This is a genomic window from Nocardia sp. NPDC003999, from assembly GCF_053604885.1.
In genome coordinates this window covers 1-57,211 of sequence record NZ_JBSGIB010000003.1, presented here as the reverse complement: position 1 = coordinate 57,211, position 57,211 = coordinate 1, and the positions used below count along the sequence as shown (strand labels likewise).

Annotated in this window: 54 protein-coding genes (1 of these 54 cut by a window edge); 24 read left to right on the top strand and 30 right to left on the bottom strand. The window is 68.4% G+C overall.

The features are described 5' to 3' along the window. Together ACWESM_RS07835 and tsaA are read left to right on the top strand one after the other, a co-directional pair. Positions 1 to 483 carry the 3' portion of a YceI family protein gene (locus ACWESM_RS07835; RefSeq protein ID WP_452491152.1) on the top strand. The gene continues 60 nt to the left of window position 1, outside the view, so 483 of the gene's 543 nt are visible here — the last part of the coding sequence; the start codon falls outside the window, past its left edge; its stop codon occupies positions 481 to 483. Positions 484 to 580: 97 nt separating this feature from the next. Beyond that, complete coding sequence (gene tsaA, locus ACWESM_RS07830; protein ID WP_355070812.1) at positions 581 to 985, top strand: tRNA (N6-threonylcarbamoyladenosine(37)-N6)-methyltransferase TrmO; 405 nt, start codon at positions 581 to 583, stop codon at positions 983 to 985. Positions 986 to 1,036: 51 nt separating this feature from the next. Here the strand turns inward: tsaA and ACWESM_RS07825 are convergent, their stop codons facing one another. Both ACWESM_RS07825 and ACWESM_RS07820 read right to left on the bottom strand, forming a co-directional pair. Continuing rightward, a complete protein-coding gene (locus tag ACWESM_RS07825; RefSeq protein ID WP_364431245.1) occupies positions 1,037 to 1,987 on the bottom strand; it encodes an alpha/beta fold hydrolase in 951 nt (316 codons plus the stop codon). A gap of 183 nt (positions 1,988 to 2,170) precedes the next feature. After that, positions 2,171 to 3,001 carry an SDR family NAD(P)-dependent oxidoreductase gene (locus ACWESM_RS07820; RefSeq protein ID WP_412808054.1) on the bottom strand — a complete coding sequence of 277 codons (831 nt, stop codon included), beginning with the start codon at positions 2,999 to 3,001 and terminating at the stop codon, positions 2,171 to 2,173. Between the two features lie 296 nt (positions 3,002 to 3,297). Between ACWESM_RS07820 and pip the strand changes: the two genes are divergently transcribed. The 5 genes from pip (at position 3,298) to ACWESM_RS07795 (ending at position 8,032) form a co-directional block, all read left to right on the top strand. Next, positions 3,298 to 4,281 carry a prolyl aminopeptidase gene (gene pip, locus ACWESM_RS07815; protein WP_449990753.1) on the top strand — a complete coding sequence of 328 codons (984 nt, stop codon included), beginning with the start codon at positions 3,298 to 3,300 and terminating at the stop codon, positions 4,279 to 4,281. A gap of 515 nt (positions 4,282 to 4,796) precedes the next feature. Next, positions 4,797 to 5,597 (top strand): hypothetical protein, encoded by an 801-nt coding sequence (locus ACWESM_RS07810; protein ID WP_452491151.1) that lies wholly within the window; start codon positions 4,797 to 4,799, stop codon positions 5,595 to 5,597. 14 nt (positions 5,598 to 5,611) lie between these two features. Beyond that, entirely contained in the window at positions 5,612 to 5,938 is a 327-nt protein-coding gene (locus tag ACWESM_RS07805; protein WP_452491150.1) for a hypothetical protein, read from the top strand. 121 nt (positions 5,939 to 6,059) lie between these two features. Then, positions 6,060 to 6,959, top strand: a complete 900-nt coding sequence (locus ACWESM_RS07800; protein WP_449990744.1) for a hypothetical protein — start codon at positions 6,060 to 6,062, stop codon at positions 6,957 to 6,959. 188 nt (positions 6,960 to 7,147) lie between these two features. Continuing rightward, positions 7,148 to 8,032 carry a universal stress protein gene (locus tag ACWESM_RS07795; protein WP_355070811.1) on the top strand — a complete coding sequence of 295 codons (885 nt, stop codon included), beginning with the start codon at positions 7,148 to 7,150 and terminating at the stop codon, positions 8,030 to 8,032. 27 nt (positions 8,033 to 8,059) lie between these two features. Here ACWESM_RS07795 and ACWESM_RS07790 read toward each other — a convergent pair whose 3' ends face one another. The 3 genes from ACWESM_RS07790 to ACWESM_RS07780 form a co-directional block, all read right to left on the bottom strand. Further along, a complete protein-coding gene (locus tag ACWESM_RS07790) occupies positions 8,060 to 10,294 on the bottom strand; it encodes a serine/threonine-protein kinase (protein ID WP_452491149.1) in 2,235 nt (744 codons plus the stop codon). 795 nt (positions 10,295 to 11,089) lie between these two features. Then, positions 11,090 to 11,314: a hypothetical protein gene (locus tag ACWESM_RS07785; RefSeq protein WP_364431257.1), complete on the bottom strand. Its 225-nt coding sequence runs from the start codon at positions 11,312 to 11,314 to the stop codon at positions 11,090 to 11,092. Then, positions 11,311 to 11,769, bottom strand: a complete 459-nt coding sequence (locus tag ACWESM_RS07780; RefSeq protein ID WP_364431260.1) for a DNA-directed RNA polymerase subunit beta — start codon at positions 11,767 to 11,769, stop codon at positions 11,311 to 11,313. Before ACWESM_RS07780 ends, ACWESM_RS07785 begins: the two co-directional genes overlap by 4 nt. 555 nt (positions 11,770 to 12,324) lie before the next feature. Between ACWESM_RS07780 and ACWESM_RS07775 the strand changes: the two genes are divergently transcribed. Further along, positions 12,325 to 13,557, top strand: coding sequence for a helix-turn-helix domain-containing protein (locus tag ACWESM_RS07775; protein ID WP_452491148.1), 1,233 nt, complete (start codon positions 12,325 to 12,327; stop codon positions 13,555 to 13,557). Positions 13,558 to 13,695: 138 nt separating this feature from the next. On the opposite strand, the gene ACWESM_RS07770 is transcribed toward ACWESM_RS07775, so the two are convergent. Next, positions 13,696 to 14,328 carry a TetR/AcrR family transcriptional regulator gene (locus tag ACWESM_RS07770; protein ID WP_452491147.1) on the bottom strand — a complete coding sequence of 211 codons (633 nt, stop codon included), beginning with the start codon at positions 14,326 to 14,328 and terminating at the stop codon, positions 13,696 to 13,698. Between the two features lie 75 nt (positions 14,329 to 14,403). Between ACWESM_RS07770 and ACWESM_RS07765 the strand changes: the two genes are divergently transcribed. The 3 genes from ACWESM_RS07765 (at position 14,404) to ACWESM_RS07755 (ending at position 17,513) form a co-directional block, all read left to right on the top strand. Further along, positions 14,404 to 15,291 (top strand): alpha/beta hydrolase, encoded by an 888-nt coding sequence (locus tag ACWESM_RS07765; protein ID WP_355070800.1) that lies wholly within the window; start codon positions 14,404 to 14,406, stop codon positions 15,289 to 15,291. A 16-nt stretch (positions 15,292 to 15,307) separates the two neighbouring features. Continuing rightward, positions 15,308 to 16,870, top strand: a complete 1,563-nt coding sequence (locus ACWESM_RS07760; RefSeq protein WP_364431271.1) for a class I adenylate-forming enzyme family protein — start codon at positions 15,308 to 15,310, stop codon at positions 16,868 to 16,870. A gap of 73 nt (positions 16,871 to 16,943) precedes the next feature. After that, positions 16,944 to 17,513, top strand: coding sequence for a flavoprotein (locus ACWESM_RS07755; protein ID WP_195042683.1), 570 nt, complete (start codon positions 16,944 to 16,946; stop codon positions 17,511 to 17,513). Between the two features lie 13 nt (positions 17,514 to 17,526). On the opposite strand, the gene ACWESM_RS07750 is transcribed toward ACWESM_RS07755, so the two are convergent. Then, positions 17,527 to 18,318 (bottom strand): transporter substrate-binding domain-containing protein, encoded by a 792-nt coding sequence (locus ACWESM_RS07750; protein WP_364431276.1) that lies wholly within the window; start codon positions 18,316 to 18,318, stop codon positions 17,527 to 17,529. A 3-nt stretch (positions 18,319 to 18,321) separates the two neighbouring features. Next, complete coding sequence (locus ACWESM_RS07745; protein WP_355070793.1) at positions 18,322 to 18,672, bottom strand: hypothetical protein; 351 nt, start codon at positions 18,670 to 18,672, stop codon at positions 18,322 to 18,324. A 61-nt stretch (positions 18,673 to 18,733) separates the two neighbouring features. Here ACWESM_RS07745 and ACWESM_RS07740 point away from each other — a divergent pair, with 61 nt between their 5' ends. Beyond that, a complete protein-coding gene (locus ACWESM_RS07740; RefSeq protein WP_364431361.1) occupies positions 18,734 to 19,699 on the top strand; it encodes a quinone oxidoreductase family protein in 966 nt (321 codons plus the stop codon). Between the two features lie 42 nt (positions 19,700 to 19,741). Here ACWESM_RS07740 and ACWESM_RS07735 read toward each other — a convergent pair whose 3' ends face one another. Beyond that, on the bottom strand, positions 19,742 to 20,344 hold the full coding sequence (locus ACWESM_RS07735; RefSeq protein WP_364431279.1) for a TetR/AcrR family transcriptional regulator: 603 nt from the start codon (positions 20,342 to 20,344) through the stop codon (positions 19,742 to 19,744). Positions 20,345 to 20,428: 84 nt separating this feature from the next. On the opposite strand from ACWESM_RS07735, the gene ACWESM_RS07730 reads away from it, so the two are divergent. Then, the gene (locus ACWESM_RS07730) at positions 20,429 to 21,844 is read left to right on the top strand and encodes an FAD-dependent monooxygenase (protein ID WP_452491146.1); all 1,416 of its coding nucleotides are present in this window, start codon (positions 20,429 to 20,431) and stop codon (positions 21,842 to 21,844) included. On the opposite strand, the gene ACWESM_RS07725 is transcribed toward ACWESM_RS07730, so the two are convergent. Beyond that, complete coding sequence (locus ACWESM_RS07725; RefSeq protein WP_355070787.1) at positions 21,837 to 22,826, bottom strand: heme o synthase; 990 nt, start codon at positions 22,824 to 22,826, stop codon at positions 21,837 to 21,839. The genes ACWESM_RS07730 and ACWESM_RS07725 overlap by 8 nt on opposite strands. Before the next feature lie 776 nt (positions 22,827 to 23,602). Between ACWESM_RS07725 and tkt the strand changes: the two genes are divergently transcribed. From tkt to ACWESM_RS07690, 7 genes are all read left to right on the top strand, one after another. Next, entirely contained in the window at positions 23,603 to 25,744 is a 2,142-nt protein-coding gene (gene tkt / locus ACWESM_RS07720; RefSeq protein WP_452491145.1) for a transketolase, read from the top strand. Between the two features lie 6 nt (positions 25,745 to 25,750). Continuing rightward, on the top strand, positions 25,751 to 26,887 hold the full coding sequence (gene tal / locus ACWESM_RS07715; protein ID WP_355070783.1) for a transaldolase: 1,137 nt from the start codon (positions 25,751 to 25,753) through the stop codon (positions 26,885 to 26,887). Between the two features lie 3 nt (positions 26,888 to 26,890). Then, positions 26,891 to 28,465 carry a glucose-6-phosphate dehydrogenase gene (zwf, locus tag ACWESM_RS07710; protein ID WP_355070781.1) on the top strand — a complete coding sequence of 525 codons (1,575 nt, stop codon included), beginning with the start codon at positions 26,891 to 26,893 and terminating at the stop codon, positions 28,463 to 28,465. Further along, complete coding sequence (gene opcA / locus ACWESM_RS07705; RefSeq protein WP_379251893.1) at positions 28,462 to 29,370, top strand: glucose-6-phosphate dehydrogenase assembly protein OpcA; 909 nt, start codon at positions 28,462 to 28,464, stop codon at positions 29,368 to 29,370. Before zwf ends, opcA begins: the two co-directional genes overlap by 4 nt. Continuing rightward, positions 29,363 to 30,118, top strand: a complete 756-nt coding sequence (gene pgl, locus ACWESM_RS07700; protein WP_364431293.1) for a 6-phosphogluconolactonase — start codon at positions 29,363 to 29,365, stop codon at positions 30,116 to 30,118. The genes opcA and pgl overlap by 8 nt, the downstream gene beginning before the upstream one ends. Before the next feature lie 113 nt (positions 30,119 to 30,231). After that, positions 30,232 to 32,550, top strand: coding sequence for a thiamine pyrophosphate-dependent enzyme (locus tag ACWESM_RS07695; RefSeq protein WP_452491144.1), 2,319 nt, complete (start codon positions 30,232 to 30,234; stop codon positions 32,548 to 32,550). A gap of 48 nt (positions 32,551 to 32,598) precedes the next feature. Further along, positions 32,599 to 33,078 carry an SRPBCC family protein gene (locus ACWESM_RS07690; protein ID WP_355070773.1) on the top strand — a complete coding sequence of 160 codons (480 nt, stop codon included), beginning with the start codon at positions 32,599 to 32,601 and terminating at the stop codon, positions 33,076 to 33,078. Between the two features lie 9 nt (positions 33,079 to 33,087). Here ACWESM_RS07690 and ACWESM_RS07685 read toward each other — a convergent pair whose 3' ends face one another. Then, the gene (locus tag ACWESM_RS07685) at positions 33,088 to 33,690 is read right to left on the bottom strand and encodes a DUF7691 family protein (RefSeq protein ID WP_355070771.1); all 603 of its coding nucleotides are present in this window, start codon (positions 33,688 to 33,690) and stop codon (positions 33,088 to 33,090) included. A gap of 61 nt (positions 33,691 to 33,751) precedes the next feature. Beyond that, positions 33,752 to 34,699 carry an alpha/beta fold hydrolase gene (locus ACWESM_RS07680; protein WP_452491438.1) on the bottom strand — a complete coding sequence of 316 codons (948 nt, stop codon included), beginning with the start codon at positions 34,697 to 34,699 and terminating at the stop codon, positions 33,752 to 33,754. A gap of 96 nt (positions 34,700 to 34,795) precedes the next feature. Here ACWESM_RS07680 and ACWESM_RS07675 point away from each other — a divergent pair, with 96 nt between their 5' ends. Continuing rightward, positions 34,796 to 35,650, top strand: coding sequence for an SDR family NAD(P)-dependent oxidoreductase (locus tag ACWESM_RS07675; protein ID WP_452491143.1), 855 nt, complete (start codon positions 34,796 to 34,798; stop codon positions 35,648 to 35,650). Here the strand turns inward: ACWESM_RS07675 and ACWESM_RS07670 are convergent, their stop codons facing one another. Further along, a complete protein-coding gene (locus tag ACWESM_RS07670; RefSeq protein ID WP_452491142.1) occupies positions 35,651 to 36,484 on the bottom strand; it encodes a LysR family transcriptional regulator in 834 nt (277 codons plus the stop codon). 69 nt (positions 36,485 to 36,553) lie between these two features. Here ACWESM_RS07670 and ACWESM_RS07665 point away from each other — a divergent pair, with 69 nt between their 5' ends. After that, positions 36,554 to 37,687, top strand: a complete 1,134-nt coding sequence (locus ACWESM_RS07665) for a YbfB/YjiJ family MFS transporter (protein ID WP_452491141.1) — start codon at positions 36,554 to 36,556, stop codon at positions 37,685 to 37,687. On the opposite strand, the gene secG is transcribed toward ACWESM_RS07665, so the two are convergent. Genes secG through ACWESM_RS07650 form a run of 3 tightly spaced genes read right to left on the bottom strand, consistent with a single transcriptional unit; the run spans position 37,674 to position 40,516 of the window. Next, a complete protein-coding gene (secG, locus tag ACWESM_RS07660; RefSeq protein WP_014351691.1) occupies positions 37,674 to 37,907 on the bottom strand; it encodes a preprotein translocase subunit SecG in 234 nt (77 codons plus the stop codon). The two genes, ACWESM_RS07665 and secG, sit on opposite strands and share 14 nt — an antisense overlap. 55 nt (positions 37,908 to 37,962) lie before the next feature. Then, positions 37,963 to 39,561, bottom strand: coding sequence for an MFS transporter (locus tag ACWESM_RS07655; protein ID WP_452491140.1), 1,599 nt, complete (start codon positions 39,559 to 39,561; stop codon positions 37,963 to 37,965). Positions 39,562 to 39,571: 10 nt separating this feature from the next. After that, a complete protein-coding gene (locus ACWESM_RS07650; RefSeq protein WP_397275786.1) occupies positions 39,572 to 40,516 on the bottom strand; it encodes an EamA family transporter in 945 nt (314 codons plus the stop codon). A gap of 254 nt (positions 40,517 to 40,770) precedes the next feature. Here ACWESM_RS07650 and ACWESM_RS07645 point away from each other — a divergent pair, with 254 nt between their 5' ends. Beyond that, entirely contained in the window at positions 40,771 to 41,553 is a 783-nt protein-coding gene (locus tag ACWESM_RS07645) for an META domain-containing protein (protein ID WP_452491139.1), read from the top strand. A gap of 9 nt (positions 41,554 to 41,562) precedes the next feature. Here ACWESM_RS07645 and ACWESM_RS07640 read toward each other — a convergent pair whose 3' ends face one another. The 10 genes from ACWESM_RS07640 to ACWESM_RS07595 all read right to left on the bottom strand — a co-directional run bounded on the left by ACWESM_RS07640 (position 41,563) and on the right by ACWESM_RS07595 (position 51,993). Further along, positions 41,563 to 42,210: a DUF1579 family protein gene (locus tag ACWESM_RS07640; RefSeq protein WP_452491138.1), complete on the bottom strand. Its 648-nt coding sequence runs from the start codon at positions 42,208 to 42,210 to the stop codon at positions 41,563 to 41,565. 139 nt (positions 42,211 to 42,349) lie between these two features. Further along, entirely contained in the window at positions 42,350 to 43,135 is a 786-nt protein-coding gene (tpiA, locus tag ACWESM_RS07635; protein WP_355070754.1) for a triose-phosphate isomerase, read from the bottom strand. A 2-nt stretch (positions 43,136 to 43,137) separates the two neighbouring features. Further along, complete coding sequence (locus ACWESM_RS07630) at positions 43,138 to 44,352, bottom strand: phosphoglycerate kinase (RefSeq protein WP_364431323.1); 1,215 nt, start codon at positions 44,350 to 44,352, stop codon at positions 43,138 to 43,140. 5 nt (positions 44,353 to 44,357) lie between these two features. Then, on the bottom strand, positions 44,358 to 45,377 hold the full coding sequence (gap, locus tag ACWESM_RS07625; protein WP_040867484.1) for a type I glyceraldehyde-3-phosphate dehydrogenase: 1,020 nt from the start codon (positions 45,375 to 45,377) through the stop codon (positions 44,358 to 44,360). Between the two features lie 199 nt (positions 45,378 to 45,576). Next, the gene (gene whiA / locus ACWESM_RS07620; protein WP_043693711.1) at positions 45,577 to 46,560 is read right to left on the bottom strand and encodes a DNA-binding protein WhiA; all 984 of its coding nucleotides are present in this window, start codon (positions 46,558 to 46,560) and stop codon (positions 45,577 to 45,579) included. Then, positions 46,551 to 47,597 carry a gluconeogenesis factor YvcK family protein gene (locus ACWESM_RS07615; protein ID WP_355070747.1) on the bottom strand — a complete coding sequence of 349 codons (1,047 nt, stop codon included), beginning with the start codon at positions 47,595 to 47,597 and terminating at the stop codon, positions 46,551 to 46,553. Before ACWESM_RS07615 ends, whiA begins: the two co-directional genes overlap by 10 nt. Next, positions 47,594 to 48,574, bottom strand: a complete 981-nt coding sequence (gene rapZ / locus ACWESM_RS07610) for an RNase adapter RapZ (RefSeq protein ID WP_355070745.1) — start codon at positions 48,572 to 48,574, stop codon at positions 47,594 to 47,596. Before rapZ ends, ACWESM_RS07615 begins: the two co-directional genes overlap by 4 nt. Before the next feature lie 111 nt (positions 48,575 to 48,685). Further along, positions 48,686 to 50,695: an excinuclease ABC subunit UvrC gene (gene uvrC / locus ACWESM_RS07605; protein ID WP_452491137.1), complete on the bottom strand. Its 2,010-nt coding sequence runs from the start codon at positions 50,693 to 50,695 to the stop codon at positions 48,686 to 48,688. A 57-nt stretch (positions 50,696 to 50,752) separates the two neighbouring features. Beyond that, on the bottom strand, positions 50,753 to 51,178 hold the full coding sequence (locus ACWESM_RS07600; protein WP_355070741.1) for a hypothetical protein: 426 nt from the start codon (positions 51,176 to 51,178) through the stop codon (positions 50,753 to 50,755). Between the two features lie 125 nt (positions 51,179 to 51,303). Further along, positions 51,304 to 51,993, bottom strand: a complete 690-nt coding sequence (locus tag ACWESM_RS07595; RefSeq protein WP_355070739.1) for an HAD family hydrolase — start codon at positions 51,991 to 51,993, stop codon at positions 51,304 to 51,306. Positions 51,994 to 52,146: 153 nt separating this feature from the next. Between ACWESM_RS07595 and ACWESM_RS07590 the strand changes: the two genes are divergently transcribed. Further along, positions 52,147 to 54,099, top strand: coding sequence for a gamma-glutamyltransferase family protein (locus tag ACWESM_RS07590; RefSeq protein ID WP_379251905.1), 1,953 nt, complete (start codon positions 52,147 to 52,149; stop codon positions 54,097 to 54,099). 89 nt (positions 54,100 to 54,188) lie between these two features. Here ACWESM_RS07590 and ACWESM_RS07585 read toward each other — a convergent pair whose 3' ends face one another. From ACWESM_RS07585 to ACWESM_RS07570, 4 genes are all read right to left on the bottom strand, one after another. Further along, entirely contained in the window at positions 54,189 to 54,728 is a 540-nt protein-coding gene (locus tag ACWESM_RS07585; protein ID WP_364431335.1) for a GNAT family N-acetyltransferase, read from the bottom strand. 62 nt (positions 54,729 to 54,790) lie between these two features. Continuing rightward, positions 54,791 to 55,282 (bottom strand): PH domain-containing protein, encoded by a 492-nt coding sequence (locus tag ACWESM_RS07580; protein WP_379251907.1) that lies wholly within the window; start codon positions 55,280 to 55,282, stop codon positions 54,791 to 54,793. Between the two features lie 2 nt (positions 55,283 to 55,284). Beyond that, complete coding sequence (gene ribH, locus ACWESM_RS07575) at positions 55,285 to 55,764, bottom strand: 6,7-dimethyl-8-ribityllumazine synthase (RefSeq protein WP_355070733.1); 480 nt, start codon at positions 55,762 to 55,764, stop codon at positions 55,285 to 55,287. 31 nt (positions 55,765 to 55,795) lie between these two features. Continuing rightward, positions 55,796 to 57,040 carry a bifunctional 3,4-dihydroxy-2-butanone-4-phosphate synthase/GTP cyclohydrolase II gene (locus tag ACWESM_RS07570; RefSeq protein ID WP_452491136.1) on the bottom strand — a complete coding sequence of 415 codons (1,245 nt, stop codon included), beginning with the start codon at positions 57,038 to 57,040 and terminating at the stop codon, positions 55,796 to 55,798. Positions 57,041 to 57,211 lie beyond the last annotated feature (171 nt).

The window sequence follows — 57,211 nt, the reverse complement described above, 5'->3', positions numbered from 1 at the left end:
ACACGAATCGGCTTCATCGCCCGGCACACCATGGCCACCCGGGTGCGCGGGAGTTTCGGGGAATTCGACGGCAGCGCGCATCTGCACTTCGGCGACCCCTCGAAGTCCAGCGGCGGGCTGCGGATCCAGGCCGCGAGCATCGACACCCGCAACCGGCGGCGCGATGATCTGCTGGGCAGAAAGTTCCTCGCCGCCGATGACCACCCGACCATCACCTTCGCCCTGACCGGAGTTGCGCGGGTCGACGAGACCACAGTCCAGGTCACCGGCGACCTGACCATCCGCGGTGTCACCAAGCCGGTGACCGTCGACTTCGAACTGGCCGGCGTGCGGAACGACCCGAACGGCGCCCTCCGAGTCGGCTTCACCGGCGCAACCACGATCAACCGCAAGGACTGGGGGGTGCACTGGAAGGCGGCCGCGGGCATGGTCGCTCCGAAGGTGACGCTGGAGTTCGACCTCGCGGTGATCCGGCAGTCCTGATATCGGCAATATTCTGAAAGCCGAGCCCGTCGCTCTTGGGTGATTCGACGCCCGAGGGCAACGGGCTCGAACCACCTGCGAGAACGGCAAGGACATCATGACCGATTACACGCTGCGCCCGATCGGGCACGTCGAATCCGTGCTGACCGACCCCGCCACCGCTCCCCGCCAACCCGATGAAGGAGCCCCGCCGGCCTGGCTGGTCATCGATGACCGATATGCCCCCGCCCTCGACGGACTCGCCGCCGGCATGGACATCTTGGTATTGACCTGGCTCGATCGTGCCGACCGCGAAACACTCACCATCCACCCGCGTGGTGACGCGACTCGCGCGACCACCGGCGTCTTCGTCACCCGCGCCCCACATCGGCCCAATCCGATCGGTCTGCACAGCGTCCATGTCCTGGCCGTCACCGGAACCCGCATCCACGTCCGCAACCTCGAAGCTGTGCACGGCACACCGATCCTCGATCTCAAACCTGTTCTCACCGAGGACCGTTGACCGCTGTGGACGAGCCGTGCCGGGCCGCCACCGGCCCGGCACGGGTGTGAGCTAGCGCGGTGCGAGGAATCCGGTCAGTTCGAGCGCGACCGCGGCGGGATCGTCCTCATGGACATTGTGTCCGGCGCCCGGAATGATCCGCAGTGTCGAGTGGGGGATCAGCTGAGCGAGCGGCCGAGCCTGTGACAGGTCGACGACATGGTCGTTCTCGCCCCACAGGATCAGCGTGTCGGCTTCGATCGCGCTCGATTCTCGCTGTACTACAGCCAGATCGAGAGTGCGCGGCTGCTTCCACATCGCGGTCCGGTTCTCCGTGCGGCTGAGCGGAGTCCAATACGTGTCCGCCAGCTCATCGGTGAGAATCTCCGGGTGCGCGTAGGCCCCGCGCAGGCCCGCCACGTAGATCTCCTCGGTCATGACGGAGGCGGCGAGCTCGCCCGCACCGGGTTGGCGCATCAGCCGCATGTTCATGTTGAGGTCGGTGTCCAACACGAGCGGCGCGATGAGGACCAGACGATCGACCTGTTCGGGATGCCGTGCGGCCGAATCCACTGCGACCGAACCGTTCAGTGAGTGCGCGACGATGGACGCGCGGGTAATCCCGACCGCGGACATGAACTGCCGCAACGCGTCCGACATGGCCCCCACGTCGTATCCGAAGTCGGCATCGTGCGGCACGGTGTACCCGCTGCCGGGCAGGTCGACGGCATACACGGTGTGCGCGGTGGCGAGAGCCGGAATGATGTCGCGATAGGTATAGGACCACAGCGAGCCGCCTGGCAGGAGAATGAGCGGCGGTCCTTCGCCCGCTTTCCGGTAGTGGAAACGTGCCGTCGCGGTCTCGACGTACTGCCCCTCTGCGAGAAACGTCGAATCGGGCGTTCGGGCTCCGCTCGGTTCGGCCCCGGCCGGCGCCGCCATGTTCACCACCAGCAGAGCCGGCACTATTACGAGCACCTGCCACCATCGAAACCGCTGACGCGGAGACCTGACGACCGACATTCGCACTCCTTCGCTTCGATGCTCACGCCGCTTCGCGAGCCGTACCGGAATGGGGTCGAGTGGACCCCGCTGTTCCACCCACTAGACGCGGGTGCCCGCCGTTTTGTGACGCCGCGGGTGCACCTCCCCCACCCGGAACACGTGTCCAGGTGGGGTTCTGCAGGCCGGTCGCGTCGCACCGAGTCAGGCTGCGGGCGTGTGGCCTTGAGCCGCCGCCGAAAGCTCCTTCCACTCGGCCCAGGTCTCGAGCCGGTCGGCGTAGACCTGCGGAAGGATTTGATTTCCCCCGGAACCGAAGAACACGCGCAAAGGCGGGTTGGCGGAGTCCGCGATCTCGAGCAACGCCCGGCCCGCGGCGGACGGGTCGCCGGAATCGAGGCTCTGCGCGTAGGCGGCGAACGCCGCGCGGAGTCCCTCGTAGCGCGGGTCGGCCTGGGCGTGGACCGCTCCGGCGGCGCCGTCGGTCGCGTAGGAGCCGGGTTCGACCAAGGTCACCTTGACACCGAAGCCGGCGACCTCCTGGGCGAGGGAGTCACTCAGGCCTTCCAGCGCCCATTTGGAAGCGTGGTACGCGCCACCGAGCGGCCAGGCGGCGAGACCACCCACCGACGAGATCTGGATGATGTGCCCTCTCCCTTGCTCCCGCAGATATGGCAGCGCGGCCTGGACGACCCATACCGTGCCGAAGAAGTTGGTTTCCAACTGATCTCGCAGTTGCTGCTCGGTCAGTTCCTCGACCGCGCCGAGTAGCCCGTAACCCGCGTTGTTCACGATGACGTCCAAGCGGCCGAAATGCGCGTGGGCATGCTTCACGCTCTCGAAGACTCCTGCCCTGTCGGTCACATCCAGCTCGAGCGGGAGCACCGCGTCGCCGTAGGCGGTGACCAATTCCGCGAGATGTTCGGTACTGCGAGCGGTCGCGGCCACCTTGTCGCCGCGAGACAACGCGGCCGCGACGAAGTTTCGGCCCAGACCGCGAGAGGAGCCGGTGACGAACCAGACCTTGCTCATGATGTCCTTCCGTTCTTTCTGCAGTGGCGAGCGCAGCGAGGAGGCCCCCTCACTGCCGATGTCCCGTGCTGCCGCACCGGACGAACACAAGATGTCGCCGACCCGCTCTTCGTAACGAAACCGCGGGGTGACGTGCGTCACCGCCGCCGTGTCCGGAGCCGGCCCGACTTGCCGAACACCAGCGGCGGGGCGTGCATCATCCGGCCGGGTCCGATCACGATTCCGACCTACCCTGGCCCGGCAGCGCCCGCTTGCCGAACACCAGGTCACCTGGTCGCTCGGCGGTAGTGTGGTCGACCGTGTCCACGCCCGAGCAGCAATCCGATGCGCCGCAGCCTTTTCCCGATATAGAGCCGTATGCCCGCGGGCTTCTGGACGTCGGGGACGGACAGCGCGTCTACTGGGAGACCAGCGGTAACCCGCACGGTAAACCGGCGTTGGTCGTGCACGGCGGACCGGGCGGCGGCGGGCGGCGCGGCTCGCGGAAGAGTTTCGACCCGGCCGCCTACCGGATCGTCCTGTTCGATCAACGTGGCTGCGGCGAGAGTCTGCCGCATGCCTCCGACCCGTCGGTCGACCTCACGCACAACACCACGCATCACTTGATCGCGGACATGGAACGTCTGCGCGAACACCTCGGAATCGACCGGTGGTTGCTCTTCGGCGGTTCCTGGGGATCGACGCTGATCCTCGCCTACGCCCAGCGCTACCCCGAGCGGGTCAGCGAGATCGTGCTGGTGGGGGTGACCATGACCCGGCAAGAGGAGATCGACTGGCTCTACCGCGATGTCGCGAAACTCCTGCCCGCACAGTGGGAGACCTTCCGCACCGGCGTTCCCCTCGCCGACCGCCACGGCGACCTCGTCGACGCTTATCACCGACTGGTCGAGAGCCCCGACGCGCCGACCCGCGAATCGGCGGCGCGGCGGTGGTGCGCGTGGGAGGACGCGGTGATCGCGCACGAGAACCTCGGCAGCCCAGGGCAATACAGCGCGAAGCCGGACGCGGCGCGAATGGCCTTCGTGCGAATCTGCACGCATTACTTCGCCAACGCGGGCTGGCTGGAGGACGGGCAGTTGCTGCGTGACGTGCACCGGCTCACGGGCATTCCCGGCGTGCTGATCCACGGCCGACTCGACCTGAGCGCCCCGCTGTACACCGCCTGGCAGCTGGCCCAGGCGTGGCCCGACGCGGAACTACAGGTCATCGACGATTCCGGGCACACGGGCAGCACGGCCATGAGCGCCGCCGTCCTGCGGGCGATCGCCCGGTTCGCTCGGTAGCCCGCTCCGGCCTCGGCCGAGAATTTCGCCCGGAGGGTCTCGAGACTGCGATTGCGAGACACTTTGGGGGCAACGCGACGACACGAGCTGTAAGCGATAACTTACCGAAGTCGTTGGCTGGTTTTCCGTTGTAATGAGAAATGGCAACGTTCGCGTTGCAACCTACAGCGGTGGCACTTGTCTTGTGACAAACCGTCTGCACCGCAAAGGTTTTCGTCCCGAGTCCGTAGACGTATCCTTCTCTCGAGGTCGAATTCAGCTCGTTGAAGGTTGGGCTATTCACGGCTCCTGCGACGGACGGAGTTCTCGATGACCGTTACCTTGTGGCGAAAACACCACGAGCGAGATGGCCTTGTGGATTGACGATGGGCGACGACTGATCCACATCGCACCGTCCTCGATGAGGGCACCAATCCGCTCCGACCCTGCGACCTGCCCACCAACTCGGCGATGCCCGCTGCCGTGTCACCGATCCAGCTCGCGCCTTCGACGCGTCCATCGGAAAGGAGCCACCAATGGCCAAGCTACGAACATTAACCGACTATATAGGGTTTCCACGGAACAAGCGGCTCTCGGTATGTCAGGACCTACTCGGCTTCACGGCAGGTCGACCACCGCTCGGGCTCTTCCCAAACCGACCAGCAGCCCGCGTCAGCATGAATGCCTTCGTCCGAAACATGCGCCAATCGCACATCCACGTTCGCGTGATCGTCGCTGGCTCAGACCTGCTGACCGCCAACGAAAGGGAAATTGTTGACTACGCAGTTTTTCGCCTGCGGGACATCTACACGAATGCAGGGATTGGCATCGGCCTGATCCTGCGTCAAGACCTTACGGCCGCGAACTCCAAAGGCCATACGGTGGTCACTTCCAAGGAAGGTGCTGAGAAAGCGGGCGCAGAACTGACGAACGATCATGCCTTCATAACTACCTCGGGACACACGGCCGATGGAGATCGGACCGCGCTGCCCGTTGTCATACCAGCCGATCTACGTATCAAAACAACTCAGCCGGATGGAACGGTGAAATTTACTCTGGGGCGATCTCCCACACCCGGTCCATGCAGCAACCCCGGCGCCGGAAAAATGCAGTCCTCTGTAATAGGAATAAGTGGTGAAAACACCGGCCGTACGTTGGCCCATGAAATTGGCCATTTCCTCGGCGTCAGTCACCCGAGTCCGGCCGATAACAGTCTCATGACTCAAAGTGACGACGTGACGGTCGACCCCTTCGTTGCGGTTGCGATCAACACAGGAGATAAACAGAAAATGTTAGGGCACTGCAAAATATTGCCCGGACTCATTAGAGTAGCATAGAAAGGACGGCTGGCATGAGCGAATATCTGACAGTTGATCCGGACAAATATTCCATCGAGGAACTCGAATCTGCAGCGCGAGGCGAATCCGTACAACTTACCCCTCCAATGGCGGTCGATATCCTTCGCGCAAAAATCGAAGGAGACGCACGCAGACCCCTGATGCGTATCGCCCAAGGTGACGACTTCGACCTACGCGCACGACATGTGGCGATCAAGGAACTCAGCCGGATACCGAACACACGTGGTGAGATGCAAGAACTCGCCGGGCTCGCAGACAAGCGAGTCGCCGATATAGCCCGCCGAGTACTCGATGACAGTGAAGACGATCCCGCCGTGTAGTGGTGACAATCCCGGAGGGAGAAGCAAGTAACTGAAACGTCAGCTTACGATTGGCAGCCCATAAGGAACTCTCGGCGGGCACAGCATCCGGTGAAGTGGATACCCCCGAAAGGAAAACGCAATGCCTCCGTTTCAGAACGACCCGGTGATCAGCAAGGACGACGGAACAGCTATCTGGGGAGAAAGTAAGACTTGGATGGGAGTCTTCGGAAAGTCGGAGAGCACCACTGGTGGACACGGCGTCCTGGGTGAAGCGCTGGGCACAGGAGTCGCCGGAGTAAGCGAGACATGGCATGGCATATACGGCCGGTCGAAGTCCACGACAGGCGGAACAGGCGTCCTCGGCGAATCGAAGGGAACCGGCGTAGCGGGCGTCAGCGAAACTTGGATCGGAGTATACGGCGAAACGAAAGGAGGCGCTGCCGGCGTTCTAGGCGAAGGCAAACAAAGCGGCGACGGCGTGAAAGGCCATGCAAGCGGGGCGGGTAAGGCTGCCGTGGCGGGTTTCCACCTTACGAACAGCGGGCCGGGCGTATTCGGAAAAGGAAATCCGGCCGGTATGTTCGACGGAAAGGTTGTGGTTCATGGCGACATCGAGGTAACAGGCGACCTCATTCTCGCAGGCGCCGACTATGCGGAGGCACTGACGGCGACGGACCCGGATGTCCCTGCAGGCACTGTCGTGGTAGTCGGTGAAGACGGCGACGTTCGTCCATGCACACACGAATACGACCCAGCAGTGGCTGGAATCGTTTCAGGAGCGGGCGGAGTGAAGCCGGCAATTGTGCTCGACCGCCAAGATCGCAGTGTGACGGTTGCGCTGGTGGGCAAAGTGTGGTGCCTCGCCGATGCTGCTCACGCACCAATACAGCCAGGCAATTTACTTACCACGTCTGCAACAGCAGGTCACGCTCGCAGCGTGACCGAACCCAGCCGCGCGCTCGGCACCATCATCGGTAAGGCGCTGACCCCGCTCCTGAGCGGTCGAGGGCTCGTCCGCGTCCTCGTTAGCCCCCGATAGTCGAACTGACGACGCCACCGACAACACCAAGCCCGCCATGCCACTACCGACAACGAGGACACCCACTCCCCTGACTACTGCAATTACGGTCTTAAGTCCCGATCACCAGGGGCCACCGCCCCCGGTGCGGACCGGGTCCCCGCTGCGACTGTGGAAGTGACCCTGTCGCAGCCGCAAACGGAGACGAAATGAGCACACCAGCCGACCGTCAGTCGATCGTCGTCGGAATCGACGGCAGCCCGACCGCTGTGGGTGCAGCGCGCTGGGCCGGAGCCGTCGCGAATCGGCAGCGCGCCACGCTGGTGCTGCTGGGCGTGGTTCCCGCCCTCGATCACCCCATGACCTCCTCCGCTCTGGCCGAGGTCAATCTGCTACCCGAACTCCGCGCGGCGGCGAAGCAGAAGGTCGAGGAGGCATTCGACGCCGTGCGCGCCGATCAGCCGGACATCGAGATCCACCGGACCGTCGAGGACGGCTCGCCCGCGCGCGAGTTGATCAAGCACAGCGCGGAAGCGCGCATGGTCGTCGTCGCGGCGAAACACCAGGACCGGCTCTCCACGCTGTTGCTGGGATCGACCGCGCTCACGGTCGCGAACAAGGCGGCCTGTCCGGTGACCGTGTGGCGAGGCAGGCTCGACCGGCCACAGCCGGACGAGCGGCCCGTGCTCGTCGGCGTCGACGGGAGCCCAGGTAGTTCCGCGGCGCTCGGCGAGGCGTTCGAGCTGGCGTCCACACTCGGCGTCGAAGTGACCGCCTTGCACGCGTGGAACGACCCGGACCTGCTGCAGTGGACCCCGGTGCCCGACGCGTGGGATGTGCTGGCTCAGCAGGAGGAGGCACTACTGTCCGAATGCTTGGCCGGATGGTGCGAGAAATACCCGGACGTCACGGTCACCAAAGTGGTCGAGAAGAACACGCCCGCGCAGGCGCTGCTCGCACACGCCGAGAAAGCCCAACTGCTGGTGACCGGCAGTCGTGGGCACAACCGCCTCACCGGACTCGTCCTCGGATCGACGAGCCAGAACTTGCTGCATCACGCCGCGAGCCCGGTGGTGATCTGCCGTGAGCGGTAGGACAGCGGTCGTGGGCGTGCGCGCGGATCAGTCCACGTCCGCCGCTGACGCCTGGACCACCCGCTGGAGCGCGCGCAAGTCCGCGTCCAGCGTGCGGAACAGCCAGTACACGGCGACGAACGCGAGCCCGCCGACCGCGCACAACCCGAGGACCGAATCGCGCACCAACGGAAGTTCCTCGGGTTCGAGCAGGCTGAATCCGGCCAGCACCCCGACCAGTGGCACGGACGCCGTGACCGCGAGATAGATCGTGGTTCTGCGGCGCAGCGTGCGGATGACGCCGAAGTCGTGCGCCGTCGTGCGGCTGTAACGCAAATAGATCGGATAGACACAGCGGACGATGTAGAACGTCGACAGGAAGAACGTGTAGGCGACGGAGATGACAGCCGCCATGAAAACGGTCATCGCCGCGTGGATCACCAGTCGCGCCGGAAGATCGGTGAGCCAGAGACAGAGGAACACCCCCGTCACCGTTGCCGTAATCCCGGTCTGAAAGGTGTTCAGCGCACACATGTCCCCCCAGAACAGTGTTCGCGACCGCACTCGCGCGAGCAGTGCCTCGTCGTAGCGTCTGCCCTCGCGCAAGCCGCGCGGAACCGCGAGCAGATCACGCGACATATACGCGTAGATCACGATGGACAGCGGGCAGGCGATGAGGACGAAGACGTACACACCCATGTTGAGCTGCGAGTTTGTCGTATCGGGCAGGCGCTCTCTGATCAGGTCCTGGACGTGCACGGCCATGTAGCTCGTCGCCAGGCCGACACCGACCAGCGAGGACAACCACAGAACCGGAGTGGGCCTGCTCGCGAGCCGTGCGCGCCAGCTGTCCGGGGGTGGATAGACGAGATCGCGGGCCCGCTGCTCCAGGCACAGGTCGAGTTGTTGCGCCAATTCCGAGCCGGACGAGTAGCGGTCCGCACGGTCGGGCGACAGACATTTCAACAGCACGCGCCGCAGCGCCATGGGGCAGTCCGGGGGCAGCTCCGACAGGAACGCCGGACCGATGGGCCGGCGCCGCAGTGCGATCATGCGGGCCAGCGACGTCTGCGAATCGCCCGCCGACGTCTCGTCCGCGAAGGGGCGGCGCCCGGTGAGCAACTCCCACAGCATGACGCCGAGCGCGAAGATGTCGCTTCGCGTATCCAGTTCCACGGCGCTCGCGGGCAGGTCGGGGTGGCAGGCCTCGAGTTGCTCCGGCGACATGTATGCCAGCGACCCGCCGAAGTACGCCAACGGGCTGGTGCCCCGGACACGTTTGCTGAAGCTGACGTTGAAGTCGGCCAGCTTCGGAATCCCCTCGGCGCTCAGCAGCACGTTCGCGGGTTTGATGTCGCGATGCAGCACCCCACGTTCGGACGCGTGCTCCAGCGCGTCCGCGAGCCGGCGCCCCAGCCACACCACGGTCTCCGGCCAGGTCAGTCCGGCGATCCTGGTCCGGACAGCGGACTCGGTCGGCCGCACCTCGCCCTTATCTGCGAGCACCTTGTCGATGGCGTCCAGCAGCAGTTGCCCACTGCGACGTTCGGGCAGCGTCGTGCGCGACAAACGCAGCACGTCGAGCAGCGTTCCGCCGGGCAGATACTGCATGTAGAGCAACTTCAGCTCGCCGTCGGCGATGAGTCGCTGGTCGAAGATGCGCACGATGTACTCGTGGTCGAGCTGGGCGAGCGTCTGCGGCTCGTTGCCGTGGTTGTGCGAGATCTTGACCGCGACCAGTCGCTGCATCGACTGCTGCCGCGCGAGGTACACCTGGGCGAAGGCGCCGACCCCGATGCGCATCAGGAGGTCGAAATCGTCGACTCGATCGCCGACGTCGATGGCGTCGAGCGCGACCTGGGCGCTGGGACGAGCGATCATCGTGCTGCGGTAGTCGCTGGTGATCCGGTCGAGCTCCGGATCGGCCGCCGTCGCGGTGGCGGTGCCGTCCGAATCGGCGGCGTCGCGGCGGCCGCTGCGGCGCATGGCGTGGAATTCCTCGTAGACCAGATCGGCCGGGAACGGAGCGCTGCGCAGCTCGGGGAATTCCGCGCGGTAGTCGATCAGCCGTTTGGGGAAGTGGTAGCGAAGCCAGCGGAACTCGAGGTCCACCTTGATCAATTCGATCAGCATCGTGTGCCGATCGGCCGGTTCGCGGGGCAGATAGGAGGACAGATCGGGCGGGAATCCCGACGCCCAGGCCTCGGAGAATCGCGCCACGGCGGCGGCGAGCGCCGCACGGGTCCGTTCCGCCGAATCGGCGAGATCGATCGGTTCGCGCATCGGTAGCTCGGAGTCAGCCGTTGCCGGTCAGACGGCGGCTACACACGATGCGCCCTTGCCTCGCAGGTGTTCCACATCAGCTCCTTGACGTCGAATTACCCTGCTCAAGGGTATCGCTCCGCGCGCGGGTGTCGCGGCATCCGCGCAAACGCCGCCGATGGATTGCTCAGCGGGCACTCGCGCCCCGCGCTCGACTCGGGTTCGGTCGCCGTCCGCTCGTCCGAACTGCCAGGAATGGCAGCGCCGGGGTGGTGCTCGAGACCACTGCTATCCGCTCATCCGGCGGGAACGGGCGGCGAAAACCTCCCACGAGTAGAACGCGCGCCGCGACACCTAGGACACCGCCCCGCACATCTGCACGGCGGCCGATATGCCCGGCAAACCTCGACTTCCTAGGTGCGGCGGGGCCAGCGCTCGACCTGGACACCACGATCCGTCTCCGAGTACACCGGGGCGGTCGACAGAAGACCGGCCGATAGATCGGACGCCGGGCAGCGCCGAGAACGCCGGAAGCGCGGTGAGCATGTCCGCCGCGCGCCCGTCGGCCCGGTGAACGTAGCGCTGAGGAAAAGCGCAACCAGGACCGCCCATAAGCGGACAGGGTGACGCGACGAGTTGGGCCAGGACGGGAACCGGACGCGGACCGCCGGACCTGCGTCAGCGCCTTCGCATCCTGACCCAGCCGAGTGGGCACGATGATGCGGCCGGGTCCCGATTGCACGGGCAGCGCGTCACCCCGCCGAGTCCGGCTCGGCGCTCGGACGCCGCCGCGTGCGCTGCCAGGCCGAGCGCTGCTCACGGGTCGAGGAACAACCGCTCGTTCGGCAGGCGGGGCAGGCCCGTCGGATCGCCCGGGAGCACCGTGGCCGCGTCCTCGTAGTGGCGGGCGCGCCACTCCTGGACGAAAAGTGCCGCAGCGCTCGCACAGGCCACGAAGTTCAGACGCACGTCGTGGAATTGGACCGAGACATGGACATCGGGCTCTTCCGGGCGCGGCGACCGCTGCTGCGGCCCGGTCACCACCGGCGTCCCGCGCGTACCCGGATCGCCGCGACGACCACCGAACCCGACGGCCGGAACGTATCGCGCGGCGGTTCCACCCACACGCGGAAGCACGGCGACCGGTCGGCGGGCGACGGCAGGGCGATCTGCGCGCCGCAGCGCGCGACCGACACGTCCAGCCGGAACAGCTCGGCGAAAAAGCCGACTTCGTCGGGCAGGTCCGGCCGCACCAAATAGGTCCAGCGCTTCGAGCGTGGATGCGAGATGATCGGCCCGAGCGCAGACCGCCGGACCTGCAGCAGCGCCTTCACCTCTTGGCCGAGCCGAGCGGGCATGGTGATCGCGCCGACTCTGCCCGCGGGCACGACGATGCGGCCGAGTTCCGGTTGCACGGCCGCCGGAAGCCCGCACTGCCGGTAGAAACGGCACCGGCTGGCCGGGGTGTCGGCCGCCGGATCGCACAGATCGCTCACCGCGTGCCCTCCCGCCCCGCCGCACCGGGATCACCGACGCGGTGCGAGGCCGTCGCGCGCCGATCGTGTCCACGCAGCGGTCGCGACGGCATCACGTCGAGGCGCGGTCGGTTGCTATCGGTGCGTCGCGGGCGGCGACGGCGGAGTCGATGTGCGTGGCACTGGACGGCTCGCGCCCGGAAACCGTTGCGACCCAGGTGTTCCGCTAGGGATAGCGTGGAGCCGGGCGTAAACGACGACGCTGCGCGAATCGCACCGAATTCGTTTCGATCACCGGTCGCCATCGTCGCGATCGCGTCACCATGCCGCTTCACGAACGCGTTCCACGCGAAATCGACTGCCACTCCCCGCATCACGTTTGCCTTCCCCTGCTCATCGCGTTGTGAGCACCCGCGCCCTGGAGCGCAACCGTTGTCGCGCGCACCGACGTGCCCGTCCCGAGGGCGAGTGCTCGCGACAGCTTGGCGGGCTGCCGAACCCGCATTGTCCCGGTGCGGGACACCTGGCGGCGCGTCTAGCATGAGGTTTCGATCAGCATCCGGCGAGGGAGAGCCGATGAGCGAGGGTCAGGGGAACGACGAGGGCCGGTACATCGGCCGACAGGTGCGTGCCATTCGCGCGCGCCGTGGGATCTCGCAGCAAGTGCTGGCCGATCGGGTCGGCGTCAGCCGGGGCGCGATCGCCAAATACGAGAACGGCGAGCGCCCCATCGACTCGCGGCGGACCCTGCACGCCCTCGCCCAAGCACTCGGCGTCGCGGTCGGTGATCTGACCGGCGATCAGGACGATCGGTTCGACCCGTCGTCGGCCGGGTTCCACGCCGCGGTGCCCGCCATCGAAACCGCGCTGTGGACCCGGGGCGACACCACTCCGACTGCACCACCCCGCAGCCTCACCGAACTCGCGGCGGCAGCACGTCATGCTGCCCATCTACGACGCGCGTGCGACTACGCGGCACTCGGTCCGATGTTGCCTGCTCTACTCACCGACTGCTATCGACACGCTCGTGATTCGGCCGGAGCCGATCGCGATCTTGCCTGGGATGTGCTTGCGGCGGCGGCATACACGACAGCCGCGTCCTTGAAGGCCAGAGGGTACTCAGCGTTGGCTTGGACAGCAGCACAAGAGATCGAGCACGCCACCGCGAACATCGGTGGCACCTCCGGTTCGGCTACCGCAGCCTTCACTCGAAGCCAGATCCTGCTGTCGCGCCCCGGCTCATTGACTGCCGCGCTCGACGGCGCGACGAACGCTGCCGAGCGCCTCGGCCCGGAGGTGCGAAGCCGCGGCGAGATCGAAACCTACGGCATGCTGCACTTGCAGGCAGCGCTCGTTACCGCAGCGCTCGGCGGCGACCCTGGCGGCCATCTGGACGAAGCGAGCGAGCAAGTCACTAGGCTCGACCAGGCTCCCCCCGAAACCGCGACTCTCCGCAACCCGACATTCGATGCCGCTAACGTGATCCTCTGGCGCATGTCAGCGGCAATGGAGAAACGCGAACCAGGCCGAGTCCTCGAACTCGCCCCCACCCTCGACCCGCAAACCATCCCCGCCGAAGGCCGCAGAGCCCAATACTTCGTCGAGATCGGCCGAGCCCACGCCCTGCGCCGCGACTACCACAACTCCCTGCACGCCCTCCTGCGCGCCGAACACATCGCCCCCCAGCAAGTCCGCGGCATGACCCACGTCCGCGAACTCGTCGGCCACATGATGCGCACGGCCCACCGCAACCTCACCACCGGCGACCTCGGCCGCCTCGCCAAACGCATCGGCGCGGTCCCCTCCTGACCCATACCCCGGGCAACATATGCATCGGCCACAACAGGTTTCAGGTACCACGCGTCCGGCCTCGGCGGACCGGAGATGGGCGACATCCGAACGCAGGTCCGGCGGCATCCGATGCCGCACCCGTTGGCTGGCGGACGTCTAGGTCTCGAGTCCTGCCAGGATTATGCGCATCCCGGCCCGGAATTCGGCTGTCGGGTCGCTCGAGGCGGCGGCGTACGCGATCTCGATGAGCTTGGGGAACTGCTCGGGCGGCAATGCCGCGATCCGGTCGGTGATCGTCGTGAGGTCCTCGCCGCGCGCCGCGGATAGCGGGCCGACGAGTTCGGCTTGCGCGTATCCGGTGATGAAGCCGGACACTGCGCGGAACGCCACCAGCAACGCGGTTCCTGATCTGCCGCTACGCGCGAGCGCCTGCAACAGGGCTTCGGTTGGCCGCAGGGTCGCCAGGTCGAGGCTGCGCCGAGTGAGAATCAGTGGGATCGCATGGGGATGTGCGCGCACGGCGCGCCACATTCCCTCGGCGACGGCAAGTACCTCGTCATCCCAGTCCATGGACGGCGTGGCGTCCCAGTGCGCTTCGGCCATGACGGCCTCGGTGACGAGCTGCTCCAAACCTTCCCGTCCATCGACGTAGTTGTAGATCGTCATCGCACCGGTGCCCAGCGCCGACGCGAGACTGCGCATGGTCAACCCGGCCAGGCCATGGTCGTCGACCAAGGCCAGTGCCGCGGCTTGCAGCTGCTCGCGCGCGAATTTCCTGGGGGCGGGCATACTTCTCCTTGTTTAAGTACAACGTACGTGTTTAACTGAGCATGTTCACGTACAACGTACCTATATCGAGGTGTCATGACCATTCGCACCACCTTCCCTTCCGGCCGCGACGAATGCGCGGTGTGGCTGACGCTTCCGGACGGCCCAGGTCCGCATCCGGCCGTGGTGCTCGTCCACGGCGGTGGCGCAACGCACGACATGATGCTGGCCCAGTACGAGAAGTGGTTCTCCGACGCGGGTCTTGCCGTGGTGGCCTTCGACTTCCGCCACCTCGGAGAATCAGGCGGCATGCCGCGCCAGCTGGTGAGTCAGCGCCGTTACGCCGAGGATGTCGACGCCGCCGTGGCTTTCGCCCGCTCCCGCCCCGAACTGGACGCTCACCGGATCGCGTTGTGGGGCACGTCGTTCGGCGCCAGCCACGTGCTGGCAGCAGCCGCACGCCACGACGACCTTCGTGCGGCGGTGGTTCAGTGTCCGGTCTTCAGTGGGCGAGCCGTGGTGTCACGGGCGGGGGTGCGGCATCTGTTGCGGTTCACGGTTCCGATCGCGTCCGACCTGGTGCGTGCCGCACTCGGTCGGTCGCGCCGTTACGTCCCCTTGGTCGGAAAGCCAGGGGACCTGGCGTTCGTGAACCAGCCCGGCGCTCTCGAGGGGTGGCAGTCGGTGACGCCACCAGGTTACGGCTTCGACAACCGGATCACGGCGGCCTCGGGACTGGGCATGTTGTTCTACAACGCCGCGTCCGCCGCGCCGCGCGTGCGCTGCCCGCTGCTGGTGTGCGCCTGCGATCGAGAAAATCTCATCGACCCCGCCATCGCGGGGCGGGTGGCCGCCACCGCACCACGGGCAACCCTGAAGCATTACGACGCCGACCACTTCACCGTCTACCATCCGCCGGCTGTCGATCGGATCGTTGCCGATCAGATCGAGTTTCTCACCACGCATCTCGCGTCGAACGCGTAACGAGAGGAGTACACCGGTGCAGCGTATTCACGACGTCCTCCATGGGGCGGCCACTACTGCCGCAGATGCTGTCGGCTGGATCGCGGACGACAGGAAGATCCGGTTCGCTGAGATGGACGCATGGTCGGACCGGGTCGCCAGCGGATTGCTGCGGCTGGGCATCCGGCGGGGTGATCGCGTCGCCGTCAACGGGCCCAACACACCCGAGTGGCTAGCGGTGTACTTCGCAGCGGCCAAAATCGGTGCGGTGGTGGTCGGGCTCAGCGTCCGATACCGGGAGACCGAGTTCGCGCGCATCCTCGGCGATTCCGGGTCCCGAGCGGTGGTCACCGTGCCGTCCAGTGAGGGAATCGACTTTCTGCAGATGCTGGCCGGCCTGCGAAATCGTCTTCCGCAGCTGGAAGCCGTAGTGACCTTCGGCGCCGACGGCGACCACCCGCTCGATGAGCTCTGGTCGACATCGGCGGACACCGTGGCGCTCGCTGAAGCCAAGGACGCGGTCCGCGAGGACGATCCGGTCATGATCATCTATACGTCCGGGACAACCGGCCGGCCCAAAGGTGCGGTGCAGACGCATCGCGGCCAACTCGCAGCCGCTACCGCACAAGCGGAGCACATGCGGCTCGGACCTGGCGACACGCTACCGGTCGCCGTGCCGCTCAACCATGTCAGCGGCATCACCTGTTGCGTACTCGCCGCGCTGGTCACCTGCGCCCGCACCGTGCTGCTGCCGACGTTCCAGCCCGCGGCCGTCGCCGACCTGTTCCACTCAGCGGACCTCACGATCTGGGTCGGGGTACCGACCATGCACATTCTGCTACTCGACCGGTCTCGGTTCACCACGGTGGACACAGCCGCGGTTCGGCTCGTGGTCACCGGCGGCGCCAACGCCGAACCAGCCTTGCTGGAACGTTTGACCAGATTCTTTCCGAACGCCACCGTGATGAACCTCTACGGGCTCAGTGAGTCCTCGGGTGCAGTTGTGATGACCCCGTGGGGCAGTGACATGGAGTCGACCGTGCGCGCGATCGGCCGACCGCTTCCGAACGTGCAGATCAAGATCGCCGATGCCGACGGGACCGAAGTCGCCATCGGCGAAGCCGGCGAACTCCTGCTCCGTACCCCTTCGGTCATGGCGGGCTACCACAACATGCCCGCGGAAACGGCCGACGCCATCGGTAGCGACGGCTGGCTGCGCACGGGCGACATAGCCTGGACCGACAACGACGGCTTGATCACCCTGCACGGCCGGGCCAAGGACATGTTCGTCCAAGGCGGATACAACATCTACCCGGTCGAAGTCGAGAACATACTGGCGGAGCACCCGCAGGTCCTCATGGCGGCCGGTATCGGTGTACCCGATCCGGTGCTCGGCGAGATCGGCCGCTACTACGTTGTCCTCACGCCGGACGCTCGGCTCGCCGAAGGCGACCTCGAACGATTCTGCGCGGACAGAATCGCGGATTACAAGGTCCCCAAGGAAATCATCATCATGCCCAACCTTCCCTTGACTCCATCCGGCAAGGTGCACAAGGCCATACTTCGCAACGAATCAGCGCAACCGGGCGCCGCGAGTTGACCGGCCCACTGGCGGTGGAGTGATGCTTCCCGTGCCATCCAACCGCTCCCGTCGGCATGGCACCATGAAAGTCGTGGACGCCAACGGAAATCCCGTGCTGTACGCCCTCGTGACCGGTTCGCCCCCCGCCCGCGATGTCGGCAAGTTGATCGCCCTGGCCCAGGCCGACGGCTGGGAGGTGTGCGTCATCGCCTCGCCGTCGGGCACCGGGTTCATCGACGTCGACGCGCTGCGCGCGCAGACCGGTTATCCCGTGCGCAGCCAGTACAAGGAACCCGGCACACCGGATGTGCTGCCACCCGCCGACGGCATCATCGCCGCACCGCTCACCGGCAATTCGATCGCGAAATGGGCTGCGGGGATCTCGGATACGCTCCTGCTCGGTCTGCTGGTCGAAGGGCTCGGCAAGGGCCTGCCCATCGTCGGCGTGCCGTACTCGAACCGGGCGCAGATCAGCTTTCCCGCGATCCAGGAGGGGATGCGCAAACTGTCCGAGTGGGGCGTCACCATCGTGATCGGCGAGGGCGAGCCGCACGAGCGGGGCACCGGAGAGGCGCGCCTGCCCCTCTTCCCCTGGCAGGCGGCCTGGAAAGCGCTCCTCGAGCATCCACGCCGGGACGGGGCCGCACCGAATCGGCCGTAGACAGCGACCCTACTCAGCCCACCGGGGCATTCGGTCCGATCCACTGGTCGAACAACCGATCCACCGCGCCGGTCGCGAGCTGGGTGGTCAAGTACGCGTCCAGTAAGGCCGCCAGAACGGGATCGTCCTTGCGCACCAACAGCACTTTCCCGAACGAGTCGAACGGCGCTTCGGGATGCAGCACTTGCAGATCCGGATGCTGACGAACGCGGTAGCGGCCCTCGACCGAATCGGTGACGAACACGTCGGCGCGGCCCTGCTCGATCTCACCGAAGATCGTCAGATTGTCCGGCCACAAGGTGAGTTGCGCGGCGGGGAAGTTCTTGCGCGCGAAATCCTCGTTCGTCCCGCCCCGATTGGCGATCACGCGAACACCGGGACGGTTGATCTCCGCGACGGTCGAATACGCCGCGCCGTTCGCGCGGTGGGTGATCGGGGCCTTGCCGTCGGTGCCGTAGGTGATCGAGAAGTCCGCGAACGCGCGCCGCGACGGCAGGTCCGAGATGCCCCCGACCGCGAGGTCGCAATTCCGTTCGGCGAAGTCGGTTTTCAGCGTCGCCCAGGTGACGGGCACGAACTCGATCGGACGGCCGAGCAGCGCGGCGAAACCCCGCGCGAGATCGACGTCCACCCCGCGGTGCTCGCCCGCGTCGTCCCTGATCGAGTACGGCGGATAGTCGCCGGGCGTGCAGGCGCGCAACGCGTTCGGGGCCTGCGCGGCCGCGGGAGTCGCCACGGCGGCGAGCACCGTCCACCCGGCGATCAGCACCGCGCCGATCCGGCCGGGCAGCGTCAGGTTACGCAACGATCACTTCTCGTTGCGCGCCTTGGGGAAACGGGCCTGCTTGGCGACCCAGCCCGCCATCTTGGCCCAGTGCCCCTTGCGCGGGGTGACGATCGAGGTGAGCTCACGATCCCATTCGTCGGCCTCGGTGAGACCGTCGATCGTGGCGACCAGTTCCTTGGCCGTCTCCAGGTCCGGGACCACGCGGTCACCGAGCACACCGTCGGAACCGACCAGGGTGACCCGCACACCAGCGCGACCGATCGGCTGGAGCACGGCCGTGGCGGAACGTCCGTGATCGGCGACGAACCCCTTGACGGACTCGACGAGGGCGCCCGACAGCTTCTGCGGCGCCGTGGCGGTTTCAGAACTCATGGCACGCAGTTTACCGACCGGTAGGCAGCGTGCCCGCCGCTCGGGTGTAGAACTGGATCTCATGCACGCCATTCAGGTTTCCGAACACGGTGGTCCCGAGGTCCTGAAGTACGTGGAGGCGCCCGATCCGCGGATCGGACCGGACCAGCTCCTGGTCGACACACAGGCGATCGGCGTCAACTTCATCGATACCTACATCCGTACCGGACGCTATCCGCAGGACGTCCCCTACGTTCCCGGCGCGGAGGGCACCGGCGTCGTCGCCGAGGTCGGCTCGGATGTCACGGAGTTCGCGGTCGGCGACCGGGTGGCCTGGGCCGCCGCCCCGGGCAGCTACGCCCCGAAGGTCGCGGTGCCCGCCGCCGTCGCCATCCGGGTACCGGATGGCGTCGATCCGCCCGTGGCCGCGTCGGCGCTGTTGCAGGGCATGACGGCGCACTATCTCATCGAGTCCATCTACCGGCCCGAGCCAGGGGAGGCGGTGCTCGTGCACGCGGGCGCGGGCGGTGTCGGGCTGATCCTGACCCAGCTCCTCAACGCGCGCGGCGTCCGAGTGATCACGACGGTGTCCTCCGACGAGAAGGAGACGCTGTCGCGCGCGGCGGGAGCCGACGAGGTGCTGCGTTACGGCCACGGACTGGCCGGTCGCGTGCGCGAGCTCACCGACGGCGTCGGCGTGGCGGCGGTCTACGACGGCGTCGGCGCGGCGACCTTCGAGTCGAGCCTGGCCGCGCTGCGCGTGCGGGGCACGCTCGCCCTCTTCGGGGGCGCGAGCGGTCCGGTGCCGCCGTTCGACCTGCAACGGCTGGGCGGGGCCGGTTCGCTGTTCGTCACCCGTCCCACGTTGATGCACTACATCCGGGACCGCGCCGAACTCACCTGGCGCGCGGGCGACGTCTTCGACGCCATCGCGCGAGGCACGCTGAACATCCGGATCGGCGCGACCTACCCCCTCGCCGACGCCGAGCGGGCACACCGCGACCTGGAAGGCCGCAAGACCACCGGTTCCATCGTCCTGCTGCCGTGAGCCACGGGCGCGGGACGGTCCGAAGGGCCGTCCCCCGCCCGCTCAGTAATCGCGGCCGGTGAGACCGCGATAGATGAACCGGGTCAGGCCCTCCACGGCCTGTTGGTCGGTCAACTCGACGCTCCCCTCTTCCACCGCGACCAGCAGACTCTGGGTGAGCATGAACATCATCGCCAGGCTGGCGTCGGGCGTGCTCGGCAGCCGCAGGCCCCGGTCGGCGAATCCTTCGACGTGGTCGGCGATGTCCGCGCGCTGTTGTCTGCCGAACCGCGCGACCATGTGCGCGAAGTCCTCGTTGACCAGGGCCGCCTGATTCACCGCGCGCAGCACGGGCCCGTGCTCCCGCGCGAAGGTCCAATACCCGGCGACGTGGTAACGCACCGCCTCCGGGTCGCTGAAATCCGGGTTGTGATCGGGTCCTTCCGCGCGCTCGTCCCCCGCCGCGGCCAGATCGCTCAGCAGCGCTTGGAGCAGTTCTTCCTTGCTCGCGAAGTGGTTGTAGAACGACCCGGCCGCCCGTCCCGCGGCCGTCGTGATGTCGGTGATCTTGGTGTTCAGGTAGCCGCGCTCGGCGAACAACCGCAGCGCGGCGGCCTTCAACACCTGCTCGGTTTCGGCCGACTTCTCCTTGCGACTCAGCGACACCCACCTCACCTCCTTGACAACGCAACGTACCAAGCATGACACTGAATACGCATTCAGTGAATATTGATTCATCAGGAGTACGCCATGGCACAGCTCGTTCTCGTCGCGGGCGCCGGACCCACCGGCCTCACCCTCGCCCTCGATCTCGCTCGCCGGGACATCCCGGTCCGGATCGTCGACAAGGCGGCCACCTTCTTCGCCGGCTCGCGCGGCGACGGCATCCAGCCGCGCACCCTGGAAGTGTTCGACGACCTGGGGGTATTGGACGCGGTGCTGGCGGCCGGAATGCCGACACCGGTGATGCGCGTACATCTGGGCGGCGAGTTCGTCACCGAACGCCGAATGAGCGAACCGGTCGAGCCGACGCCCGCCGTCCCCTACCCGAACCTGTGGGTGCTCGGCCAGTCCCGCACCGAGGCCATCCTGCGCGAGCGGCTCGCCGAGTTCGGGGTGCACGTGGAACTGGACACCGCGCTGACCGGCTTCACACAGGACGACGACGGCGTCACCGTGACGCTGGAACACGACGGCACGCCGGAGACCGTGCGCGCCGCCTACTTGATCGGCGCGGACGGCGGCAAGAGCACCGTGCGCAAGACACTCGGCATCCCGTTCGAGGGCAGCACCGACGAATCGCTGCGCATGCTGCTCGGCGACGTGCGCGCCGACGCGCTCGACCACGAGTTCGGCTACTGGTTCGCCGCCGCCGACGAGCCGATGCGTGGCATCGCGTTGTCCCCGCTGCCCGGTGGGCGTCAGTTCCAATTCGCCGCCCCGTTGACCGGCGACGCGGAGCCGAGCCTCGAGCTGCTCCAGGAATACGTGGACCGCTATTGCGGACGCGACGACGTCACCCTCACCGACCTGACCTGGGTGACCGTGTGGCGCCCGAATATCCGCCTGGCGCAGCGCTTCCGCGACGGCCGGGTGTTCCTGGCCGGCGACGCCGCGCACGCGCATCCGCCCACCGGCGGCCAAGGCATGAACACCGGCATCCAGGACGCCTACAACCTCGGCTGGAAGCTGGCCGCCGCGCTCGCCGGGGACGACACGCTCCTGGACAGCTACGAGGCCGAGCGCAGGACGGTGGCCGCCAAGGTGCTCGGGCTCAGCTCCGAACTGCTGGACAAATTGGTCGACGGCGACGAGGACGCGATGGAGCGCGGAGCGGAGACCCAGCAACTGGACATCAGCTATCGAGACCCGGCCGAGCGCGGCTGGTTCGCCGTCGGCGACCGGGCGCCGGACGCGCCGGTGAAAGACGAGCACGGACGGCCCGTCCGGTTGTTCGACCTGTTCCGCGGGCCCCACGCGACGGTGCTGTCATTCGGCGCCCAGGCGGAAGCCGGGCCGCACGCGTACGCGGTGGTGCGCCCCGGCGACCAGGTGTCCGGTCCGCACGTGGTGGATGTCGACGGGCACGCCTACGCGGCCTACGCCGCGGCCGAGGGCACCAGGGTGTTCGTCCGCCCGGACGGCTACGTCGGCGCGCTCAGCTGAAGAAGCTGCCGACGGTGTCCCAGCCGAGCACCGAGTCCACCGCGAGGCCGCAGAACACCACGGCCAGGTAGTTGTTCGACTGGAGGAACAACCGCAGCGGCTTCACCGACTCGCCGCGCCGCACGCCCGCGTACAGCTGGTGCGCCATGAGCAGGAACCATGCTCCGGCCACCAGCGCCACGGCCGCGTAGATCACGCCGGTGGCGGGCACCAGGGCGAGCGTGGTGAGCACGGTCAGCCAGGTGTAGACGACGATCTGCTTGGTGACGGTCTTCTCCGTGGCAACCACCGGCAGCATCGGCACGCCCGCCGCGCGGTAGTCCTCCTTGTAGCGCATGGCCAGCGCCCAAGTGTGCGGCGGCGTCCAGAAGAAGATGACGCCGAACAGCGCGATGGCGGGCCAGCCGATGCCGCCGGTCACCGCCGACCAGCCCACCAGCGCGGGCATGCAGCCCGCCGCGCCGCCCCACACCACGTTCTGCGAGGTGCGGCGCTTGAGGCCCAGCGTGTAGACGAAGACGTAGAACAGGATCGTGGCGACGACGAGCACGCCGCTGAGCAGGTTGGCCTGCCACCACAGCCAGGCGAACGAGCCCAACCCGAGCACGACGCCGAACACGAACGCGTTGCGGGTCGGCACCGCGTCCCTGGCCAGCGGCCGCTTGGCGGTGCGCTTCATGACCTTGTCGATGTCGGCGTCGGCGACGCAGTTGAGCGTGTTCGCGCTCGCCGCGCCCATCCAGCCGCCGAACAGCGTCGCGAGGATCAGGCGGATGTCGACGGTGCCGCGGTCGGCCAGCAGCATGGTCGGAATCGTGGCGACGAGCAACAGCTCGATGACCCTGGGCTTGGTCAGCGCGACGTAGGCCAGTACCCGTCGAATCAGCCGGGACGGTAGGCCGGGACCCGTGAACCGGTCGGCCAGCGCCGTCGCGGAGGAGCCGTGCGCACCATCGCCACCCGGCTGTTGCCCAATCCGCACTGTCTCTCCTCGCACGCTGTGCATCGCATCCGGCATCGACCAGCAGTGCACTCGTCCCGGTGGTACGGGTGCGCCCGCGCCGGACTTCCGTCCGCCCCGGCGCCCCTTCCGACCGGTGCGGCGCGACTACTACTACAAAGGATGGTAGACCCACGCCGCGCGCGCCCCTCCCGTCGCCCCCGCGCTAGAGGACCGGAATGTGACGGGGGCGACGGCTCGTCCGCGCCACCCGGTTCGGAGCCCTTGCCCTCCCCTGTCCACGTCCTCGACTCGCGCGGAGCCGTGCGCACCCGCGACGCGGATTCCGCGCCGCGAAAAAAATTCGTCGACTCCACCGAACCCGGCGAACCCACCGCATGCCCCGCACCGCGTGGTGCGGCAACTTTCGCCACCGCACCGGGGCGTGCCACAAAGCAGGCGCTTGCTCAATACTTTCCCATCACACCGAACACGCGCCCTACGAGGGCGTTCACGACCCGTCACGCGTCACGCATGCGCGTGACGCGAGCGCCGAAGACACCAGGCCCACCCGTTCCGGCGCCCCTGGTGCAAGGCCGCCAACACACCGCCGCCGCAGTCGCGGCCTGTGCGAAACCACCTGCGAACGCGCAGCGCAACAGGCGCCGCGAAACCAACACAGGGTTAATGGTGTGCCGGTCACCGGGCACATCTAGGGTAAGTGGGTATACCCGGTTAGCACGCCGTAGCTGCCGCGCGATCATCGCCGTCAGAAACCCACCCGCCGTCGACGAACCAATGTCAGGAGAACCTCGGTCGTGTCGATCACAGACGACATCCGCGCCCTCACTCAGCCGAACCACCCGGACGACTGGACGGATCTGGACACCAAGGCTGTCGACACCATCCGGGTCCTGGCCGCCGAGGCGGTGCAGAACGCCGGAAACGGCCACCCCGGTACCGCGATGAGCCTGGCGCCGCTTGCCTACACGCTGTACCAGCGGACCATGCGCATCGACCCGAGCGATCCGAGCTGGGTCGGCCGGGACCGGTTCGTGCTGTCCTGCGGGCACTCCAGCCTCACCCAGTACATCCAGCTCTACCTGGCGGGTTACGGTCTCGAGCTGGACGACCTGAAGAACCTGCGCAAGTGGGGCTCGCTCACCCCGGGCCACCCCGAGTTCCGGCACACCGACGGCGTCGAGATCACCACCGGCCCGCTCGGCCAGGGCCTGGCGTCGGCGGTCGGCATGGCGATGGCGGCGCGTCGCGAGCGCGGACTGTTCGATCCCGCCGCCGCGCCGGGCACCAGCCCGTTCGACCACTTCATCTACGCCATCGCCTCCGACGGCGACCTCGAGGAGGGCGTCACCTCCGAGGCGTCGTCGCTCGCGGGCACCCAGCAGCTGGGCAATCTCGTCGTCATCTACGACGACAACAAGATCTCCATCGAGGACGACACGACCATCGCGTTCACCGAGGACGTCGCCGAGCGGTACGAGGCATACGGCTGGCACGTGCAGGTGGTCGAGGGCGGCGAAGACGTCGTCGCCATCGAGGCGGCGCTGGAAGCCGCCAAGGCCGAGACCGGCAAGCCCTCGATCATCGTGCTGCGCACCATCATCGGCTACCCCGCCCCCAGCAAGATGAACACCGGCACCGCCCACGGCGCGGCGCTGGGCGCCGACGAGGTGGCCGCCACCAAGAAGGTCCTCGGCTTCGACCCGGACAAGAGCTTCGACGTGGACCCGGCCGTCATCGAGCACACCCGCAAGGCCATCGAGCGCGGCCGGAAGGCGCACGAGCAGTGGCAGCAGTCGTTCGACGCGTGGGCCGCGGCCAACCCGGAGAACAAGGCGCTGTTCGACCGCCTCTTCGCGCGGCGCCTGCCGGACAACTGGACCGCGAATCTGCCCAGCTACGAACCGGATCCGAAGGGCATGGCCACCCGCAAGGCGTCCGGCAAGGCGCTCGCCGCGCTGGCGCCGGTGCTGCCGGAGCTGTGGGGCGGTTCGGCCGACCTGGCCGAGTCCAACAACACCACCATGCCCGACCAGCGCAGCTTCGGGCCGGAGTCGATCTCCACCGGCATGTGGAAGGCCGATCCGTACGGCCGCACCCTGCACTTCGGTGTGCGCGAGCACGCGATGGGCGCGATCCTCAACGGCATCGCCCTGCACGGCCCGACCCGTCCGTACGGCGGCACCTTCCTGGTGTTCAGCGACTACATGCGCCCGTCGGTCCGCCTGGCCGCGCTGATGCGCGTGCCCGCGATCTACGTCTGGACCCACGACTCCATCGGTCTCGGTGAGGACGGCCCCACGCACCAGCCGATCGAGCACCTCGCCGCGCTGCGCGCCATCCCGGGCCTGAACGTGGTCCGTCCCGGTGACGCCAACGAGACCACCTACGCCTGGCGCACCATCCTGGAGCGCGACAGCAGCGAGCACAGCTCGCACTTCTCGGTGTCCGAGCCGCCGCACCAGGACGGCCCGTCCGGGCTGGCGCTGACCCGCCAGGACCTGCCGATTCTCGAGGGCACCAGCTACGAAGGCGTCAAGAAGGGCGGCTACATCCTGGCCGAGGCGTCCACGGGCACACCGCAAGTGATCCTGATCGCCACCGGTTCGGAGCTGCAGCTCGCGGTCGCCGCCCGCATTACGCTGGAGGAGCAGGGCATCGCCACCCGCGTGGTGTCGATGCCGTGCGTGGAGTGGTTCGACGCGCAGAACAAGGCTTACCGGGACGAAGTGCTTCCGCCCGCGATCGCCGCGCGCGTCGTCGTCGAAGCCGGTATCGCGATGCCGTGGCACCGGTTCGCCGGTGACGCGGGCGAGATCGTGTCGATCGAGCACTTCGGCGCCTCCGCCGACTACAAGACCCTGTTCCGCGAATTCGGCCTCACTCCGGAAGCCGTCGTTGCCGCCGCGCAGCGCACGCTCGAGAACGTGAAGGGATAAGCGCTCATGGCTCAGAACGAGAATCTCGCCGCCCTCTCGGCGGCGGGAGTGTCCGTATGGCTCGACGATCTGTCCAGGGACCGGATCCAGTCCGGCAACCTGCTCGAGCTGATCGAGACCCGGTCCGTCGTCGGGGTAACCACCAACCCGACGATCTTCCAGGGTGCGCTCAGCCAGGGCCACGCCTACGACGGCCAGCTGAAAGAGCTTGCCGCGCAAGGTGCCGACGCCGACGCCGCGATCCGCACCATCACCACCGATGACGTCCGCGCGGCCTGCGACGTGTTCGCTCCGGTCTTCGAGGCGACCGGTGGCGTGGACGGCCGGGTCTCCATCGAGGTCGACCCCCGCCTGGCGTTCGACACCGACCGGACCGTCGCGCAGGCGGTCGAACTGTGGAAGATCGTCGACCGGCCCAACCTGTTCATCAAGATCCCGGCCACCGAGGAGGGCCTGCCCGCCATCGCGGCCGTGATCGGCGAGGGCATCAGCGTGAACGTCACGCTGATCTTCTCGGTGCAGCGCTATCGCGCGGTGATGGGCGCCTACCTGGAGGGCGTGAAGAAGGCCAAGATCGCCGGTCACGACCCGGCCAGGATCCACTCCGTCGCCTCGTTCTTCGTCTCCCGCGTGGATACCGAGATCGACAAGCGACTGGAGGCGCTCGGCACCGACGAGGCGCTCGCGCTGCGCGGCAAGGCGGGTATCGCCAATGCCCGCCTCGCCTACGCCGAGTACCAGGATGTGTTCGACGGAGGCAAGCACACCTCCACGTTCCTGAACCTGGCCTCCTCGGGCGCGAATCGGCAGCGTCCGCTGTGGGCGTCGACCGGCGTGAAGAACCCGGAGTACGCCGACACGATGTACGTCACCGAACTGGTCGCTCCCAACACGGTGAACACGCTGCCGGAGAAGACGCTCCAGGCGGTCGCCGACCACGGCGTGGTCTCCGGCGACACGGTCAGCGGCAAGGCGGCGGAGGCCAAGGACGTCTTCGATCGGCTCACCGCCGTCGGCGTCGACCTCGACGACGTGTTCGCGGTGCTCGAGCGCGAGGGCGTGGACAAGTTCGAGAAGTCCTGGGAGGAGCTGCTTTCCGCCACCGCCGACGAGCTGAAGTCGGCGTCGACCGGGAACGGCTGATCGATGGCCGGGGCAGCACCCGCGGATCGACCGGACGCGGTCGAATGGCAGAACCCACTGCGGGACAAACGGGACAAACGGCTTCCGCGCATCGCCGGACCGTGCAGCATGGTCATCTTCGGCGTCACCGGTGACCTGTCTCGCAAGAAGCTGATGCCGGCCATCTACGACCTGGCCAACCGGGGGCTGCTGCCCCCGGCCTTCGGCTTGGTCGGTTTCGCGCGCCGCGACTACGCGGACGAGGACTTCGCGCAGGTGGTGCTGGAAGCGGTCAAGGCGCACGCGCGAACCCCCTTCCGTCAAGAGGTCTGGGACCAGCTCCTGGAGGGCATCCGGTTCGTCCAGGGCACCTTCGACGACGACGCGGCCTTCGACCGGCTCGCCGACACCTTGACCACGCTGGACAAGGAGCGCGGCACCGGCGGCAATCACGCGTTCTATCTGTCCATCCCGCCGAACATGTTCCCGCTCGTGCTCGACCAGCTCTGCGCGCACGGCCTGGCCCAGACCACCGGGCCCGACGCGGCGCGCAAGCCCTGGCGTCGAGTGGTGATCGAGAAGCCGTTCGGGCACGACCTGAAGAGCGCGCAAGAACTCAACGCACTGGTCAACGGCGTGTTCCCCGAGGAGCGGGTCTTCCGCATCGACCACTACCTCGGCAAGGAGACGGTGCAGAACATCCTGGCGCTGCGCTTCGCCAACCAGCAGTACGAGCCGATCTGGAACGCCAACTTCGTCGACCACGTGCAGATCACCATGGCCGAGGACATCGGCCTCGGCGGACGCGCGGGCTACTACGACGGCATCGGCGCCGCGCGCGACGTGATCCAGAACCACCTGCTGCAACTGCTGGCCCTCACCGCCATGGAGGAGCCGATCAGCTTCGAGCCCAAGCAATTGCAGACCGAGAAGATCAAGGTGCTCTCGGCGACCAGGCTCATCGAACCCCTGGACGACACCACCGCGCGCGGCCAGTACACCGAAGGCTGGCAGGGCAGCGAGCACGTGGTCGGGCTGTTGGAGGAAGAGGGCTTCGACCCGAACTCGAAGACCGAGACCTATGCCGCGATCCGGCTGGAGATCGACACCCGCCGCTGGGCGGGCGTTCCGTTCTTCCTGCGCACCGGAAAGCGGCTCGGCCGCAGGGTCACCGAGATCGCGGTGATCTTCAAGCGGGCGCCGCACCTTCCGTTCGACCAGACCATGACCGAGGAACTCGGACAGAACGCGCTGGTCATCCGGGTGCAGCCGGACGAGGGCATCACTACCCGGTTCGGCTCGAAGGTGCCGGGCTCCAGCATGGAGGTGCGCGACGTCAACATGGACTTCAGCTACGGCGAGGCGTTCACCGAATCATCGCCGGAGGCCTACGAACGCCTGATCCTCGACGTGCTGCTCGGGGAGCCGTCGCTGTTCCCGGTGAACGCGGAGGTCGAATTGTCCTGGCGCATCCTCGATCCGGTGCTCGACCACTGGGCGGGCGACGGCAGGCCGGAGCCGTACGAGGCGGGCACCTGGGGCCCGTCGTCCGCGGACGAGATGATCGCCCGCACCGGGCGGGAATGGCGGCGCCCGTGATCGTCGACATGCCCGACACCAAGACCAGCGAGGTCACCAAGCGCATCGTGCAGTTGCGCGAGAGCAACGGCGTGATCACCATGGGCCGCGTGCTCACGCTGGTGGTGTGCACGCTGGACAGCTCCGAGGCCGAGCACGCGATCGAAGCGGCGAACGAGGCCAGCCGCGAGCACCCCTGTCGCGTGGTGGTGCTCGCGCGCGGCGACCGGGAGGCCGCCACCCGGCTGGACGCGCAGATCCGGGTGGGCGGCGACGCGGGGGCGGCCGAGGTCATCGTGCTGCGGCTGCAAGGCGAACTGGTCAACCACGAGAGCAGCGTCGTCACCCCGTTCCTGCTGCCGGATACGCCGGTCGTGGCCTGGTGGCCGCGCGGAGCGCCGGAGTTCCCGTCGAAGGATTCGGTGGGCCGCCTGGCGGGCCGCCGTATCACCGACGCCACGTTCGCGTCCGATCCCCAGGCGGCGATCAAGAGGCGGCTGCAGTCCTATGCCAGCGGCGACACCGATCTGGCCTGGAGCCGGATCACCTACTGGCGGGCCCTGCTGGCAGCGGCTATGGACGAGCCGCCGTTCGAGTCGGTGGATTCGGTGACGGTGTCCGGGCTGCGCGACGAGCCCGCCCTGGACATGCTGGCCGGCTGGCTGGCCGCCCGGCTGGGCTGCCCGGTACACCGGCGCACCGGCCCGCTGCGGGTGGAACTGCATCGTCCCACCGTCTCCATCGCGATCGAACGTCCGCAGACCGGCCGCACCGCGACGCTGACCCGCACCGGCGAACCGGTGCAGCGAATCGCCTTGGCGCGCCGGGAGACTCGTGACTGCCTCGCCGAAGACCTACGCAGGCTGGACGCCGACGAGACCTACGCCGAAGCGCTGGCCGGAATCGAGAAGGTGATCTATGAGTGAGCACACCGATTCGCCATTCCCCAGCGATACCGTCGAGGTGCATCTCGACACCGAGTCGCTGGTGGCCGCCGCCGCGGCCCGCTTCGTCTCCGTCGTCGTCGCCGCCCAGGCCGAGCGCGGCTCCGCGTCGGTGGTGGTGACCGGCGGCGGGACCGGTATCGCCCTGCTCGAGCAGGTGCGCAAGTCGCCCGGCGATATCGACTGGTCCCGAGTCGAGGTGTTCTGGGGCGACGAGCGTTTCGTGCCCGCGAACGACCCCGAGCGCAACGACCTGCAAGCCAGGCAGGCGCTGTTCGACCATGTACCGGTGGATCCGGCGCGGGTGCATCCGGTGGCCGTCTCCGACGGCGAGTACCCCGACCCGGTGGAGGCCGCCGCCGAGTACTCCGCCACCGTGCACGCCCACCTCGCCGAACACGGCGCGTTCGATCTGCACCTGCTCGGCATGGGCGGCGAGGGCCACGTGAATTCGCTGTTCCCGGATACCGACGCGGTGCGCGAAACCCACGAACTCGTCGTCGCCGTGACGAATTCGCCCAAGCCGCCGCCGGTCCGGGTGACATTGACCCTGCCCGCGATCCGCCGCAGCAGGCACGTCGTGCTGGTGGTCGGCGGCGCCTCGAAGGCCGAAGCGGTCGCCGCCGCCATCGGCGGCGCGGACCCGGTGGACGTGCCCGCGGCGGGAGCGACCGGTACGGACTCCACCACCTGGCTGCTCGATCAGGAGGCCGCGTCCGCGCTGCGCTGAGCGCTCGCCGCCACTCCTTCATCTCGTAAATTTGCACATCGCGGCCCTAGTTTTCCGGAAGAACACCGCCGGATAACGCCGCCGAGCGGCGAAGTTTACGAGATGATCGGTCGATGACCGAGCAGGCAGTGGATCTCGACGAGCGGTTCCGCACCGCCGTCGCCGCACTCGTCGCCCGCCCCGGCCGTCCGGCGGACCAACCGATCGCACCCGGCGGAGCGATCACCGGTGCGGCGTGCCTCGAGCTGTTCGAAGCGCAGGCGACGAGCAGGCATCTCGATCTCGCGGCACGCCGCCTCGGCAGCGCCCGGCGCGGTTATTACAGCATCGGATCGTCCGGTCACGAGGGCAATGCCGCTGTAGCGGCGGCCCTGCGGGTCACCGATCCCGCCCTGCTGCACTACCGATCGGGGGCGTTCTTCGTGCATCGGGCCCGGCGCGTGCCTGGGCTCGACCCGATCCGGGACGTTCTGCTCGGGGTGGCGGCCGCGGCGGCGGACCCGATTTCCGGTGGCAGGCACAAGGTGTTCGGCAGCGCCGCGGCCAACGTCATCCCGCAGACCTCGACCATCGCCTCGCACCTTCCGCGCGCGGTTGGGCTGGCGTTCGCGATCGATCGCGCGGCCCGGCTCGGTGTCGCCGGTCCCTGGCCCGCCGACTCGGTGGTGGTGTGCAGCTTCGGTGACGCGTCGGCCAACCATTCCACCGCGGCCGGGGCGATCAATGCCGCGATCCACACCGCCGGTCAGGGAATCGCCATGCCCATCCTGTTCGTCTGCGAGGACAACGGCATCGGAATCAGCGTTCCCACGCCACCGGATTGGATCGAGCAGGCCTACGGCAGCCGCCCGGGCCTGGCCTACTTCGCCGCGGACGGCTGCGCCGCCCTCGACGCGCTGAGCACCGCGAATACGGCGGCGCGGTGGGTGCGGGACCGCCGCGCGCCCGCGTTCCTGCGGCTGCGGACCGTGCGTCTGCTCGGTCACGCGGGATCCGATGTCGAAACCGCCTATCGCCGCCCCGCCGAGATCGCCGCCGATCTCGCCCGCGATCCGGTCGTGGCCACCGCACGGCTGCTGATCGAGTCCGGAGTGGCCACACCCGCCTGCGTGCTCGACCGCTATGCCGACATCGGCCACCGGGTCGCCACGGCCGCCGAACTCGCCTCGGCGGAACCGAAACTCGCCTCGGCGGCGGCCGTGATCGCGCCGATCGCTCCCGCCCGCCCTGCGCTCGTGCGCGCCGACGCGCTGCGGACCGACCCCCTCCCACCCAACGAGCGCGAACACGCGGAGACCGAGGACACGATCGCGGGCCGCGGTGCACCGCAGCGCCGCAATGGCGCCGCGCATACCGAGCCGATGACCTTGGCGCAGGCGATCAACGAAACCCTCGCAAGCCTCCTGGCGCGCGATCGCGACCTGCTCGTCTTCGGCGAGGACGTCGGCCGCAAGGGTGGCGTGTACGGCGTGACGAAGGGTCTGCAGAAGACCTTCGGCGCGCGCCGGGTGTTCGACACCCTGCTGGACGAGCAGAGCGTCCTCGGCACCGCGCTGGGCTCGGCGCTGGCCGGGTTCGTGCCGATTCCGGAGATCCAGTACCTCGCCTACCTGCACAACGCCGCCGATCAGATCCGCGGCGAAGCGGCCACGCTGTCGTTCTTCTCCGACGGCCGTTACCGGAATCCGATGGTGGTGCGGATCGCCGGATACGCCTATCAAAAGGGTTTCGGCGGCCATTTCCACAACGACAACTCGGTGGCCGCGCTACGCGACATCCCCGGCGTCGTGCTCGCCTCCCCGGCCCGGGCCGACGACGCCGCGGCGATGCTGCGCACGTGCGTATCGGCGGCCCGCGTGGACGGCAGAGTGTGCCTGTATCTCGAGCCCATCGCGCTGTATCACACCCGCGACCTGCACCGGCCCGGCGACGACGGCTGGCTGGCACACCCGTCTCCGGCCGAGCACGCCGAAATCGGCCGCGCGCGCGTCTACGGCGACGGCCCCGATCTGACCCTGGTGAGTTTCGCCAACGGCGTGCCGATGAGCCTGCACGCGGCGCGGCGCTTGGCCCGGCACGGAATCGACGCGCGCGTGCTCGATCTGCGCTGGCTCGCTCCCCTGCCGGTGGACGATCTGCTGCGCCACGCGCGCGCGACCGGGCGGGTCCTCGTCGCGGACGAGACCCGCCGCGGTGGTGGCGTGTCGGAGGCCGTGTGCGCCGCGCTGGTCGACGCCGGTTTCACCGGCCACCTCGGGCGCGTGACCAGCGAAGACAGTTTCGTGCCGCTGGGTCCGGCCGCCGCGACGGTGCTACTCGACGAGGACCGGATCGAAGCCGCGGCCCTCCGCCTGCTGAGCGACGCGACCAGCACGCGGCCTCGGCGCGCCGAGGCCCGGCATTCCCCGGAATTCGATTCGGCCGAGGAATAGTGGAAATACAGTGAGGACGACGGTGACCAGCAGCGGAAAGGACTCGCGATGACCACGATGTCCATGCTCGGCGAGGTACGACCGGAGCACGAGCACACGGCCGACGGCGACCTGGTGCTCTTGCACTACTTGCGGTCGTTCCACAAGCCCGTGCTGGACGTGTGGTCGGCGGCCACCGAACGGGGCCAGCTCGGCCGCTGGCTCGGCGCCGTCTCCGGCGGCAACGGCAACCTGACCATCGAGCTGTTCGACGGTCCCGTCCCCGGCCCGGTCGCGGTGCGCGTCGACCACTGTCAGGCGCCGCACGAACTGGTCGTGCACATCGACGGTTGCCTGCTCGAAGTCCGGATGACCCAGGTCGGCGTGGTCACCACCGTGGAACTGACCCGCCGCCACGTGAGTCCCGCCGACGCGGGCGCGATCGGTCCCCGCTGGCAGTATCTGCTCGACCGGCTCACCGCCTACCTCGACTACCAGCCGCTGCCGCGGTGGTCGGATTATCCGAAACTGGCCGGGGAATACCGCTAGGCCCACGGCTCAGTAGAAGAACCCGGCGACGCCCCAGCCGGGACGGGCCTGCGCCTCCCGGATCCACTCGACGCAGGACTCGATGGCGGCGAGTACCTCGTGGTCGACCTCCTCGCGCTGCGGTGGCGTGGTGGACTCCCACTGCACGAGCGCTTCCGCGCACTGCTCCGGCGTCCATTCGCCGTAGCCGGGCAACTCGTCGGGCTGCGGTAGCGACGGCGGCAGCGAGTGGTACATGAACGCGCGGACGCTGACCGCTTTGATGCCGAGCGTGGCCAAGCCGTCGTCGATGTGGTCCAGCCAGCGACCACGGAACGCCGAGAAGTAGCGGTTGTCCACGAACCGGCCGTAGAACTGGCAGATCGTCTGGTAGGCGTAGCCGTACTGGAAACCGTAGGCCGGGTCGAACGGGCCGCCGTCGATGACGGCGCGCACCGCCTCGTAGCGGGTGGGCGCACCGGCCGCGATCTCCTCGGCGAACCAGTCGTCGTCATGGGTGAGCTGGGCTTTGAACCGGCCGCCGATCATCCGCCGGAGCTTGTCGTCCCCGCACCCGATGGCGCCCTTGATCCGGTCCAGCTCGACGACGTAGATGCTCAGGCTATAACTCATTCACCGAACATTAGCGGTGCCCACCGACACCGAACGCCGCTGAGCCCGAACGCGTTTCGGCTCAGGCCGGAAGCCGGGCCGGATGCGCGGCCAGATGGGCGAGATGAGTGGTGAGCAACGCGTTCACCTGCTCGGTCCGCTCCAACTGGACGAGGTGGCCCGCGCCGCCTATCTCGGTCACCGCGCGCAGGTCGGTGACGTGCCCGCGCATGGTCGCCAGCGGATCGCGGCCGCTGAAACCTTCCATGTCGGGATCCCGGTCGCCGTACAGGAAATAAGCGGGCGCGGTGACTTTCGCGTCCGCGTAGTCGGCGGTGAGCTCCCAGTTGCGATCCAAGTTGCGGTACCAGTTCAGTCCGCCGGTGAATCCGGTGCGTTCGAAATCCCGTGTCAGCACGTCCAGCTCGTCCGCGCCGAGCCAGCGCCATGGCAGCGCGGGCGCCTCCGGCAGCACGTCGAGATAACCGGTGCCCTCCGCCGGGAAACGCCAGGTGTCCAGGTAGTGATAGTCGGCGCTCAGCGCGTAGTACACGCGGGCGAGGAACTCCCGGGGACGTGCGCCGAGTTCCTCGTCCGCCGGGCCGGGGGTCTGGAAGTAGTGCAGGTGCAGGAAGTGCCGGGCCGCCGCCTTGGCCCACAGCTGCGACGGAGCACGCGGCGGGCGTGGCGCGAACGGATTGTTCAGGACGATGATGCCGCGCACCCGCTCCGGCGCGCGTAACGCCAGTTCCCACACCAGCGCCGCGCCGAAGTCCAAGCCGACGAACACCGCCTGCTCGGCGCCGATGTCATCGAGCAGAGCGAGCAGATCACCGCAGACCGCGCGATTGGTGTACTCCTCCGGATCGGCCGGGACATCGGTCTGTCCGTAACCGCGCAGATCCGGCGCGATGGCGCGGTACCCGGCCGCCGCGATCGCGGGCAGCTGGCGGTGCCAGATGTACCAGGTGTGCGGGAAGCCGTGGCAGAAGACCACCGGTTGTCCCGTTCCCTGCTCGGCGAGGTGCATACGGACCCCGCCGGTCGTCACGAACCGATGCGTCAGCTCCACTCGGGCCTCCAAAGCCTAGAACACGTTATCGTTTCACGGTAATGTTCCGGTTTCGTGAGCGGAATACCCGAAAGGCTCGGAGGCAAGGTCGCGGTGGTCACCGGCGCCAGCCGCGGCATAGGCAAGGGCATCGCACTGGAGCTGGGCGCCGCGGGCGCCACGGTGTTCGTCACCGGCCGCTCGGCGGCGCAGGGACGGCTACCCGGCACCGTACACGCCACGGCCGCGGAAATCGATGCCGCAGGCGGGAGCGGCATCCCGTTCGTGTGCGACCACCGCGACGACGACGCGGTGGAGCGGCTGTTCGAGTTGATCCGCACCGAGCACGGCAGGCTGGACGTGCTGGTGAACAACGTCTACAACTCCCCCGCCGCGGCCCGCTGGCTGGGCAAGCCGTTCTGGGAGGTCCCGCCTGCGGCATGGGACGAGTCGTTCGACGTGGGCGTCCGATCCCATTACGTGGCAAGCTTTTTCGCCGCGCCGCTGTTGATCGAGTCGGGCGGGCTGATCGTCAATATCTCGTCGCCAGGCGCGCGCCGGTACATGCACAACGCGGTCTACGGCGTCGCGAAATCCGCCGTGGACCGGCTCACCGCCGACATGGCGCACAACCTCGCCGGTACCGAGGTCACCGTGGTCTCGCTCTGGCCCGGCATCGTGGACACCGAACTGCTGCAATTGGTTCCGGCCGGCACCGACGGCAGGCGGCTGGTCACGCTGCCCGGCGAGGGCACCTTCGATCTCGGCGACGCGCAGACACCGCGCTTCACCGGCCGCGCCGTCGTCGCGCTCGCCACCGACGCGGGGCGTCGCTCCCGCACCGGGTTGCCCTGGCCGGTAGCGGATCTCGCCGAGTACTACGGGTTCACCGACATCGACGGGCGCATTCATCGCGTCGACCGACCGTGATCAGAGCGCCCCGAGAAAGCGCTGCACCGAGCGTGGCGGGACCGGCCTGGCGCGCCACGCCACGTACACGTGCGAGGGCGGCGCGTCGGGGATGTCCAGATAGACCACGCCGGGGTGCGGCGCCCTGGTGCGCGCCAGATCCGGCACCACGCCGATACCGCGATCGGCCGCCACCAACTCGATCCATTCGTCGAAGTTCGTACAGGTGATGACGACGCGATCCGGGTCGACCGGCTGCCAGGACGCCGCGTCGGTGGTGCCCGAGACGGTGTTGACCACCAGCGGCCGATCGGCCAGTTCCGACCAGGACAGGCGCGGCGCACTCGCCAGCGGCGAGCGGGTGGCCACCGCGAGCACCCGCCGTTCGGTCGCGATGATCCGCGACGCCAGGTGACGCGGTAGCCGGGCCTCCTTGCGATAGATGGCGATATCGACCGTCCGCTCATCGAGCGCGGCGAGCGGATCGTCCACGCGCCGTAGGGTGATCCGGCCGCCCTGTTCCTCGTAACGACGACGGGTCGCGGCGAACCAAGCGTCCGGCAGCAACCAGGAGAATCCGACGTCCAGCGTGGCGCGCGAACGCAGTTCCGCGGCGACCCCGTCGACGTCGGCCAGGATGCGGCGGGTGTGGGCCAGCAATTCGGCGCCCTCCGCGGTGAGCGTGAACCGCCGGGACGTGCGCTCCACCAACCGGCAGTCGACCAAGCGCTCCAGTTGCTGGATCGTCCTGGTCAAGGCGGGCTGGCTCAGGTGCAGCCGGGTCGCGGCGCGAGTGTAGTTCGCCTCCTCGCACAATGCGAGGTAGGCCCGCAGATGCCGCAACTCGATATCCATGCGTCGAGCGTATACATCGTGCGTGGAAAGCATTTCCGGAGCGCCGCCCTGCGCTCTTACGGTCGAACCGTGACCACTGTTGCCCTCGCCGCACCCCAGCGCCGCGGCCGCGCTCCCGCGGTGGCCGCGGCATCCGGCCTGGCCGCCGCGATGGGGGTGGGGCGCTTCGTCTACACCCCCTTGCTACCGCTCATGGTCGACGCGCACCGCATCACCGCGCACGACGGCGCCTTGATCGCGACCGCGAACTACGCCGGTTATCTGCTCGGCGCGCTGCTGCTCACCTGGCGTCCGGCGCTGCACGACCGCAGGGTCTTCCTGGCGGCGGCAGCGCTGCTGATCGCGAGCGAGGCGCTGATGGCGGCGCCGGGGCCGATCCTGTTCCCCGCCGTGCTGCGCCTGGTCGCTGGCGTCGCCAGCGCGGTGATCTTCGTCGCTTGCGCCGGTTTCGCGAGCCGTCCCGGCAGCGGCAGGCAGTCGGCGGGAATAGTGTTCGGCGGCATCGGATTCGGCATCGCGTGGACCGGCCTGCTGGTGCTGGCGTTGCGGCCGGTGGTGTCCTGGCAGATGTTGTGGCTGGTCTCCGCGGCGCTCACCGCGGTCCTGCTGATGCCCGTGTGGCGCTTGGATCTTCGTCCCGGACAGCGCGTCCCACGCGGTGCGGCACGCGGCTCGCGCGTCTGGCGCGCCCTGCTCGTCGCCTACTTCCTCGAAGGCCTCGGGTACATCGTGATCGGAACCTTCGCGGTGGCGGCGGTCAGCGCGGAACGCGGGCCGATGGCCGGCTCGGCGATGTGGATCGTCGTCGGCGCGGCAGCCTCGGTCTCGACCGTGCTGTGGAGCGTGGCCGCCCGGCGCTGGTCTTCGGCGCTGCTGTTACCCGTCGCGTTGGCGGCGCAATGTGTATCGGCCGTGCTCCCGGCCGTGTCCGGCGCGCTCTGGGCCGCGGTGACGGCGGCGGCCGTGTTCGGCGGGACGTTCGTCGGCATCGTCATGCTCGCGATGCGGATCGGCGCCGAGTTGACCGATGGCGCCGCGGCGCCGCTGACGGCCGGTTACGGCGCGGGCCAGATCCTCGGCCCCGTGATGGTGGCCCCTGTGCTCGGGACGAGCTATTCCGCCGCGTTCGTCATCGCCGCGGTGGTGCTCGGCGCGGCGGCGCTGACGGCAGGAGCGGTGACCGCCGGGATCAGGCGAACTTGATCTCCAGGCCGATGCCGAGGATGGCGATCAGCCAGATGAGGCCGGTGAAGATGGTGACGCGGTCGAGGTTCTTCTCCACGACGGTGGACCCGGACAGGCTGGACTGCACGCCGCCGCCGAACAGGCTGGACAGACCTCCACCCTTGGCGCGGTGCAGCAGCACCAGCAGCACCAGCAGCACGCTGGTGATGATCAGGAGGATATCCAGGAACATCCGCATGCCGGACAGTGTATGCGGTCGATGCGACGGCACCGAATCAGGCACTCGGCGGGCGCTAGCGCCGGTCGACCGCGACCAGATGGGTGACCTGCTCCGCTTCGTCGGCGCGGAACTTCGCGACGGCCTCTTCCCGCAGCTGGTCCTGAGCGGTGAGCCGGACCTGGTGCTGGTGCATGTGCTCGGCCCAGGACCGCACGACGAACGCCTCGACATACCGGTCGATCACCCCGACGTCGCGATACAGGCGCCATTCCATCGCTCCGGTGCGTTGCCGGGACCGCCCGACGAAGGCCATGGCGGTGAGGAATTCCTCGACGCACCCCTCCGGGACGTCGTAACCGCGCAGGATCAGCACCGGGCCGTCGTCGGGATCGGGTTCGACCACCAGCTCGGGTTCCGGCCAGAACGCCGAAGGGGTGAGATCGAGCAACTCGGGATCGTTGCGGATGGGCAGCCACACCGTGCTCACCGCGCAGAACGCCAGCAGCCCGGCGGCCCACAGCAGCGCGGGCACCGAGCCGATCGCGCCTGCGACCACGCCCCAGACCAGCGAGCCGATCGCCTGCCCACCCATGAAGACCAGCAGATACACCGACAGCCCTCGGGCACGCACCCAGGACGGCAGCAGCAGCTGCATGGTCGAGTTCATGGTGGACATCGCCAGCAGCCAGGCCAGTCCCGCGAACACCAGCAGCAGCAGTACCACCGGCACGACGTGCAGCAGCGCGGTGCCCGCCGTGGCCAGTCCGAACAGGATCGCGGCGGTGGTCAACCGCTGTGTGGGGGTCAACCACGCGCGCAACCGTGACAGCGCCGCCGCGCCGAGGACCGCGCCGATGCCGAGGGCGCCGAGCATGAGGCCGTACCCGGACGACGACAGCCCGAGTTGATCCCGCGCGATCACCGGCAGCAGCGCCCACACCGCGCTGGCGGGTGCGATGAACAGGATCGAGCGCAACAGCACCCGGCGAATGGCGGGCGCCGCGCGGATGAACCGGGTGCCCGCCTGCAAGGCCGCCAGCGGACGCTCGGTGGGCAGGCGCCGATCGGTCGCGGGGCGGCGCCACACCGTCAGCACCGCGACGATGCCGACGAACGACACCGCGTTCAACCCGAACACCAGCGTCGGCCCGGACAGCGACACCAGCACACCGGCCAGCGCCGGACCCACCGCCCTTCCGATATTGATGTTCATGCTGCCCAGCGCCGACGCCGCCGGGATCTGCTCGCGCGGGACCAGTTCCGGCTGGATCGCCTGCCAGGCCGGTGCGGTCAGCGCCTGACCGCAACCGAGCAGGAACAGCAAGGTGAGCAGCACCGCCGGCGTGGTGTGCCCGGTCGCGGTCGAGACCGCGAGGACCATGGCCAGCACCGCCATCGCGGATTGCGCGCCGAGCAGCAGCCTGCGCCGATCCAGCAGGTCGGCGATCACGCCGGACGGAATGGCCAGCAGCATCACCGGAAGCGTGATCGCGGTCTGCACGAACGACACCAGCGCCGCCGCATTGGGCCGGTCGACCATGATCCACTGCGCGCCGACGGTCTGCATCCAGGTGCCCAGGTTCGACACCAATTGCGCCACCCACAGCGCCCGGTAGATCGGAGAACGCAGCGGCGCCCACGTGGAAATCGGGAGCGTCGCGGCGGTCGTCACTCGCCGAAGCTTAGTCGTGGGACAGACACCGCCCCGACGCCGCATCCGGCGCCTGTGCCGCCGGTCGTGCCTGGGTCGCCGCGAGCAGCACCGCGGCGATCAGCAAGGCGGCGCCCGCCAGTCCCGACGCGGTGAGGCGTTCGCCCAGGACCACCGCCGCCAGCACCGCCCCCGTCAGCGGCTCGAGCAGGGCGAGCACCGCGGCGATCCCTGGACCGGCCGCCGCCAGCCCGCGGAAGTACAGGGTGTAGGCCACCGCGGTCGGCGCCAGCCCGAGCAAGAGCACCAGCGCGACGCTGCGAGGCGTCAGGTCGAACGCCACACCGCTGGTAGCCGCGAGCGGAGCCAGCAACAGCGCGCCTCCGGTGAACCCGAGGCCCGTGGTGGTCATCGCGTCGAGCCCCGGTACCGGCGCCGCGTTGATCACGGTGACCGTCGCGAACGCCGCCGCGGCCGTCGAGGCGAGCGCCGCACCCGCCAGCAACCCGCCCGCGCCCGCGTGGCCGGTCGGCACGCCGACCAGCAGAGCCAGTCCGCAGAGGGCGATGCCGATGGTCGCCGCCCTGCGCCGGTCCACCGCACGCCTTCCGGTGCAGTGCTCGAGCACGGCGACGACCATCGGCGACATGCCGATCGTGAGCAATGTGGCGAGGCTCACCGACGACGCCGTCACGGCGCCGAAATAGGCGCCCTGGAAAATCGCAGCGAGTCCGGCCACCGCACCGATCCGCCGCCACGCCAGGGGATCTCGCGGCCACGGCCGCCGCGTTCCGGCGAGCAGGACCACCAGCAGCAGCCCGCCGACGGCGAGGCGGCAGGTGGCGACCGCGACGGGCGACAGGCCGGTGGCCCGGTGCAACAGCGTGCCGAGTAAACCGCCGGTGCCCCAAAGGATTCCGGCGCCGACGAGGTGGACCAGCCCGGAACGGCCGGCCGAGGATACAGATGAGGACATGAAGGATCGCGCTCCTGCGACAAAAGGGATGGGGTCGCGGAAGCGAGGTGCACGGCGATGCCGAGAAGCGCGCGCTCACCGATCGGTGGCGCGCTGGATACCTACACCTCGCTCAGGAGGCGGGCGGCGGGGTGATGGGGAAGCATCGGTGCACGGCACAGATGCTAGTACGAGTACGAGGCGTGGGGGCGAGTCATCGACGCCGCGACCGTCGAAATCCGGGTGCGACGGCGCATCATCGGTAGCATCGCCGCATGGTGGCACACTTGGCGCGGCTGGGACCCGTCGTCCTGCTCGCCCTCTGGGCGATCACCGGGTGCGCGAGCGGCGAACCGAAGCGGGGCGCCGACGAACCGACCCCGGCGGGCCGCACCTTCCTCTCGACCGATGTCCAGGGCGCTCCGATTCCCGGGGGCGGTCCGCTGACGCTCGGTTTCACCGACAGCCGCATCGCCGCGGACGCGGGCTGCAACAAGTTCACCGGCGCGGTCGCCTTCGACGACCACGTCCTCCACGTGTCCGGCCTGGCCACCACCCTCATGGCCTGCGAGGACGATCGGCACGGCGCCGACGAGTGGCTCAGCGGGCTGCTGAATTCCGAGCCCAGCTGGCGGCTCGAGGACACCCGGCTCACGCTGCACAGCCCTGATCGCACCGTGACTCTGCTCGACAAGAAGATCGCCCGGCCGGACAAACCGGTCGAGGGCACGCAGTGGCTGGTCACCGCGCTCATCACCGACAACAGCCAGGTCCGCTCACGCGCTCTCGACGAGGCGCAGCCGACGCTCGTCATCGCCGAGGACAACGGCGTCTCCGGCAACGCCGGATGCAACCGCATGACCGGCAGCGCCGAGGTGTCCGGCACCCGGATCACCTTCCGGATCGCCACCACGAAGATGATGTGCTCGCCGGAGGTGATGGAGGTCGAGCAGGCCGTTCTGAAAGCTTTGGACGGCAAGACCACCGCCACGGTGGACGCCGACACGCTTACCGTGCGCAACGACAACGGCGCGGGACTGGTCCTGCACGCGCAGTGAACGTGCCCGCTACTTCTTCCGCGTGAGTACCACGCGATCGGCGACCCGCTCCGCCTCGCCGGGCGGCGCGAAGTAGATCTCCATCACCACCCGATCGGCCGACTCCGGCCGGATCACCGTGCGCATAGGGATGGTCTTGCCGACGAACTGCGGCCCGAGCACACCGGGGTCGGTGAATTCCCCGGCCATGACGATATCGGTGTCGCCGCCACTGTTCTTCGCGCCCTTGTAACTCATCGTCATCGGCGTGACGCTGTCGACGGTCGTCCACTCGTAGCGGTTATCAGTCGGTGCGAATCCGAGCAAACCGAGCCGATAGTACGGCTTGTCGCCGAAGACTCCCGTCGCTTCCTCCCGCAGGAAATTGCCGCCGGTCTCGGCGATCCATACCCACCGCGAGACTATCTCGCTTCGGATCGGGTTCTCCGCCGTGCCGCCCGCGATGTAGGTCGACTTCTCGCCCTTCCACTCCCCCACGAGCTGGTTCAGCCTGCGGTGCCCGGCGTCCTGCTGCTGCGGCTGCACCGCTGCCGGGGTGGCCTGCGTCGCGTCTCGGTGGGCGTGATCGTCATGCGAGGCGTCCCCGGAACAACCGGCGAGGGTGGCCAGCGCGACGAGCGCGACCGGGAGTGCGGCGTACAGCTTGCGTGATATCACGGAAATCCTTGTCCGACTGGCGAATCGAGCTGCGTTATCATCGCATGGCCGGATGGCGACCGCGGTTCACCGTTGGGAAACGCCGAACAGCCCGGCATCGCGGGAGCGGCGATACCGGGCTGTCGCGTGTAGCGCTGTATCAGGGCAGGGGGCCGCCCGCGGCGATGGCGGAGAGCGTGGCGAATTCGTCACCCTTGAGCGAAGCGCCGCCGACCAGCGCGCCGTCGATGTCGCTCTGCGCGACCAATTCTCCGACGTTCTTGGCGTTCACCGACCCGCCGTAGAGCACGCGGACGCCCGCCGCGACCTCCGGCGAGGCGAGCTTCTCGAGTTCCCCGCGGATCGCGCCGCAGACCTCTTGCGCGTCGGCGGGGGTGGCGACCTTGCCGGTGCCGATCGCCCACACCGGCTCGTAGGCGATGACGACCTTCGAGATCTCTTCCGCCGTCAGGCCTTTCAGCGAACCGCGCAGTTGCTCGAGGTTGTACTCGACGTGCGTGCCCGCCTCGCGGACGTTCAAGCCCTCGCCGATGCACACGATCGGGGTGATCCCGTGCTTCAGCGCCTGCTTGGCCTTGGCCAGCACCGTGGCGTCGTCCTCGTTGTGGTACTGCCGCCGTTCGGAGTGCCCGACCACGACGAAGGCGCACCCCAGCTTGGCGAGCATGCTCGCGCTGATCTCGCCCGTGTAGGCGCCCGACTCGTGCACCGAGACGTCCTGGCCACCGTAGGTGAGCAGGAGCTTGTCCCCTTCGACCAGCGTCTGCACGCTGCGAAGGTCGGTGAACGGCGGGATCACCGCCACGTCCACCTTGTCGAAGTACTTCTCCGGCAGGGCGAATGCGATCTTCTGCACCAGGGCGATGGCCTCGAGGTGATTGAGGTTCATCTTCCAGTTGCCCGCGATGAGCGGTTTGCGTGCCATGCTCAGCCCTCCAACACCGCGATACCGGGCAGTTCTTTGCCCTCCAGGTACTCCAGCGACGCGCCGCCACCGGTGGAGATGTGCGAGAAGCCGTCCTCGGGCAGGCCGAGCGCCCGCACGGCCGCGGCCGAGTCGCCGCCGCCGACCACGGTGAACGCGCCCTTGCCGGTGGCCGTCACGATCGCCTCGGCCACCCCGCGGGTGCCCGCGGCGAACTTCTCGAACTCGAACACGCCCATCGGCCCGTTCCAGAACACGGTCCGCGCCTCGGTCAGCAGCGCCGAGAAGCGGTCAACCGAATCCGGGCCGATGTCCAGGCCCAGCCAGCCGTCCGGGATCTCGTGCGCGGGCACGACCTTCGTCTCCGCGTCCGCGGCGAACTTGTCGGCCACCACGATGTCGCGTGGCAGGTGGATGACGTCGGCGTACTGCTCGAGCAGCCGCTTGCAGGTGTCGACCATCTCTTGCTGCAACAGCGAGGCGCCTACCGAAAGGCCCTGTGCGGCAAGGAAGGTAAAGCACATGCCGCCGCCGATCACCAGCGTGTCGACCTTCGGCGCGAGCGCTTCGATGACCGCCAGTTTGTCGGAGACCTTGGATCCGCCGAGCACGACCGCGTACGGCCGGTCCGGCGTCTCGGTCAGCTTGGCCAGTACCTCGACCTCGGCCGCGACCAGCTTGCCCGCGTAGTGCGGCAGCGACTGCGCGACGTCGTACACCGACGCCTGCTTGCGGTGCACCACACCGAACCCGTCGGAGACGAACGCGCCGTCGTCGCCGACCAGCTCGACCAGCGCCGCGGCCAGCTTGGCCCGGTCGGCGTCGTCCTTGCTGGTCTCGCGCGGGTCGAAGCGGATGTTCTCCAGCAGCAGCACGTCGCCGTCGGTGAGGCCCTCGGACCGCGCGAGCGCGTCCTGGCCCACCACGTCACCGGCGAGCTGCACGTTGCGGCCCAGCTCCTCGGCGAGCCTGGCGGCCACCGGCGCCAGCGAAAGCTTCGGGTCCGGTCCGCCCTTCGGCCTGCCGAGGTGCGCGGTCACGACGACTTTGGCGCCCGCTTCGGCGAGCGCCTTGATGGTCGGCGCCGAGGCGATGATGCGGCCCGGGTCGGTGATCTGTCCCTTGTCGTCGAGGGGCACGTTCAGATCGGAGCGCACCAGTACGCCCCGGCCCTCGACACCCTCGTCGAGCAGATCCGCGAGTGTCTTGACAGCCATGCGCGTCAGAGCGACTTGCCGACGAGGCCGATGAGATCGGCGAGACGGTTGGAGTAGCCCCACTCGTTGTCGTACCAGGACACAACCTTGACCTGGTTGTCGATCACCTTGGTGAGCGGCGCGTCGTAGATCGAGGAGGCCGGGTCGGTGACGATGTCGCTGGAGACGATCGGGTCGGTGTTGTACTTCAGGATGCCCTTCAGCGGGCCCTCGGCGGCGGCCTTGTAGGCGGCGTTGATCTCCTCGATCGAGGCCGACTTGCGCAGGGTGGCGGTCAGGTCGGTGACCGAGCCCGTCGGCACCGGGACGCGCAGCGCGTAGCCGTCCAGCTTGCCCTGCAGCTCGGGCAGCACCAGGCCGATGGCCTTGGCGGCGCCGGTGCCGGTGGGCACGATGTTCAGCGCGGCGGCGCGGGCGCGGCGCAGGTCGCTGTGCGGGCCGTCCTGCAGGTTCTGGTCCTGGGTGTAGGCGTGGATGGTGGTCATCAGGCCGTGCTCGATGCCGAACTCGTCGTTGAGCACCTTGGCCAGCGGGCCGAGGCAGTTGGTGGTGCACGAGGCGTTGGAGATGATGTTCTGGCTGCCGTCGTACTTGTCGTCGTTGACGCCCATGACGATGGTGATGTCCTCGCCCTTGGCCGGCGCGGAGATGATCACCTTCTTGGCGCCCGCGGCCAGGTGGCCCTTGGCCTTGGTGGCATCGGTGAAGATGCCGGTGGACTCGACGACCACGTCGACGCCCAGGTCACCCCAGGGCAGCGCGGCGGGGCCCTCCTTGATGGCCAGCGCCTTGATCCGCTGGTCGCCCACCACGATGGTGTCGTCGCCGTCGAGCGAGACGTCCTGGGGCAGACGGCCCAGGATCGAGTCGTACTTGAGCAGGGTCGCGAGGGTCGCGTTGTCGGTGAGGTCGTTGACCGCGACGATCTCGATGTCGGTGGTGCCGAGCGCCTTCTGCGCCTCCACCGCCCGGAAGAAGTTACGTCCGATACGACCGAAGCCGTTGATGCCTACACGGACAGTCACGTTATCGCTCCTCAACTTTCCAGCGGATCATTCCGATGTCCACTCACACTAACGTCCTGCCGTGACCTCTCCGACACGCACCTGGCTTTCGTGAGCGCGGGGATGCCTGGTCAGACGCCCGACCAGGACGAGTTCCGGCCGCCGGAAACGCCGCGATCCCCGCGCCGGGGGCGGCGTGGGGATCGCGGGAAACGTGAGCTCAGGCTTCGTCGAGCAGTTCGGCCGTGACGGCCGATTCGGTGTCCGGTACGCCCAGTTCCTTGGCCCGCCGGTCGGCCATCGACAGCAGCCGCCGGATGCGGCCCGCGACAGCGTCTTTCGTCATCGGCGGATCGGCGAGCTGGCCGAGTTCCTCCAGCGAGGCCTGCCGGTGCTGCACTCGCAACCGGCCTGCGGCGGCGAGATGATCGGGCACGTCGTCGCTGAGGATCTCCAGCGCGCGTTCCACCCGCGCCGCCGCGGCGACCGCGGCACGCGCCGAGCGGCGCAGATTGGCGTCGTCGAAGTTGGCCAGCCGATTCGCGGTCGCGCGCACCTCGCGGCGCAGCCTGCGCTCCTCCCACACCATCCTGGTGCCGTGCGCGCCCATCCTGGTCAGCAGCGCGCCGATCGCCTCACCGTCGCGCACCACCACGCGATCGGTGCCGCGTACCTCCCGCGCCTTGGCCGTGATGCCGAGCCGACGGGCCGCGCCGACCAGCGCCAGCGCCGCCTCGGGGCCGGGGCAGCTGACCTCGAGGGCCGAGGAACGTCCGGGCTCGGTGAGCGAGCCGTGGGCGAGAAACGCACCGCGCCAAGCGGCTTCGGCGTCGGCGATGCTGCCGCCGACCACCTGCGCGGGCAGGCCGCGCACCGGACGGCCGCGGACATCGAGCAGACCGGTCTGCCGGGCCAGCGCCTCGCCCTCCTTCGACACCCGCACCACGTACCGGGAGGTCTTGCGCAGTCCACCCGCGCCGAGCACGTGCACGTCGGAGCCATAGCCGTAGAGCTCGAAGATCTCCCGGCGCAGCCTGCGCGCGATGGACCCCATGTCCACCTCGGCCTCGACGATCACCCGGCCGCCGACGATGTGCAGGCCACCCGCGAAACGCAGCAGAGCGGACAGTTCCGCCTTGCGGGAACTCACCTGCGACACCGTGAGCCTGCTCAGCTCGTCTTTCACATCGGCTGTCATCGCCACGGGACGCGCTCCTTTCCACCCAACCCGGAACGCACATCCTGACCCATGTGCCGTCCCTCGACTCGAAGCCCTGCCATTTGCGGCCGAGGTTGCCGGATCAGTTGATCCAGTGCGGCGGCAAGCTTTCCGGGGTGATGCCGGTCCGTTCCCGCTTCGGCGACATCGGAGAAGGTTACTCGTGCCCGCAACTGTTCGGCAGCCCTGGCCACATGTTCCCGCTCGCGGCCCTCCGGCACGCAGCCGGAATCGACCAGCACCTCATCGACGACGAATTCCGGTGCGTGCTGGGACAATACATGCAAATGCCGCTCCGCGGAGAACCCCGCGGTCTCCCCCGGCTCCGCGGCGAGATTGAGCACCAGCACTTTCCGCGCCCTGGTGTACACCAGGGCCTCCCGTAGCTCGGGGACGAGGACGTGCGGAATCACGCTGGTGAACCACGATCCCGGGCCCAGCACCACGACATCGGCGTGTTCGATCGCCGAGGTCGCCTCCGGACCGGCCGGTGGATCGGACGGAATCAGCCGCACCCGCCGCACCTTACCCGGCGTGGTGGCGATGGCAACTTGGCCGCGAATGCACCGGCTCACCCGCGGATCGGCCTCCAGCCCGGATACATCCGCCTCGATGTCCAGCGCGATCGGCGACATGGGCAGCACCCGGCCGGTGATGCGCAACATGCGGGCGACTTCGTCCAGGGCGGCCACCGGATCGCCGAGCACCTCGGTGAGCCCGGCCAGGATCAGGTTGCCCACGGAGTGCCCGGCCAGCGCGCCGGTTCCGCCGAACCGATGCTGCACGGTCCGCGTCCAGACGCCGTCGGCGTCCGCGGCCAAAGCGGCCAGCGCCATCCGGAGATCGCCCGGCGGCAGCACCCCCAACTCGGCGCGTAGTCGCCCCGAGGAGCCGCCGTCGTCGGCGACGGTGACCACCGCGCAGATCTTCCTGGTCAGCCGCCGCACCGCGGTCAGTGTCGCGTACAGGCCGTGTCCGCCACCCAGCGCGACGATGCTGGGATTGGATTCCCAACCGGTCATTCTCGCCCCAGATCTCGATGCACGACCCGGACCACGTCGGCGGACTCCTCCGCGCCGCCGGTGACCTCGCTCATCAACTCGCCCAGTGCCTCGGCAATCGCGACGCTCCGGTGCTTGCCTCCGGTGCAGCCCACTGCGACCGTCATGTATCGCTTCCCCTCTTGGCGGTAACCGTTCGTGGTCAGCTCGACCAGGTGGTGGCAGGTACGCAGGTAATCCTCCGCACCGGGACGCGACAGCACGTACTCGCTGACCACCGTCTCCTGACCGGTATGTTCCCGCAACTCCGGTATCCAATGCGGATTGGGTAGAAAACGGACATCTAACACCATGTCGGCGTCCAGCGGAACTCCGTACTTGAAGCCGAACGACTGCACGGTGAGCTGCAACGCGGAGGGCGCGCCGCCGCCGTAGGCCTCCTCCATCTTGCGGTGCAGCTGATGGATGGACAGCTCGGTGGTGTCGATCACCAGGTCGGCGGCGGCCTTCACGGCGGACAGCCGCACCCGCTCGGCGGCGATGCCTGCCGACAGCGTGCCGTCCTTGCTCTCGCTCTGCAGCGGATGCCTCCGCCGCGCGAAACCGAAACGGCGGATCAGCACGTCATCGGATGCCTCGAGGAAGAGGACCCTGGTGCGCACGCCGAGCGTCCGCAACTGCTCGGTGACCACCGACAGATCACCGGTGAAGAACCGGCTGCGCACGTCCATGACCAGCGCGAGACGGCGGATCGGCGGCTTGGCGGAGGCACCCAGCTCCACCATCCGCCCGAACAGCTCTGGGGGCAGGTTGTCGGCCACGTACCAGCCGAGGTCCTCGAGCACACGGGCGGCGGTGCCTCGGCCCGCGCCAGAGAGCCCGGTCACGATCACGACCTCGACCTGCGGGTTCGCCCCGCCGACGGCGCTGGACGAGGCCACTCGTCCCGCGCTCGTCGGCGGGTTGCCCGCACTGCTGTTCGATTCGACGCGTGTCATGTCCTACCGGATCCGTCTCTGGGGTGCCTTCCGATCATCGCGCACCGGTTTCGGTATCTGCCGCAGACACAACGTACGCGAAACCGAAACTTCCGGTGCACTGTCGACTGACTATTCGGACTCGAGCGCCGCAAGGACCGCTTTCGCGGTCGCCAACCCGATGCCGGGCACCTCGGTGATCTCCTCGACCGTGGCCTGCTTCAGCTTGGCCACCGATCCGAAATGGGTGACCAGCGCGGTCCGGCGCGCCGTTCCGAGCCCCGGCACCGAGTCCAGGGCCGAAGCGGTCATCCGGCGGGAGCGTTTGCTGCGATGGAACGTGATGGCGAAGCGGTGCGCCTCGTCGCGGACCCGTTGCAGCAGATACAGCGCCTCGCTCGTGCGCGGCAGGATCACCGGGTCGCTCTCGCCGGGCACCCACACCTCCTCGAGCCGTTTGGCCAGGCCGACCACCGCGACATCGGTGATGCCCAGCTCGTCGAGCACCTCGGCCGCCGCGGCGACCTGGGGCGCGCCGCCGTCGACGACGAACAGGTTGGGCGGATAGGAGAACTTGCGCGGGCGTCCGGTGCTGGGATCGATGCCGGGACGGGAGGTGAGGTCCAGCGCGTCGTCGTCGCTTCCGGTCGCGGCGAGGTCCTCGTGCTCCATCATGTCGCGCTCGCGACGCAACTTGAGGAACCGGCGGCGGGTCACCTCGGCGATGCTGCCGACGTCGTCGGAGCGGCCTTCGCCCGCCGCCTCCCGGATCGTGTAGTGGCGGTACTCCGACTTGCGGGCCAGACCGTCCTCGAAGACCACGAGCGAGGCGACCACATCGGTCCCCTGCACGTGGCTGACGTCGACGCACTCGATGCGCAGCGGCGCGGTGTCCAGCTCGAGGGCGTCCTGGATCTCTTGCAGCGCTTGCGATCTCGACGTCAGATCGCCCGCTCGCTTCAGCTTGTGCTGGGCCAGCGCCTCCATCGCGTTGCGCTGCACGGTCTCGGCCAGCGCCTTCTTGTCCCCGCGCTGGGGCACGCGCAGCTTCACCGCCGAACCGCGCAGGTCCGACAACCACTGCTGGATCTGCTCGACGTCGGCGGGCAACTCGGGCACGAGTACTTCCCGGGGCACCACGGCGGCGGGCTGCTCGTCGGCCGCCTGCTCGGCCACCGCGACCTGCTCGCCGTAGAACTGGGTGAGGAACTGCTCGACCAGCGCGGCGAGTTCCCCGCCTACCTCCGGGACGTCGACCGCGTCGCCCGACTTGTCGACCACCCAGCCGCGCTGGCCGCGCACTCGGCCGTCGCGCACATGGAAGACCTGCACCGCCACTTCCAGTTCGTCGGTGGCGAAGGCGATGACGTCGGCGTCGGTGCCCGTGCCGAGCACCACCGCCTGCTTCTCCAGCGCGCGGCGCAGCGCCTGGACGTCGTCACGCAGCCGGGCGGCGGTCTCGAAGTCCAGGTCTTCGGCGGCCGCGTGCATGCGGCGCTCCAGCTCCCGGACCAAGCGATCGGTGCGGCCTGCGAGGAAGTCGCAGAAGTCGTCGACGATCGCGCGGTGTTCTTCGGCGCTCACCCGCCCGACGCACGGGGCCGAGCATTTGTCGATGTAGCCGAGCAGGCAGGGGCGCCCGATCTGACTATGCCGCCGGAAGACTCCGTTGGAGCAGGTGCGCGCGGGAAACACCCGCAGCAGCAGATCGAGCGTCTCGCGGATGGCCCAAGCGTGCGCGAAGGGGCCGAAATAGCGGACGCCTTTGCGGCGCGCGCCGCGGTAGACGAACAACCGCGGATATTCCTCGTTCAAGGTGACGGCGAGTACCGGGTAGGACTTGTCGTCGCGGTAGCGGACGTTGAAGCGCGGATCGAACTCCTTGATCCAGTTGTATTCCAGCTGCAGCGCCTCCACCTCGGTGGAGACGACCGTCCACTCGACGCTCGCGGCCGTGGTGACCATCTGCCTTGTGCGTGGATGCAGCCCGGCGACGTCGGCGAAATACGAGTTCAGCCTGCTGCGCAGGCTCTTGGCCTTGCCGACGTAGATGACCTGCCGATGGGCGTCCCGGAATTTGTAGACACCGGGTTCGACGGGGATCGTGCCCGGCGCGGGCCGGTACGTCGCTGGATCTGCCACCCATCCAGCGTATAGACCGGGACCGACAGCCCGGCCGACGGCGGCTCCCGGCTGCGGTCATGGCACGGGGACGCCGAACCAGCCCTTGGCTTCCGGACGGCACAGCAGGTGCACGACGGCCACCGAGGTAGCCACCGAGTACCCCGCGGCGACGACGCCGACGACGGGCGGGACGCTCGCGAGGTCCCTGATCGCCCAGCACCCGACGACCGCCTGCAGGAGCGCCAGCGCGATCGTCAGCTTGCGGACGGCCGGCGCGCCCTCGGCGAATCCGAGCACTAGCAGCCCCAGCGCCCACGCGACGCAGAACTGGGTGGATGCCGTGGCGGCCGCGTCGCCGCCGCGCGTCAGATTCATCAGCACGGGATAGGCGAGTCCGAATCCCGCCATCCCGGCGACGGCTTCCCGCACGTCCCGAACCGCCGCCGGCATGGCCGTTTCCACGCCGACGGAGGGCTCCTCACCGGAGAACGCCAAGCTCACAGCCGTACCCCCGTTGGTACCGAACCTTCCGGCGCACCTTCGAACACGCCGGAATCGCACCGTAACACGGTGATGTCCTGCACAACTCGGACTTCGGCAAATGAACCGGGCGGGATCCGCGCGGGTTACTCCACGAGACCGTGCCGCCGCAACGCGGCCAGCAGCGCGTCCGGGCGCTCGGTGGTGGGCAGGGCCTCGACCAGAGCGAAGCGGCTGCCCAGCGCCTCGGCGCCGCCGTCGGCCTCGGCGCTGTCGCCGATCATCAGCGCGGACTCGGCGGCCACACCCAGTTCGCCCAAGGCGGAACGGAAGATCTCCGGATCGGGCTTCATGACACCGACCTCGTAGGAGAGGGTGAACGCGCCGACCAGCCGATCCCAGCCGCGCGCCGCGAACGACGGACGGATGTCGAACGGGATATTGCTCACCACCGCGACCGGAACACCCTGCGCCGCAAGCAGATCGAGGACGGCTTCGCTGTCGGGGTACGGCGTCCACTCCAGCGGGTCCAGCAGCCGGGCGTACAGTCGTTCGGCGTCCTCGTCGGTGGGCACTCCCGATGTGCGCAGCACCTTCATCATCACCTTGCGATGCAGCGCGGGGTCCAGGTCGCGGTGGTCCCAGGCGTACTGCGTCTCGTCGTCGAATTCGATGACGTGGTGGACCGGCGCCGTCATCCGCCGCATGATCTCGGCCTTCTCGTCCACGTCGAACGCCTGCCCGTCCGGCCGCGTCAGGTCCGCGTACCAGGATTCGTCGGCCTCCAGGCGGAACAAGGTCCCGGAGAAGTCGAACAGCACCGCCTCGATCGCCACTCGGCCCAGCCTACCGGCCGAGCATGGCGCACCGCCGGTGCACGCGGCGACCACCCATACCGTCTCGACCTCGACACACGCTGCGGCCAGGGGGATTTCGCCGGTGGGAAGGAAACCGGCGCGGCTGTCGGTACCGAGCGTTAGAGTCCCGGCATGGGGCGCAAGCGAGGAACTTGGGTCGCCGCGGCGGCGGCGTTCGCACTAACCGTCGGCATGGCCACCGCCTGCTCGTCCGGCGAAAGCCAGGCGGGCGGCGTCTGCGAGACGGTGCCGAACGGCACACCGGTGTCGGCCACCGCGGCGGGGCCCGCGGGCAGCGGCACCAAGGATCTCAGCACCAACCCGGAGATAGCGACCGGCTATCGCGCGAACATGACGCCGGTGCGTACACATACCTTCGCGGTGTCCACGGCGAACCCGCTGTCGACGAAAGCCGCGTGTGAGGTGCTGCGCGACGGTGGCACCGCGGCCGACGCGCTGATCGCGGCGCAGACGGTGCTCGGCCTGGTCGAGCCGCAGGCGTCCGGCATCGGCGGCGGTGCGTTCCTGGTCTACTACGACGCGAATACCAAGTCCGTGGACGCCTACGACGGCCGCGAGGTGGCGCCCGCCGCGGCCACCGAGAACTATCTGCGCTGGATCAGCGACATCGATCGCACCGAACCCAAGCCGAACACGCGGGCCAGCGGCCGCTCCATCGGCGTGCCCGGCGTACTTCGGATGCTCGAACTGGCGCACCACGACCACGGCAAGACCGCGTGGCGCGACCTGTTCGACCCCGCCATCGGACTGGCAGATCAGGGCTTCCCGATCAGTCCCCGCCTCGCGGGACAGATCGCGGAGTCGGCCAAGGACCTGGCCGCGGACGAAGACGCCAAGGCGTATTTCCTCAACCCGGACGGTAGCCCGAAGGCCGCCGACACCGTCCTGACCAACCCCGCCATGGCCAAGACGCTCGGCGCCGTCGCCACCGAGGGCGCGCAGGCCTTCTACACCGGCGCCATCGCCCAGGACATCGTCGCGGCCGCGGGCCGGGCCTCCGGCGGGCGCACTCCCGGCCTGATCGCCACCCAGGACTTGGCCGGTTACCAGGCGAAGAAGCGCACCGCGCTGTGCACGAGCTACCGCGAGCACGAACTCTGCGGCATGCCGAGTCCCTCGTCGGGCGGCATCACCGTCGCCGCGACCTTGGGCATCCTGGAGAACTTCGACCTGGCCGCCCTGCGTCCGGACAGCATCGACCGCAACGGCGGCAAGCCCAACGCCCAGGCCGTGCACTTGATCACGGAGGCCGAACGCCTCGCCTACGCCGATCGCAACAAGTACGTGGCCGACACGGATTTCGTGCCGCTGCCGGGCAATTCGGCGCAAACCTTGCTGAATCGCGACTATCTGCGACAGCGTGCCGGGCTGATCGATCCGAACCGCAGCATGGGCACCGCGCAGCCGGGTGACTTCGGCCCCGTGCCGCTCGGCGTCGGCCCGCAACCGCCCGAGCACGGCACCAGCCACATCTCGGTGGTCGACAAGTACGGCAACGCCGCGGCGATGACCACCACCGTGGAGTCGGCGTTCGGTTCGTTCCACCTGGTCGACGGCTTCGTGCTGAACAATCAGCTCACCGACTTCAACGCCGACCCGCTCGGCGCCGACGGCGTGCCGATGGCCAACCGGGTCCAGCCGGGCAAGCGCCCGCGCAGCTCCATGAGCCCGACGCTGATCTTCGGCAAGGCGCCCGACGGCTCGCGCGGCGAACTCACGCATGTCGCGGGCTCGCCCGGCGGTTCGGTGATCATCCAGTTCGTGGTGAAAACGCTGGTCAACATGTTCGACTGGGGCCTGGATCCGCAGCAGGCGGTCTCCGCGGTCGCGTTCGGCGCTGGCAACAGTCCGTCCACCGGTATCGGCGGTGAGCATCCGGCGATCAACGCCACCGACAACGGCGACCACGACCCGCTGGTGCTGCGGTTGCGCCAACTGGGCCATCAGGTCTCGGTGGCGCCCCAGTCCAGCGGCCTCAGCGCCCTGAAACGCAACGGCTCCGACGGCTGGATCGGCGGCGCGGATCCGCGACGAGAAGGCGCGGTCCTCGGCGATACGCATTGATCGAACCAGCGGGCTCGGTCGCGACCGCCCGTCCGCGTCCCGGCTGTGGCACATCGAGTGATCGGCGTGCCCGCCAGGGCGCACTGCGGCTATTTACTCCGGACCATGGGATACACGATCGGACCTCGGCCGATCGGCAGCTCACCTTGCCGCACGAAACCGAATCGCTCGTAGAAGGGCACCGTGCCGCTGGTGTTCGAGATGAGGAAACAGTCCTCCTCGGCCGCCGCCAACCGACGCTCGAGCAGCGCGCTCGCCAGTCCCCGGCCCTGTGCGCGGGGCAACGTCCCGATGGCGGCCAGATACAGATGCGGTGCCGCCGGTCGCGCATGCTCCATGTGCCGCCCGGCGGCCAGCGCCCGAGCGGTGCTCGACCCCAAGGCGCGCAGTAAGGTCAACGGCTTCGCCGTCGGTGACACCACGTGCGCCGGTTCCCACAGCGCCACACAGGCGAGGTTGCCCTCCGCGTCGTGCGCGAGGTCGACCAGACCGTTCTCCCGGCGCGACGCGATGCGCGAATCCCAGAACGGCGGCAACGCTTTCCGCCGCCGTGACGCTCCCGGCCAGAAGTAGGTCATCAGTGGATCGTCGGCGAAAGCCGCCGCGAGGACGAACGCACCTGGCTCCATGGCGGCGAGGTTAGATCAGCACGCGGGGCCGCGCGAGCCGGATGGCCGCACACCGCACCCGATCACTTCCTCCCGGAATATTTCGCGCCCAGTTCCCGCAACCGGGCCATCGCCCGCGCCGCGTGCTCCTTGTCGTTCGAGCGGATCGCCAGCAGCGGGACGTAGTCGTCGTCGACCAACTCCAGGCGCGCCCAGGACTTCCGATCCGGGAACGACACGCCTCGGATATAGTCCCAGGGAAAATCTTTGTCGCCCAGAATATTTCGCACCGACACGCCCCGCGCGCCGACCCGCACCCGTGGCCTGGTCAGTAACAGCACGGCCGCGGCGCCGAGCACACCGATCCCGATCATCGCGAGCTGATCGGCCACCCGGAAGTTGACGCCGGTGGACCCGGTGCGCAGCCAGATACCACCCACGGTGAACGCGGCCGCCACCAGCACCGCCGCGATCCAGGCCGTCCGCACCGCGCGCCGGGGCCGCACCTCGAAATCCCACTCCGACGTGTCGTCGGCCGGGCCCACGTTCCTGCGAAAGATGCGAACGACCGGCATCGCTACGCGGACTGTCGCAGAGCGCGCAGTGTCAGCGCGGCGTCCAGCGCCGCGGCGGCCGCCTGCTCGCCCTTGTTCTCTTGGGACTCCGGCAGCCCGGCCCGATCCAGGGCCTGCCGCTCGTTGTTGGTGGTGAGCACTCCGTTCGCGACCGGCGTGCCCTCGTCCAGCGAAACGCGGGTGAGCCCCGCGGTCACCGCGTCGCAGACGTACTCGAAATGCGGGGTGTCACCGCGGATCACCACACCGAGCGCCACCACCGCGTCATGCGACTTGGCCAGCTCCTGGGCCACCACGGGCAGCTCCATCGCACCCGCGCAGCGCACCACCGTGATCTGCTGGACGCCCGCGTCCTTGGCCACCCGCTCTGCGTTCGCCAGCAAGGTGTCGCAGATCTGGGTGTGCCAGCGCGAGGCGACGATGCCCAAGGAGAGGTCCTTGGCGTCCGCCAGCGCGAAAGTCGGTACCCCGGTACCGCTCATCGATGTCCGCCTTTCGGAGTCTGTTCGCAGTTCAGTGGGCGGTCTCGCCGAGATCCAGCTCGTCGAGGCCGATCAGGTCGTGACCCATTCGGTCCCGCTTGGTGCGCAGGTAGCGCAGGTTCTCCGCGTTCGCGCGCAACGGCATCGGCACCCGCTCGGTGATCCGCAGGCCGTAGCCGTCCAAGCCGACCCGCTTGGCCGGATTGTTGGTGAGCAATCGCATCGACCGGATGCCCAGATCCACCAGGATCTGCGCGCCGGTGCCGTAATCGCGGGCATCCGCGGGCAGGCCGAGTTCGAGATTCGCGTCGACCGTGTCGTGGCCGGAGTCCTGCAGCTGGTAGGCCTGCAACTTGTGCATCAGGCCGATGCCGCGGCCTTCGTGACCGCGCATGTACAGCACGACACCGCGCCCCTCGGCCGCCACCATCTCCAACGCGGCATCCAGCTGCGGACCGCAGTCGCAGCGCAACGATCCGAACACGTCACCGGTCAGGCACTCCGAGTGCACGCGGACCAGGATGTCGTCGCCGTCGGTGATGTCGCCACGCACCAGCGCGACGTGCTCGACCTCGTCGTAGATGCTCTGATAGCCGACGGCCATGAACTCGCCGTGCGCGGTGGGGATGCGCGCCTCGGCCACGCGCACCACATGCTTCTCGTGCCTGCGCCGCCACGCGATCATGTCCGCGATCGAGATCAGCGCGAGCTCGTGCTCGTCGGCGAAGACGCGCAACTCCTCGGTCCGGGCCATGTGGCCCTCGTCCTTCTGGCTGACGATCTCGCAGATCACGCCCGCCGGACGCAAGCCGGCCATGCGTGCCAGATCCACCGCGGCCTCGGTGTGACCCGGCCTGCGCAGCACACCACCATCCTTGGCGCGCAACGGCACCACATGGCCGGGCCTGGTGAAATCGTCGGCCTTCGCGTCGGCGTCGGCCAGCAACCGCATCGTGGTGGCGCGGTCGGCGCCGGAGATACCGGTCGTGACACCCTCGCGCGCGTCCACCGAGACGGTGTAGGCGGTGCCGTGCTTGTCCTGGTTCATCGCGTACATCGGCGGCAGGCCGAGCCGTTCGCAGTCGTCGCCGGTGAGCGGCACGCAGATGTAACCGGACGTGTAGCGGATCATGAAGGCGACCAGTTCCGGGGTGGCCTTCTCCGCCGCGAAGATGAGGTCGCCCTCGTTCTCGCGGTCCTCGTCGTCGACGACGACGACCGCCTTACCGGCGGCGATATCGGCGACTGCGCGCTCGATGCTGTCGAACCTGGTCACGTCTGCTGTGCTCCATCTCGAAATAGGTGCCTCACCACAGTACTGTGCTGGATTTGCCGCGACTGCGTCGCGGCGTGTTCGCGGCCCCCTTGTGGCTCGCGTCCGAGCGACCGCCTCTGGCGACTTCGTCGCGGACGCGGCGGCCGCTCGGACGCGAGCCGGGCCGCGAAC

Coding starts and splice junctions, on each gene's coding strand:
- ACWESM_RS07585 (WP_364431335.1), bottom strand. CDS start 54,728: ATGGAGCCAGGTGCGTTCGTCCTCGCGGCGGCTTTCGCCGACGATCCA.
- pgl (WP_364431293.1), top strand. CDS start 29,363: ATGAGTGAGCACACCGATTCGCCATTCCCCAGCGATACCGTCGAGGTG.
- rapZ (WP_355070745.1), bottom strand. CDS start 48,574: ATGACACGCGTCGAATCGAACAGCAGTGCGGGCAACCCGCCGACGAGC.
- ACWESM_RS07730 (WP_452491146.1), top strand. CDS start 20,429: ATGGCACAGCTCGTTCTCGTCGCGGGCGCCGGACCCACCGGCCTCACC.
- ACWESM_RS07615 (WP_355070747.1), bottom strand. CDS start 47,597: ATGACCGGTTGGGAATCCAATCCCAGCATCGTCGCGCTGGGTGGCGGA.
- ACWESM_RS07765 (WP_355070800.1), top strand. CDS start 14,404: ATGACCATTCGCACCACCTTCCCTTCCGGCCGCGACGAATGCGCGGTG.
- ribH (WP_355070733.1), bottom strand. CDS start 55,764: ATGAGCGGTACCGGGGTACCGACTTTCGCGCTGGCGGACGCCAAGGAC.
- ACWESM_RS07650 (WP_397275786.1), bottom strand. CDS start 40,516: ATGTCCTCATCTGTATCCTCGGCCGGCCGTTCCGGGCTGGTCCACCTC.
- ACWESM_RS07645 (WP_452491139.1), top strand. CDS start 40,771: ATGGTGGCACACTTGGCGCGGCTGGGACCCGTCGTCCTGCTCGCCCTC.
- ACWESM_RS07590 (WP_379251905.1), top strand. CDS start 52,147: ATGGGGCGCAAGCGAGGAACTTGGGTCGCCGCGGCGGCGGCGTTCGCA.
- ACWESM_RS07800 (WP_449990744.1), top strand. CDS start 6,060: ATGCCTCCGTTTCAGAACGACCCGGTGATCAGCAAGGACGACGGAACA.
- ACWESM_RS07680 (WP_452491438.1), bottom strand. CDS start 34,699: ATGCACCTCGCCGAGCAGGGAACGGGACAACCGGTGGTCTTCTGCCAC.
- ACWESM_RS07770 (WP_452491147.1), bottom strand. CDS start 14,328: ATGCCCGCCCCCAGGAAATTCGCGCGCGAGCAGCTGCAAGCCGCGGCA.
- ACWESM_RS07630 (WP_364431323.1), bottom strand. CDS start 44,352: ATGGCTGTCAAGACACTCGCGGATCTGCTCGACGAGGGTGTCGAGGGC.
- ACWESM_RS07690 (WP_355070773.1), top strand. CDS start 32,599: ATGACCACGATGTCCATGCTCGGCGAGGTACGACCGGAGCACGAGCAC.
- ACWESM_RS07795 (WP_355070811.1), top strand. CDS start 7,148: ATGAGCACACCAGCCGACCGTCAGTCGATCGTCGTCGGAATCGACGGC.
- ACWESM_RS07670 (WP_452491142.1), bottom strand. CDS start 36,484: ATGGATATCGAGTTGCGGCATCTGCGGGCCTACCTCGCATTGTGCGAG.
- ACWESM_RS07685 (WP_355070771.1), bottom strand. CDS start 33,690: ATGAGTTATAGCCTGAGCATCTACGTCGTCGAGCTGGACCGGATCAAG.
- tsaA (WP_355070812.1), top strand. CDS start 581: ATGACCGATTACACGCTGCGCCCGATCGGGCACGTCGAATCCGTGCTG.
- ACWESM_RS07825 (WP_364431245.1), bottom strand. CDS start 1,987: ATGTCGGTCGTCAGGTCTCCGCGTCAGCGGTTTCGATGGTGGCAGGTG.
- ACWESM_RS07775 (WP_452491148.1), top strand. CDS start 12,325: ATGAGCGAGGGTCAGGGGAACGACGAGGGCCGGTACATCGGCCGACAG.
- ACWESM_RS07580 (WP_379251907.1), bottom strand. CDS start 55,282: ATGCCGGTCGTTCGCATCTTTCGCAGGAACGTGGGCCCGGCCGACGAC.
- secG (WP_014351691.1), bottom strand. CDS start 37,907: ATGCGGATGTTCCTGGATATCCTCCTGATCATCACCAGCGTGCTGCTG.
- ACWESM_RS07740 (WP_364431361.1), top strand. CDS start 18,734: ATGCACGCCATTCAGGTTTCCGAACACGGTGGTCCCGAGGTCCTGAAG.
- tpiA (WP_355070754.1), bottom strand. CDS start 43,135: ATGGCACGCAAACCGCTCATCGCGGGCAACTGGAAGATGAACCTCAAT.
- ACWESM_RS07745 (WP_355070793.1), bottom strand. CDS start 18,672: ATGAGTTCTGAAACCGCCACGGCGCCGCAGAAGCTGTCGGGCGCCCTC.
- ACWESM_RS07790 (WP_452491149.1), bottom strand. CDS start 10,294: ATGCGCGAACCGATCGATCTCGCCGATTCGGCGGAACGGACCCGTGCG.
- ACWESM_RS07695 (WP_452491144.1), top strand. CDS start 30,232: ATGACCGAGCAGGCAGTGGATCTCGACGAGCGGTTCCGCACCGCCGTC.
- zwf (WP_355070781.1), top strand. CDS start 26,891: ATGGCCGGGGCAGCACCCGCGGATCGACCGGACGCGGTCGAATGGCAG.
- ACWESM_RS07810 (WP_452491151.1), top strand. CDS start 4,797: ATGGCCAAGCTACGAACATTAACCGACTATATAGGGTTTCCACGGAAC.
- tal (WP_355070783.1), top strand. CDS start 25,751: ATGGCTCAGAACGAGAATCTCGCCGCCCTCTCGGCGGCGGGAGTGTCC.
- ACWESM_RS07805 (WP_452491150.1), top strand. CDS start 5,612: ATGAGCGAATATCTGACAGTTGATCCGGACAAATATTCCATCGAGGAA.